A 55,967-nucleotide genomic window follows, 5' to 3' on the forward strand; every position below is an offset into this window, starting at 1 on the left:
CCGAAGTGGGGCTCGGCGCGCTGGTGCTGGCGGCGGTAAGCGTATTTGCAACCTGGGAACCTTTTTGACTGAACCTGGCGGAAAGAATGAAAAAAAGTGTATTGGTATTGTTACTGTTAGCCTGTTCGGGCGCTGCGCTGGCGGCACCGCAGGTGATCACCGTTAGCCGTTTTGAAATCGGTAAAGACAAGTGGGCGTTTAATCGTGAAGAAGTGATGCTGACCTGCCGGCCGGGCAAGGCATTGTACGCGATTAACCCGAGCACGCTGGTGCAATATCCGCTGAACGATGTTGCACAACAGCAGGTTGCCAGCGGCAAAAGCAGTGGTCAGCCGATTAGCATTATCCAGATTGACGATCCCAACCGGCCTGGTGAAAAGATGAGTCTTGCTCCGTTTATCGCCCGGGCCGAGACGCTTTGTTAATATAAGTTATTAACGCACTGATTTAAAATAAAAAACCGCAAGCCTGTATTAACAAGTCTTGCGGTTTTAACATTTTGAAGCGTGACGATAACCTGATTTTTTTGACCACTTTTGTCGCGGACTGGAAAACCTGGCGTCGTCATCTATTCTTAAAGTGCCAGGCGACTTAGCCTGCATTAATGCCAACTTTTAGCGCACGGCTCTCTCCCAAGAGCCATTTCCCTGGACCGAATACAGGAATCGTGTTCGGTCTTTTTTTTGGGCACTCCAGTAATACCAGCCCGGCAGCGCGAATTCAAGCGGTTATCTCGCGACTGTTGCACTGGCGTTTGAAAGGCAATTAAAACGAAACGCGCAGAAATGACCGGGCGTTCTGTCTCTTCCGCAAATACGGTGCGCAGGCATTATTCCCTTACCAACCTCCCGGTCCACCACCACCTGGTCCTTGCATTGGGGCTCCGCCGTGTCCGCCGCCAGGGCCTGGTCCCCAGAAGGGGCCAATACAACCAGAAAGAGAAAGCGCTGCGCTAAGCGCGATAACCAGAAAAATGACTTTTTTCATATAAACTCCTCGACAGGGAGCGTCAATTTATCATTAATTCATGGGGTTAACTTAAGGTAAATCTTAAAAAATTGTGATTAAATTGTGAAGAGACGCCTGAAGTATGGCGTGGGAGTTTCTGGAAGATGGCAAGCGAGAAATATAGCCAGCGGTTGGTGATATTAAAAGGCAGAGTGTAATACTCCGCCTTTTAATATTTATCAGAGAAACAGTTGGTTAAGTTTCGCCGTCACCTCATCCAGTAATTCAAAACGACGGCGATATTCAGCACGTTTTTTACTGGCGATCGCTTCTAGTGGTTTACGGGTAAATTGCGTGGGTAAACGCCAGCGCCAGGCATTCTCTTTTTCGCCTTCAATAGAAGCCCAAAATTCATCGTAGCTGGCGTGGAAATGACGACCTTTGCTTAAACGATAACGCAGTGCACGAAAAACGTGACCGTTATCGCTGACGCCATACAGTGCCGTTACGCCAGTTTGTGCTGCCAGCTGGCTCAATACTTCCAGTAGCATCTTTTTCGGGAACACGCCGTGGCAGGCGCGGGTAGCGACTTTAATGACGTCATGATTAACGTTTTTACGCGGCCCTTGTAATCCGCCAATGACCAGTGCGCGCTGACCGTTTTCGCTCATTACGCTGAATGTCGCACTGGCCAGCAAGATATTATCAGCATCACGTAGCCACAATGTACTTTCGCCCTCACGTTCTGCTTTACTGGCACAGGAAGCGTACAGACAAAAACGGCTATCATCTTTGCCTGTAAATTCAATGATCTGGCACGATTCCGCCGCACTCAACGCATCTGCCAGCACAGGAGGAACCTGCTCGTCGAGCCAGGTGTAATGCGCAATGATGGCATCAGCACGCTGTGCCGCATTCAAACCGCGGGTCAGATACTGGCGGTGCGTCTTGCTTGGCAGTGTGACCTGCGCGCTAAGCAGACGGTCAAATTCCGGGCGATGCGATAGGTTGTTCAGCATGCGGGTCGTCGGTGACCAGAAAAGCAACGAACGCAGTAAAAACTTAATACGATAATTGGGCTTTTTCCAGATGGGGCCAGGAATAAGACGACCGGTGACTAAATCGGAAATAATATGCCGATTGTAATTTGCATTAAGTTCTGTGCGCAGGCTGATATTTGACACGATGAGGACCTCTTATTGTTTCACTGCTCATTTTAGAGATCCGCAAAATACAAATTAACGCTGTCAGGTACTTTATTTACGCTTCGTTTAGGGATGATTTAGATTATTAACATGGCCCGAATATTATTCCCTTCGTCAAGGCTTTTTCTATACTAAAAATAAGGGGGAGAAATATGTACGAACGTATTGACGGCACACGCTGGCGGCATATCTGGATTGTGGGTGACCTACACGGTTGTCACCCGCAATTAATGGGGGCATTACGCGACCGCCAATTTGACCCTTATCAGGATCTGCTCATTTGCGTCGGTGATTTGATCGATCGCGGGCCGCAAAGTCTTCAGTGCCTCAGGTTACTGAATAAAAAATGGTTTAAAACCGTGCGCGGAAATCATGAGCAGATGGCGATTGATGCAGTGCGTTACGGCGATACGGCGATGTGGCAACTCAACGGGGGGCGATGGTTCGCAGAGCTCTCTCATGCAGAGCAGCAGCAGGCGCTGGAGGCATTGCACACCTGTGCAGCACTACCCTATATCCTTGAATTGCGCTGCGACAACGGCATTAATGTCATTGCTCACGCCGATTATCCGTCTGAGGAGTACCAGTGGGATAAAGCAGTAGACCGCGAGTCCGTGTTGTGGCGACGCGACAGGTTGAATCAGCTCTTGTCCGGCAAAGGCGGAAAAATATCCGGGGCGGACCATTTCTGGTTCGGACATACGCCGCTGAAGCAGCGCTATGATGCGTATAATCTGCACTACATCGATACGGGGGCGGTGTTTGGCGGTGCGCTAACGCTGGTTCAGGTGCAGTGATCAAAAATCGCTGAATTCGTTGGCCGGACGCCAGAAACCGTCAATAAACTCTTCAACGGGGTAGCAGCCTCCGTGGCGCAAACGCTGATCGTCCATGGCGCGCAGGCACTGTTGCTCGGTATTGAACACATCAATGACGATATCGTCACACCCACCGTCCAGGTAGCAAACGAATAAGACCAGAGCGAACATTCCATCCTCGGTACAGTACAACGTAACGATAAGTGTAGGGGATGAATGAGGGCAGGGGAAATCAGGCGGGTAAATAACCCGTCTTACGGACGGGTTCCCTTTGGATCAGGCAAGACGCATAACCCAGGTATCAGACTTCTGATCGTAATGCTCCCGGTACAGGACCGAATGTTCGCCGTTGAGAATTGCTGGTATGCTGGTATCCGCATCCCAGGCATCAAGTTGCATACATAAATCCGGGTCAGAATCGCAGGGGATATGTAACGTTCGTTCCCCCTGATTATCCCCTTGCAGCTCGGCATCATCGATTTCGAATGCGCCTATGCGCACGCTGGTCTTCGTCATAATGCTCTCCATTGATCGCTGATATTGTGGTACGACCAGTAAGGTCGCCCAAAATTCAGCCTGGTACAACACAGAGCAAGTTGCCAGTCAGAACGTGCTATTTTTTTGCGCGCGGTCACGCATTCCCGGCAAACAAGCGCCCATCACGCACCAGTTCGCGGGGGTAGCTGTTTTTCAGTCGCGAACCGACTTTTTTGGCCAACCCCAGTGGTTGCCCCTGGAACGTGACAATCACATCATCGCGTGGTGGCGTGGCTTGCGGGTAGATGTCCCGTCCGCGATACCACTCTTCGGCTTCCGCTTGCGTCAGTGGGAAGGCGAGGGGATTGTTATGTCCTGCCAGCGCAATAATGGCTTCATGCTGCCAGCGATAGCCTTTGTTGTGTGTTTCCGCGAGGCGGATACCGATGCGGGAGAAACGGACTTTCCCGATCAACGGTTCGATATTGGTCGGGAAAAGCCAGATCTCTTTATCCCGCTGCCACAGATGCAGTTCATCATCCCAGCTCAGCCCCACAGACTTCGCAGCGGTTTCCACCAATGCGGCTTCACGTGGTTTCAGCGGAGTGAAGGGGAAATTCCCCACTTTGTAGGTGGGGGCGGGCAGGGCATCGACATCGGCAGTTTTACGCAATCGGGCGACGAAGAAACCTTCGCAGTCGTAAATTTGTGGAAAAACGTGCAGGAAACCGTCGGCGGTGAGTGCGCGCCCGGCATCGGGGAAGAGGTCGCCCAGTGGCAGAAACTCAACGGCGTTTGGGTATTGATCTCTCAGCCAATGACAGATGGCTTCGTTTTCATCACGGTTGAGCGTGCAGGTGGAATAAACCAGTACCCCGCCGGAGCGCAATGCGTGAAACGCGCTCATAATCAGTTCGCGCTGGGTGGCGGCGATCTCCAGATTGCTGGCGACGGACCAGTTTTTCAGCGCGTCGGCATCTTTACGCACCACGCCTTCTCCGGAGCAGGGGGCATCAAGCAAAATCGCATCAAACATCCCCGGTAGCGCCGGGCCAAATACGCGCCCATCGAAATGGGTCAACGCAACGTTACGGATGCCGCTACGACTGATATTGGCATGCAGCACTTTCACCCGGCTGGCGGAGAACTCGTTGGCGAGAATAGCGCCTTTGTTTTCCATCTTTGCGGCGATTTGCGTGGTTTTCGACCCCGGCGCGGCTGCGACATCCATCACCCGTTGCGGCATCTCACCGTCGGCAAACAGCGCCGCGACCGGCAACATGGAACTGGCTTCCTGAATGTAAAATAAGCCGCTTAAGTGTTCCGCAGTACTGCCCAGTGGCAGCGTCTCCTCATCATCCCGCTCGATCCAGAAGCCTTCTGCACACCACGGGACCGGCGTCAGTTGCCAGCCATAGGGTGACACCAGCGCCAGAAAATCCGCGACGGTGATTTTTAGCGTATTCACGCGGATGCTGCGGCGCAGCGGACGCTGACAGGCAGCAATGAAGTCGTCGAAAGAGAGATGTTCCGGCATTGCGAGGCGCATTTGCGCCAGGAATTCTTCAGGAAAGTAGACAGTGTTTTGAGCCACGGAGCGCACCACAAGGAGTAAAACAGGCGCGCAGTGTAGCATAAAGGCTCCGGCGCAGGCACGCCGGAGCCAGCAGGTTTAACGCGGAAGGGCCGTCCCCCATTGACGCCACTCTTTGGGTTCGCTTTCCAGTAACAGGAAGTGTTTTCCTGGCTGAGCTTTCGGCGCCAACGGTGTATCTGGAGGCGTTGCGAAGGCAATGCCACCGCGAATGAACTGATTAAAGGTGCCGGTTTTCACCACCCCGCCGGTCAAACCAAAGTCCAGCGTGTAGCCCGACGCCAGCCAGAATACCGAGTTGTTGCGCACCAGGTGTTGATAACGCTTGCTGATACGCATGGCCACCATCACACGATCCGACAATGTACCGAGCGTTAATCCTGTCACGGTGCCGACTTCAATACCGCGGAACAGTACTGGCGTGCCGATGTTCATCGAGCCCACTTCCGGTGCTTCAACCACAATATTTAGCCCATCAAGGTAACGGGAGTCAGTGATAGTGGCTTCGGATATTTCAAAATCACGTCGCAGCTCGCCGCGACCCGGTTCGACATTGATATATGGTTGCAATAGCGTATCAAGGTGCTCAACGCCTGCGGCAGAAATCTGCGGCGTGATCACCGAGAAACGCGTACCCGCACGGGCGAAGGTTTGCACATATTCCGGATAGAGCACAGCGCTTGCCTGCACTTCGTTCTTATCCGTGATCAGCTGTAAGTTCTGGATCTGCCCGATATCAATGCCCAGGTAGCGGATCGGCATTCCCGCCGCCAGTTTACCGGCGTCGAATGTATGCAGGGTGATTTGACCGCCAACTGCCCGCGCTGCGGTTTCGGAGGCATAAAGCACGCGTTTATCGCCTTTGCGAACGCGACCGCTGGCACCGCTGAGGTTATCGAAACTGATCGCACCTTTAATTGCCCGGGAAAGCGGCGACGCCTGAACTGTCAGACCGCTGCCATTGAGTTGCACTTTCGCGCCACCCTCTGCCCAGAACACACTGTTGGTGGTCAGCAGGTCGCGGTATTCCGGTTTAATATGCAAATCAATGTCGAATGCATTCGCGCGCGGGCGAACGGTGATCACCTGACCCACTTCGAACTTACGGTAGAGCACCACGGAACCGGTTTGAACGTCTGGCAGGGTTTCTGCCGTCAGCGTCAGGGTGGTGGTCGGCAGGTCGCTCAGACTGTTTTCCAGCGCTTTATCAAGGTTGGCGAACAGCGGGTAACTTTTTTTCATCTCCCCTTTATCGCCGGGCAGAATACGGATCCCGCCGCTGACCCACTCGCTGGCGCTGGCGGCAAGGAACTCAACGCCGTCCAGACCCACTTTCACGTCAATGCGGCTGTTGACCACAAATTTGCTGTCACCGTGCACCAGCGATCGGTATTGCGGATCGATAGCCACCGCAAAAGAGACGCCTTCATTCGTGAGGGTGCGCTCCAGCACCTGGCCTATCTGTACGCCATGCAATACCAGCGGTTGTCCCGCGTCGATACCATAGCTTTCCGGTGCGGTCAGCGTCAGCGTCAGTACCCCCGGAGCCTGCAGCAGGTTTTTATCCGCCGGCAACACCGGGAACTGGTTGCGCGGCTGACCTTCGCCTGGCACCAGCTCAAGCGTATTACCGGTTAACAGCGAACTGATATTGGGGTTATCAAGGGAGATTTTTGGGCTACGCATCTCAATGCGGGTGGTATCGCGCAGCAGGTTGACGACGCCCGGATCAACGGTCAACTCGCCAGTGACGTTACCGCCAGGGTTGAGATCGATTTTTGTCAGTTCGCCCACCTCCAGCCCCTGGAACATCAGTGGCGTCGAACCGGCCTTCAGCCCCTGTCCGTTGGGTAAGTCCAGTTTCACCAGCACGCCGCGCTGGCTATGCGCTAAATCTTCATATAACCCATACTCATCATCTTGCGCGGCCGCTTGCGAGTCATCCGGGGAATCAAAGGCAATAGCGCCATTCACCAGCGCCGCCAGGCTCTCAAGTTCCACCTTCGCACCGCTAAGGCTCACGTCCGCTTTCACGCCGGACACATTCCAGAAACGGCTGCCTTTCTTGACCAGATTAGTGAAACGGCGCTCAATCAGCACATCAATGGTCACGCCTTGTTTGTTGGCATTGATGGCGTAATCGTAGACGCGCCCGACGGGAATTTTGCGAAAATAGACCAGCGACCCACTGTTCAGCGCGCCTAAATCCGGGGCATGCAAATGGATCATCAATTCGCCATTATTCAGGCGATATTTCGGCTGAGTATCCAGCGCGGTGAAGTGCTCTTGCGGGTCGCCTTTTCCTGGCATCATGCCGATATAGTTGCCGCCAACCAGCGCATCCAGCCCGGAAACCCCAGCCAGCGACGCTTTCGGCGTGACCAACCAGAACTGGGTTTCGCTGCGCAGGGCATCTTTCATATTGGCTTTGATGCTGGCGCGAACTTCAATTTTTTTCAGGTCGTCGCTCAGGCGAATATCCTGCACGGTACCGACTTCCACGCCCTGATATCGTACGGGGGTGCGCCCGGCAACGATGCCATCGGCGGACATAAAATCGATAGTGATGGTATTACCCCGGTCTTCATAACTGCTCCAGATAAGCCAGCCTGCGATCAACAAGGCAATCACCGGTAACAGCCAGAACGGCGAAATGCGCCGTTTAGATTTTATACGCGCTTCAGTCGGCGAAGCGGGGGTTTCCTGACTCATGTGCATCCCAAAGTAAGCGACTGTCCAGCCATTCCACAGCAAGAATAGTCAAAATTACCGCCGCGCCGAAATAAAACGCGGCCGGTCCCATTGTAAAAGCGAGTAGCTGGTCGCGATTAATCAGTGACATCATCAGTGAAATGACAAACAGATCGAGCATCGACCAACGCCCAATCCAGGTCACAAAGCGCAAAAGCAGCAGACGAGTGCGTAACCCCTGTTCAAATTTGAAATGGATGCTGAGAAGCAGTGTAAACAGCACAACCACTTTGGTAAATGGCACCAGGATACTGGCGATAAATACCACACCCGCCACGGCGATATTGCTGTGTGCAAGTGAAACAATACCGGAGAGAATGGTGTCTTCCTGGCGCGTGCCGTTGACGTAGATAATTGAAATCGGCATCAGGTTGGCCGGAAAAAGCAGAATTAATGATGCAATCAGCGATGCCCAGCACTTTTGCAGGCTTTGCTTACGCCGCAAAGGCAGGGGAATATGGCAGCGCGGGCAGCGGCCGCGCGGATCGGGAATACCCGTAAAGTGGCACCCCAGGCAAATGCGCAATTGTGGATCGGGGCGTTTCGCCGGACGTTGCGGATAAAAACGCTCCCATAATTGCTCCACATTTAAGTGGACAAGCGTCATTACGCTCAGGATCACCAACGCGGCAAAGGCAAACAAGCCGATACCCGGCTGCAAGAAGGCGTAATCCTGAACTTTAATCGATGCAACGCCGATGCCCACCAGATAGATGTCCAGCATCACCCACTCTTTCAGTTTCTCCAGCATCAGCAATACCGGGCGAAGATTCATGCCGATAATATTGCCAAGCCATAAATAGGCAATCGCGGTAACCAGCACCAGCGGTGCGCCTACCGTGCAAAACAGTACCATGGCGCCGGTGAGCGGCGAGCCCTGGGCGGTCATCTGCCAGATTCCTTGCAACAGATTGGCGTCGATACGCACGCCTAACAGATACAGGTGCAGCAACGGTTCACCCCAGGCAAAAGGCATCAGCAAAATCATGGTGACCGCCATGGCCCCAAGCCGGGTGAGCGACCAGTCGCGACCATCGCGTATTTTGGCGTCGCAGCAGGGGCAAAATGCACTTTGGTGCGATTTCATAACCGGTAACGCAAAAAGCGTATCGCATTGCGGGCAGCGCTGATAATGTGCGCGGGGTAACGCTTCACCCACCCGGTGAACGGCGATTTTTTGCCTGGTCGCGAGTTGTCGAATCTTCAGTGCCATTGCGTACATCAGGAAAGGTTTGAATAAATCTATCTTAACTCATGTCGGGAACATCTTGAGCATCAACGCATTTAATGCTTATTTTAATAGGCTAAGCAGTTTTTCAAAGTAAGACACCAAAGTGGTTGGATAATGAACAAAACAGAATTTTACGCGGACCTTAACCGCGATTTTCAGGCGTTAATGGCAGGCGAAACCAGTTTTTTAGCGACGCTGGCGAACACCAGCGCATTACTGTTTGAACGTCTTGATGGGGTGAACTGGGCCGGTTTTTACCTGCTCGAAGGCGACACGCTGGTGTTAGGCCCGTTCCAGGGGAAAATTGCCTGCGTGCGTATTCCCGTTGGTCGTGGCGTGTGCGGCACGGCAGTGGCGCAGAATCGCGTGCAGCGCGTGGAAGATGTGCATCAGTTTGATGGGCACATTGCCTGTGATGCCGCCAGTAATTCTGAAATCGTATTACCGCTGTCGGTGAATAATCAGATAATTGGTGTGCTGGATATCGACAGCGTTGTCTTCTCGCGTTTCACCGCTGAGGATGAACAAGGGCTGCGCGAGTTAGTGTCGCATCTGGAAAATGTCCTCGCGGGGACTGATTTTAAAAAAATCTTTGCGCCCGTCGCAGGATAATCAACGGATAACGTAGCATTTACGGATAGCGTCATTATAATGACGCCTGTTCATGCCTGCGCTTGTTGGCAACGTCCGTTGTAATCAGGAAATTTCATGGAAAATCAACCTAAGTTGAATAGCAGTAAAGAAGTTATCGCTTTTTTGGCCGAACGTTTCCCTCACTGTTTCAGTGCTGAAGGCGAAGCACGCCCCCTGAAAATCGGCATTTTTCAGGACTTAGTTGAGCGTGTTGAGGGTGAGATGAGTCTCAGTAAAACCCAACTTCGTTCCGCTTTACGTCTTTATACTTCAAGCTGGCGTTACCTGTACGGCATCAAAGCGGGCGCTGCTCGTGTGGATCTCGACGGCAACCCGTGCGGCGTGCTGGATGAGCAGCATGTAGAGCATGCGCGTAAACAGCTTGAAGAAGCCAAAGCTCGCGTTCAGGCACAGCGTGCTGAACAGCAAGCGAAAAAACGAGAAGCCGCTGCTGCTGCCGGTCAGGAAGAGGCGCCGCGTCGTGAACGTAAACCTCGCCCGGCCCCGCGTCGTAAAGAAGGCGGCGAGCGCAAACCTCGTGCTGACAAACCTGTCGCGAAAACCCAACGCGCACCACAGCAGGAAGAGCGTCATACGCCAGTTTCAGATTTATCTGCGCTGAGCGTAGGACAGAACCTGAAAGTGAAGGCGGGGAACAATGCGATGGACGCCACCGTACTGGAAATCACCAAAGATGGCGTTCGCGTACAGCTTAGTTCGGGTATGTCGATGATTGTACGCGCAGAACATCTCTTGTTCTGAAACGGAGGCCTGGCCTGGCATGAACACTTTGTTTAAGCGCACAGCGTTGGTTGGCCTGTTACTTGTAACAGGCCATGCCCTGGCTGTGGAAGATATCACCCGTGCCGATCAAATTCCGGTGTTAAAGGAAGAGACGCAGCACGCGACAGTGAGCGAACGCGTAACCTCGCGTTTCACCCGCTCTCACTATCGCCAGTTCGACCTGGATCAGGCGTTCTCGGCGAAGATTTTCGACCGTTATCTGAATCTGCTGGATTACAGCCACAACGTGTTGCTGGCTGGTGATGTCGATCAGTTTTCGCAGAAGAAAGGCCAAATTGGCGACGAACTACGCAGTGGTAAGCTCGACGTCTTTTATGACCTGTATAACCTGGCGCAAAAGCGCCGCTTTGAACGTTATCAATACGCTCTGAAAGTGCTGGAGCGCCCGATGAACTTCACGGGCAATGACACGTTCAATCTGGATCGCAGTAAAGCGCCCTGGCCGAAAGATGAAGCCGAGCTGAATGCGCTGTGGGACAGCAAAGTGAAGTATGACGAGCTGAGTCTTAAGCTCACAGGGAAAGACGAAAAAGAAGTGCGTGAAACCCTGGCCCGTCGTTATAAGTTTGCTATTCGCCGCCTGGCGCAGACCAACAGCGAAGACGTATTCTCACTGGCCATGACGGCGTTTGCCCGTGAAATCGATCCGCATACCAATTACCTTTCTCCACGTAATACTGAGCAATTCAATACTGAAATGAGCCTCTCGCTTGAAGGTATTGGCGCGGTATTGCAGATGGACGACGACTACACCGTGATCAATTCAATGGTGGCAGGCGGTCCGGCGGCGAAAAGTAAAGCCATCAGCGTGGGCGATCGCATCGTCGGCGTTGGGCAGACCGGTCAGAATATGGTCGACGTTATCGGCTGGCGTCTTGACGATGTCGTGGCGCTGATCAAAGGGCCGAAAGGCAGCAAAGTGCGTCTCGAAGTCCTGCCTGCGGGCAAGGGCACGAAAACACGCATTGTGACGCTGACACGTGAACGTATTCGCCTTGAAGACCGGGCCGTGAAAATGTCCGTGAAGACCGTTGGCAAAGAAAAAGTCGGCGTGCTGGATATTCCGGGTTTTTATGTCGGTCTGACTGACGATGTTAAAGTCCAGTTGCAAAAACTGGAAAAACAAAACGTTAGCAGTGTGGTTATCGATTTACGTACTAACGGCGGCGGTGCGCTGACGGAAGCTGTTTCGCTTTCCGGTCTGTTTATTCCATCCGGTCCGGTTGTGCAGGTTCGTGATAATAACGGCAAGGTTCGTGAAGACAGCGATACCGACGGTGTCGTCTATTACAAAGGCCCGCTGGTGGTGCTGGTTGACCGCTTTAGCGCCTCGGCATCGGAAATCTTCGCTGCGGCGATGCAGGACTATGGACGTGCGCTGATTGTTGGTGAACCGACTTTCGGTAAAGGTACTGTTCAACAGTATCGCTCACTTAACCGTATCTACGATCAGATGCTGCGTCCTGAGTGGCCAGCGCTGGGTTCGGTGCAGTACACCATCCAGAAATTCTATCGTGTGAACGGCGGCAGTACGCAGCGCAAAGGCGTAACGCCGGACATTATTATGCCGACCGGGACGCAGGTGACGGAAACCGGTGAAAAATTTGAAGATAACGCACTGCCGTGGGACAGCATTAATGCTGCCACCTTTGTGAAATCTGGCGATTTGAAACCGTTTGGCGCGGAACTCCTCAAAGATCATGACGAGCGTATCGCGAAAGATCCTGAGTTCCAGTACATCATGAAGGACATTGCCCGTTTTAATGCCCTGAAAGATAAACGCAATCTCGTCTCGCTGAACCTGGCACAGCGTGAAAAAGAGAATGCGGAAGATGATGCTATTCGTCTTTCCCGTCTCAACGATCGCTTTAAACGTGAAGGCAAGCCGTTGTTGAAAAAGCTGGATGATTTGCCGAAAGATTACCAGGAGCCGGATCCGTACCTTGACGAGACGGTTCATATTGCGCTTGACCTCGCGCATCTGGATAAAGACAAACCGGCGGAACAACCCGCTCCCGCGAAGTAAAATCAAGCAGGCACAAGAAATTGTGCCTGTTTTTTTAACAATCCTCCATTGGCGTAAGCATTGTGCTACAAAATGTAAAGTTGTGTCTTTCTGGTGACTTACGCTGTCCCGATGCTTGAAAATACCGTGTATACCCATACGATGTGGGTAATCGCATAGTGCGTTTTGTTAAATCGAGGTTAAAAGAAAATTATGATGCGAATCGCGCTCTTCCTGTTGACTAACCTGGCCGTTATGTTGGTGTTCGGCCTGGTGCTTAGCCTGACGGGCATTCAGTCGAGCAGCGTTCAGGGCTTGTTAATCATGGCGCTGCTGTTTGGTTTTGGCGGCTCATTCATTTCATTACTGATGTCGAAATGGATGGCGTTGAAATCCGTGGGTGGGGAAGTGATTGAGCAACCGCGCAACGATATGGAGCGCTGGTTGATGGATACTGTTGCACAGCAGTCCCGCCAGGCAGGTATCGCTATGCCGCAGGTGGCAATTTACCACGCGCCGGATATCAATGCGTTTGCAACCGGCGCGCGCCGCGATGCGTCTCTGGTTGCCGTGAGCACCGGACTGTTGCAAAACATGAGCCGCGATGAAGCTGAAGCGGTTATCGCGCACGAAATCAGCCATGTGGCGAACGGCGATATGGTGACCATGACGCTGATTCAGGGCATTGTGAACACCTTCGTTATCTTTATCTCCCGCATCATTGCGCAGATTGCTGCAGGTTTCCTGAGCGGAAACCGTGATGATGGTGAAGAGAGTAATGGTAACCCGTTGATCTACTTCGCCGTAGCCACCGTGCTGGAGCTGGTATTCGGTATTCTGGCGAGCATTATTACCATGTGGTTCTCCCGCCATCGCGAATTCCATGCGGACGCCGGTTCAGCAAAACTGGTGGGGCGTGAGAAGATGATTGCTGCCTTGCAGCGTCTGAAAACCAGCTACGAGCCGCAGGAAGCCAGCAGCATGATGGCGTTTTGCATCAACGGTAAGTCTAAATCGCTGAGCGAACTGTTTATGACGCACCCGCCGCTGGACAAACGTATTGAGGCTTTACGCACCGGCGAATATCTGAAGTAAGCCGCCTGCAGAAAGTAAAAAAGCGCGTCAACCGACGCGCTTTTTTTATGCCGTGCGCGGTTGCGTAACGCGTAATCCGCTGATCACCGCTGCCAGCAGAGCCAGTATTCCCGCCAGCAGCAGTGAAGAGTGTGTTCCGCTGGTATCAAACAGGTTAAACATCAGCGCCACCAGCGCGGCGCCGGAACTCTGTCCCAGTAAACGGGCGGTACCCAGCATTCCACTGGCTCCGCCACTGCGCTGCCGGGGGGCGGCGGTAATGATGGTATGGTTATTAGGCGACTGGAACAAACCAAAGCCAGCGCCGCACAGCGCCATGCGCCAGACAATATCGATATCGGCAGGTGCGGCCGGGAGCATTGCCAGTGCGAACAACCCCGCGGCCATCATTGCCAGGCCCAGTGCGCCGAGCATTCCTGCATGTACCCGCTCAATCAGATAACCGGCCAGCGGTGCCATCACCATGGTGGCCAGCGGCCAGGGCGTTAACAGAATGCCGCTTTCCACTTCACTGCGCCCGAGCGTGGTTTGCAGGAAAAAGGGCAGAGAAACCAGCGCCAGCATCTGGGCACAGAACGAACAAACCGAGGTGCAGATAGAGAGCGAAAACAACGGAATGCGCAGCAGATCAACCGGCAGAAGCGGTACAGGCAGCCGTAGCTGTCTGCGAACAAACAACCAACCCGTTATCAACAGTGCAATGATCTCCAGCGAGACCACGGTGATAGATTGCCCCTGCGCAAAACCGCTGAGTGCGGTAATCAGAAGCCCAAATGTGAGGGCATTCATCACGGCACTGGGTAAATCGAATTTCGGCATGGTACTGCGTGCACCGTTTGGCGGCAGAAATTTGATGGCCAGTAACAGGGCAATAATGCCCAACGGTACGTTAACCAAAAATAACCATTGCCAGGATGCCACAGAGAGTATTGCTGAGGCCAGCGTTGGCCCGGCGGCAGAAGAGACCGCGACGACAAACGAGTTAATGCCCATCCCGCGCCCCAGGTTGCGCTGGGGATAGATTAAGCGTATCAGCGCCGTGTTGACGCTCATGAGCGCAGCGCCGCCAAAACCTTGCGCCACGCGCGCCAGCGTGAGCGTAAGAAGCGAGTCTGACAGCGCGCAAAGCAGGGAGGTTAAGGTGAACAATATCAGCCCACATTGGTACACACGGCGATAACCGAACATGTCACCAAGGAAAGAGAGCGTCAGCAACGAGACGACAATAGCAATCTGATAAGCGTTAACGATCCAGATGGAGCTGGCAGGGGAGGCATGCAGATCGCGGGCGATAGTTGGCAGGGCGACGTTGGCGATGGCACCGTCCAGCACCGCCATGGCGATACCGATGACGATAGTCAGAATCGCGCCATAGCGCAGCGGCACGGGCAGGCCGTCTGTGGAACTTTTATCCATATAAATTTCAGGGCTATAATCACAGAGTTATTTGTATAATGATTCTATCATTGGTATTCCGGCTTTATGTCGCAGATTTGTAACGAAGTTGGCAAACGCGCATTGCGGCGGTTGGTCGACGAATTTATAATAAAAACCGATTCTGATTTTTATAAAACACAGGCGATGAGGTGATTAATGGCAATCGCAGATTTGGATAAGCAGCCAGATTCTGTCTCTTCAGTATTGAAGGTATTTGGCATTCTGCAGGCGCTCGGCGAAGAGCGTGAGATCGGTATCACCGAGCTTTCGCAGCGTGTCATGATGTCAAAAAGCACCGTTTATCGCTTTTTGCAAACAATGAAATCTCTGGGCTATGTCGCGCAGGAAGGGGAATCTGAAAAATATTCTCTGACCCTGAAACTGTTCGAACTGGGTGCCCGTGCGTTGCAAAACGTTGATTTGATCCGCAGTGCGGATATCCAGATGCGTGAACTCTCACGTTTGACGAAAGAGACCATCCACCTGGGTGCGCTGGATGAAGACAGCATTGTTTACATCCACAAGATTGACTCAATGTATAACCTGCGTATGTATTCACGTATTGGTCGTCGTAACCCGCTGTACAGCACCGCGATTGGTAAAGTACTGCTGGCGTGGCGTGACAAGGAAGAAGTACTGCAAATTCTGGACGGTGTTGAATACAAACGCAGCACCGATCGCACAATCACCAGTACGGAAGATCTGTTGCCGATGCTGGATATCGTACGTCAGCAGGGCTATGGCGAAGATAATGAAGAGCAGGAAGAGGGCTTACGCTGCATCGGTGTGCCGGTATTTGACCGTTTCGGCGTGGTGATTGCGGGCTTGAGTATCTCTTTCCCGACGTTGCGTTTCTCTGAAGAGCGTCTGCACGAATACGTGGAAATGCTGCATCAGGCAGCGCGGAAAATCTCCGAACAGATGGGGTATAACGACTACCCGTTCTGATAAAAAAGCCGCCTGAGGGCGGCTTTTTCGTTTTCGCATTAACCGTTATCGATCACGGTATCGCTTTTGCGAATCAATGGGCAGTTTGCCAGACCGAAGAAACCGTTATCGGAATGAACATATTGTGCGGTACTGGTGCCGCGCGCGGTTAAATATTTACACTGCAGACCTAACCCTGCTGCATTCTCATGACTTCCGATCAGCACCCCGTAGCCGCTCAGCAAAAGCCCAATCCACACGAGTGCGATAAGGATCACGCCCCGGATAAGTGTACGCATATTAGCTCCTTGCATTGTGGAAAACGTTACGCTTAGGCTACTAAGTTTACCTTGTGAAACAAGTCGAGCATTCCTAAAAAAAACGAAAGGGGATACAGTTAGTCGCGGTTTAGGGAAGCCATGATAACCTGGTTACACCTTGCAACGTTGCGGAGAGTGGAGTGAGAAAATTTAGATGGCTGATCCTGGCTGCCGTTTTGGTGGTCTGCCTGCTGCTCTGGACTCAAATGATTAACGTGATGTGCGATCAGGATGTACAATTCTTCAGCGGCATCTGCGTCATCAACAAATTCATCCCCTGGTAATGGCATTTTTTCAGTGAGAGATTTCCTTCCTTGACGCCAGTGGTAAAATGCCGCGTCTACATTGAGGTGGTGAAATGAACGAAGTAATGAATTCGGGTGCGCTTAATTTTGCGTCCCTCGTGGTTTCTTTGGTGGTTTTGGTTGTTGGTCTGGTGTTGTGGTTTTTTATCAATCGCGCCAGTTCGCGTTCAAACGAGCAGATTGAACTGCTTGAAGCGCTGTTAGATCAGCAAAAACGGCAAAATGCGCTGCTGCGCCGCCTGTGTGAATCTAACGAGCCGGAGAAAGAAGAGACGCCTGAACCGGTAAAAGCGCAGGCAAAAGAGGATGATGAGGATTTCATTCGCCTGGTGGCAGAACGCTAACCGCGCAGGAGGGCGAGATGGCCTGGAAAAATCCCTGGTATAATCCTGCTCTCCCACATCACACGCCAGAAGGCTTCACCAACACGACGCCTGTCGTCAATCAGCCCGGAGATCTAAAACGCTGGCGCAATGAGCGCAAAGCCGCCGGGCTTCCCAAACCTCCCGCGAATGGTTACGACTGCTTTACTGAACAGTGGTGGCAAAAGGCGGTGTTGGATCATGAACAAACTGATGGTCTGTGGTGGCTGGGGCATGCCAGCATTCTTTTGCGGTTGCAGGGACACTATCTGCTGACTGACCCGGTCTTCTCTCACCGCGCATCGCCCGTACGTTTTGCAGGCCCTCAACGGCGTACTCCCCCAACGCTTGACGTTGCCGATCTTGTACAACTCGACGCTATCCTGATTTCTCATAACCATTACGACCATCTGGATAAATGGACGCTGCGCCAGTTGCTGCGCCGTTTTCCCGAGGTGCACTTTTTTGTGCCGCTGGGTTTAGGTCATTGGGTTCGTCGGCTTGGCGCACGCCATGTTTTTGAGCTGGACTGGTGGCAATCTGTTGTTTTTAAGGGACTGTCGCTGACGGCTGTGCCTGCCCGGCACTGGAGTATGCGAACGTTCTGGGATCGTAATCGTTCACTCTGGTGTGGATGGGTTGTTGCTTCCGACTGCCTTCGATTCTGGTTTGCAGGCGATACGGCCTATACGCCGGAGCTGTTACAGATTCCTGAAAAATTAGGTGCCCTGACTGTTGCAGCACTGCCAGTGGGCGCGTTTGCGCCACGCTGGTTCATGTCAAAACATCATATGGATCCGCAAGATGCCGTTGCGCTGTGGCAACAACTTGGGATGCCGCTGACGTTTCCCGTGCATTGGGGCGTGTTTGAACTTGCGGATGAATCACTGGATGAGCCGGTAAATGAATTGCAAAGCGCATTAAACGAAACGGCAACAGATAATGATAACTTTAGGATCCTGAAAATCGGTCAGTATTTATCCCTTACACATTATGCAGCTTTACTTAAAAAAATGTGAGCTGTTATAAAATTGCACTGTTTTATTTTTATCGAAACGTTTTTATTGCCTTTTTGTGAGGCATTGTCATCATAATTTCATTATTTTGGTGCAAGCATTAACTTATTTGCACAACAAATATTCGATAGTAAACCCGGGGGATAGTTTCTTCCCTGGGCATAATTGTTTTAAGAATCGTCCTGGACAAGTAAGAAAGCATAACTATGCTAAAAAAGTACTGACGATATACAGTATATGCATAGCTTTTTCTTAGCGGACGTGGACGCATGGAACTTATTGAGCTATGGTAAAAAAACACCCAATACGGGGCGTGGTTCTGACGCATTGAATCGTCTGCTATAACGTTCAAAGTAATGCATAAAAGTGCGCTTGATACTTTGATAACCTTAGAATTTGTGCGACGGATCCAGACATGTTTAAAAATGGCTTGCCTTAAATTACGTATTGTGTGATAACACGTTTTGGGTCAAACGAGGTACAGTTCTGTTTATGTGTGGCATTTTCAGTAAAGAAGTCCTGAGTAAACACGTTTCGTTGAATACAGCTTCTCTGCCGAACCTTATATTAGTGCCTCAAGCAGTAATGTCTCAGTTTTCTCAGTCAATGCCTGCGGGCGAAGTATATACATTAAGGAATTTAGCAAATGGCAAAGATTAAAGGTCAAGTTAAGTGGTTCAACGAGTCCAAAGGTTTTGGTTTCATTACTCCTGCTGATGGCAGCAAAGACGTGTTCGTACACTTCTCTGCAATCCAGGGTAACGGTTTCAAAACTCTGGCCGAAGGCCAGAACGTTGAGTTTGAAATTCAGGACGGTCAGAAAGGCCCGGCTGCAGTTAACGTAACTGCTATCTGATTTCGACACCTCTGAGCTTGAAGCGCCTCGTGCGCATCAATGTCAGCGATAAAGCCTCGCCATTGTGCGGGGCTTTTTAATTTCCCCGGTACGGCAAATGGCGGTACACTTTCGCCTTTTGAGAAATCCCCTCCGGAGTCTTTATGCCTTTCAGTTGCCCGCTGTGTCACGCGTCGTTAAATCGTCGTGAGAATGCCTTTGTTTGTCCGCAACGACACCAGTTTGATATTGCAAAAGAAGGCTATGTGAACTTGCTGCCAGTGCAGCACAAACGTTCACGCGATCCCGGAGACAGCGCAGAGATGATGCAGGCGCGGCGTGCATTTCTTGATGCCGGGCACTACCAACCGTTACGTGATGCTATTAGCGCCCTTTTGCACGCGAGACTGCCAGAGCAGGCGGATGCAGTGCTGGATATTGGCTGTGGGGAGGGATATTACACGCGGGCTTTTGCCGCAATTGCAGAGCAGCACGGGGCACGCACATTTGGCCTGGATGTCTCGAAAGCTGCGATTCGTGCTGCCGCGAAACGGTATTCGCAGGTGATGTTCTGTGTGGCATCCAGCCATCGTTTACCGTTCGAAGATAACAGTATCGATGCGCTGGTGCGTATTTACGCACCCTGTAAAGCCGATGAGCTGGTGCGTGTTGTTAAACCCGGCGGGGTGGTGATCACTGCCGCACCCGGTCCGCGCCATCTGATGGAGCTTAAAGGCCTTATCTATGATGATGTGCAGTTGCACGCAGAAAATACAGGCGAGATCGCGGGTTTTACCGTTATCGGTCAGCAATCACTGGCTTATGAGATGACGTTAACTGGTCAACAGGCCGTAGCGTTATTGCAGATGACGCCGTTTGCGTGGCGCGCGAAAGCGGACGTGTGGGAAACATTAGCGGCAACGGAACATTTCCGCTGCCAGACGGATTTCAGCATTCACTGCTTACAGCGGGACAACTAACCTGCGAAGTGGCTCCACAGGATCTGCGCGCCAATACCAATCAGTACGATCCCGCCGAGGATCTCGGCGCGTTTGCCAAGCCACGGGCCAATAAAACGACCAATCATCATCCCCAGCGTGGACATGATGAGTGTGGCGCAGCCAATTGCCAGCGCAGTGGCGATAATATTAACCTGCAGGAAAGCCAGCCCGACACCGACGGCCATGGCATCCAGGCTGGTCGCGATAGCTGTAGTGACCAGCAACCAGAAACCGTGGCGTTGTGGGGTCTCAGTCGTTTCGGCATCATCACCGCTGAAGCCTTCCAGTATCATACGTCCGCCGAGAAAGACCAGCAGTACAAAGGCTATCCAGTGATTCCATTCCAGCACAAACTGGGTTGCCAGCATGCCCAGCCCCCAGCCGATTAACGGTGTCAGGGTTTCGATCACGCCAAAGATAAGGCCAGTGCGCAGGGCTTCTGAGAACCTGGGTTTGTGAAGTGTGGCGCCCTTGCCGATAGAAGCGGCAAATGCATCCATGGACATGCCAAAAGCGAGAAGGATAGTTGCAGATAAGTTCATAGGAGCGTCCAGACCGGGGTTCCATATAACACACCACTGCCCCCAGTAAATAGCAGTTGGTGTGCCAATGGTCTCGCCTGACTGATAATGTTCAGTCCGTACGTGCCACGTTTTGCAACGAGTATGTTGACACGTACATTTCCGGGTGGTGGAAATCGGCTACTCCCCAACGACGGACGCACCTTAACATATTTTGAGAATATAAAACAATAACAGGAAAATATAATTCTGTTTACCAATTGATAACGATTGTCATTTAGATTTAGGCGTGAAAATAACGTTAAATAATATAAGTATATTTGCTCGGAAATATAGCAAAGGCTATGATTGTGCGTGTTTTTTGTACGTCTGAATATAGTCTTTGCTATATCTTAAGCTATTGAGTTTTAACGAGAACTTTATATATTCTTTCCAGGTCGTCGATATTTCGCACACGAATAAGCAAGCGACGCTGTTCTAATTGCATTACCAGTACACCGTCTTCCGATAAATTCATCTCTTTAATACGGTTATATTCAATCCAGACATTGGCGAAGAAAAACCCCTGAGCTTTAAAGATGATCTTTGGCGTGCGGATCCAAAAGAGATAAACGCCGAGTAATGCCAGTGCAAATAATAACCACATACTTAATGTTGCACCGCCATTTATCGAGTTGTTATAGATAAGAATGACGAGCAGGCCGACAAAGATAGCGCCGTCGGTACGGCTTCTACGCAGTAGCGGAATGGTAAGCAGAGAAGGGCCTTTGCGTCCCGGCATAATGAATTCATCATACAGGGCGAAAGCCAGTAGAGCGGCAACAAACAGTATCAGCACGATATCCGTAATCGTCATTCTTCCTCCGGAACATAAAAAACGGGGGCATAAGCCCCCGGTTACAGCATTGCGAATTACAGACCCAGCAAGCCAATGGCGTAGCCGACAATCCCGATGACAAAGAACCCAACAATGATCCACAGCGGGTTCACTTTCTTACGCAGCAACCACATACAGGCGAAGGTCAGCAGTAGTGGCACCAGGCCCGGCATCAACTGATCAAGAATGGTCTGCACAGTGGTGACATTCGTTTTACCCGTCTGGTCGGTGATTTGTGACACCACCAGCGGAATGTTCACGTGCGTCCATTTGTTGACCAGCGCCCCCATCACAAACAGCCCGAGGATAGATGCACCTTCAGTCAGTTTCTGCAGAAAACCGCCGCCCATATCTTTAACGATATCGATACCTTTACGGTAACCGTACGCCACGCCGTAGTAGCGCGTCGCCAGACGGACAATATTAAACAGGAAAAAGAACAGTAATGGGCCAAGCAGGCTGCCGCTCATTGCGATCCCGGCGCCAAGCGCGGCGAAAACAGGACGGACAGTCCCCCAGAAAATCGGGTCGCCAACACCGGCTAACGGTCCCATCAGACCTACTTTGATACCGTTAATGGCACCGTCGTCGATCTCTGCGCCGTTTGCACGCTGCTCTTCCATCGCCAGCGTCACGCCCAGCACCGGAGCGGCAACGTAAGGATGGGTGTTAAAGAACTCCAGATGGCGTTTGATAGCCTGGCGGCGCGCTTCGTTATTTTCCGGATACAGGCGTTTAATCGCCGGCACCATGGAGAAGCAGAACCCCAGCGCCTGCATACGTTCGAAGTTCCATGAACCCTGGAACAGGTTAGAACGGATGAACACGCCGCGAATATCACCAGGAGTGAGTTTTTTCTCAGTCGTTGCTTTAGTCATATCAACCATGTCGCTCACCTGTTAATCCAGTTCGTTGTCGAGATCGTTAGATGCAGCCGCCTGAGCAGGACCGCCTGCAGAGCGGTTATATTTCGGGCTAACCTGAATGTAGAGAATCGCCATCACCGCGCCAATAACCCCCAGTGACACAAGGTTAAAGTTGGTGAAGGCCGCTGTTACGAAGCCGAGATAGAAGAACGGCATCAGGTAGCCTGCGCGCATCATGTTAATGACCATCGCATAACCTACTACCACAATCATGCCGCCGGCGATGTTCAGGCCGCTGGTCACCACTTCCGGAATGGCGTTCAGCATGCTCTGTACTTCGCTGGTTCCGACAGAGATAGCCACGATCACCGCCGGAATGGCGATACGCATGGCTTGCAGGAACAGAGAAGAAACGTGGATCCAGGAAAGCGCCGTCAGGTTGCCGGTTTCCGCTGCTTTATCCGCCGCATGCTGGAAGCCAACGGTGATGGTACGAACGATAATGGTCAGCACCTGACCTGCTGCCGCCAGCGGAATCGCCAGTGCGATACCCGCGCCGATGCTCTGATGCCCGCCAATAACCAGAATGGTCGAGATAATGGACGCCAGCGCCGCATCCGGCGCAACCGCCGCACCGATATTCATCCAGCCCAGTGCGATCATTTCCAGCGTACCGCCGATGATGATACCGGTTTTCATATCACCCAGGACGATACCCACCAGCGTACATGCCACCAACGGACGGTGGAACTGGAATTCGTCGAGTATCGACTCCATACCGGCAATACATGCGACAACGAACACCAGCACAATCTGAAGAGTGGTAATCTCCATTGTACTTCTCCTATAGCTAAATCAGACGTAAGTGTGAAAACTGAGTCAATCAGGCCGCCGCGGTTATTTCGCCACTTTGCTGATTAAATCCATCATTTTCAGTTTCGGGTCGTTTGAAACTTTACGGACTTCCAGCTCAATACCGCGCTCATTCAGTTTCTTAAACGCAGCGATATCTTTTTCATCCACCGAAACGGCGTTGTTCACCTGGGTTTTTCCCTGACGATACGCCATGCCACCGATGTTGACGGAGGTAATTTTGACTCCATCTTCAACGACGCGCAGCACATCGGTCGGGTTGGTGAACAACAGCATCACGCGCTCACCCGCATATTTTGGGTTGTTGTAGACGCGGCCCATTTTCGCCACATCCACCACATGCGCCGTCACGCCCGGAGGCGCTACCTGTGTCAGGAGTGTTTTACGCACGTTGTCCGCCGCCACTTCGTCGCTCACGACGATAATGCGTGTCACGTTTGTCTCTTTGGTCCAGCGTGTCGCCACCTGACCATGGATAAGACGGTCATCGATACGCGCGAGGCCAATCATCATGTAGTCATTTGGCCCCATCGGCCTTGCGGGAGCGGCGGCTTTCGCTGCCGGGGCAGGGGCTGGAGCGGGTTTTTCCACCGGTTGCGCCTTCAGCGCTTTCACGCCTTCGCGTCCGGTTTCAACCGCCAGCGCCACCAGCTCGTCGAAGGTGGGGTTATCATCCCTGGCCATCAGTGTCTCTACCAGCATGGGAATATTGACGCCGGCAATCACTTCGTAATGCTCTTTATCGACGACAATGCGGCTGGCAGCATTAAACGGACTGCCGCCCCATGTATCAACGAGAAATAGCACGCCCTTGCTGGTTTCCAGTTTCTCCAGTTGCGCGTTGTATTTTTCGATTAACGTTTCCGCGTTTTCCCCGGGAACGAAATCAATCCAACCGACGTTCTCCTGCTCGCCCAGCAGCATCTCGGCGGTTTTGAGCAGCTGCTCTGCAGCCCAACCATGTGTGCCTAGTACAATAGCAATGGTCACTTGCTACCTCCTTCTTCTTGTCGTAAACACATCGCGACTCGATGTATTGTGAATCGGCCTGACGGACCGAATCGATTCAGATAAGGGTTTAAGAGAACACCTATGACTTTCGAGAATTATTTTAGAGAGCGAAAAAATAATTTATGTGATGAAGATCCGTAATTTAGGTTTACTGTTTTGGAAATTTCGAACCGCGAAATATCCCCATAAACTGCAAAGTCTGGTAAATCTTTGCAAAATGTAAAGTCTGTCTGTTATGTTTACCCTCCGTTTAATTTGTCAGGAGTAAAGGGCAGCAGCCCGCCGTATGGACCGTCACCGACGTCAGTTCACCTTTTGGCCTTCCCGTGCCATGCATTCCGGCGTTTTCCGCCATTTCCCAAATACGTTCGATGTCATCACGCCTGTGCGTTTCCGCACGCCGTTTAGCCATTCCTTAAGCTGGAGCTTGTTATGGAATTCCTGATGGATCCCTCTATCTGGGCGGGATTGTTGACACTGGTTGTTCTGGAAATCGTACTGGGTATTGATAACCTGGTATTTATTGCCATCCTTGCCGATAAACTGCCACCAAAGCAGCGCGATAAAGCGCGTTTGATTGGTTTATCGCTGGCGCTGGTGATGCGATTAGGACTGCTGTCGCTGATCTCGTGGATGGTGACGCTGACAAAACCGCTGTTTTCCGTTTGGGACTTCACCTTCTCCGGTCGTGATTTGATCATGCTGTTTGGGGGTGTCTTTCTGTTGTTCAAAGCAACAACCGAACTGCACGAGCGGCTGGAAAACCGCGAGCACGATAGCGGGCACGGAAAAGGCTACGCCAGCTTCTGGGTGGTGGTGGTGCAAATCGTTATTCTGGATGCTGTGTTTTCCCTCGATGCGGTGATCACCGCTGTGGGCATGGTGAACCACTTACCGGTGATGATGGCGGCGGTGGTTATCGCTATGGCTGTGATGTTGCTGGCATCCAAACCGTTGACGCGTTTCGTCAATCAACATCCAACCGTGGTGGTGCTCTGTCTGAGTTTCCTGCTGATGATTGGTTTAAGTCTGGTGGCGGAAGGCTTCGGTTTCCATATTCCGAAAGGTTACCTCTACGCCGCGATCGGTTTCTCCATCATCATTGAGTTCTTCAACCAGATTGCGCGCCGTAACTTTATCCGCAACCAGTCGCATCTGCCGCTGCGCGCCCGCACTGCGGATGCCATTTTGCGTCTGATGGGCGGCCGTCGTCGCCAGACAAATCCGCAGATTGAAGCGGACAGCCAGGCGCAAGTGCCGGTGCCTGAAGGCGCTTTCGCGGAAGAAGAACGCTATATGATCAACGGCGTGCTGACGCTGGCTTCCCGCTCGCTGCGTAGCATCATGACACCGCGCGGCGATATCAGTTGGGTGGACGCGAACCTGAGCGTCGATCAGATTCGCCAGCAATTGCTGTCATCGCCGCACAGCCTGTTCCCGGTTTGTCGCGGTGAACTGGATGAAGTGATCGGTATCGTGCGCGCCAAAGAGATGCTGGTGGCGCTGGAAGAGGGGACGGATGTCGCCGCTATCGCGTCGGCCACGCCTGCAATTGTGGTGCCGGAAACGCTGGATCCGATCAAACTGCTGGCGGTTCTGCGCCGTGCACGCGGCAGCTTTGTTATTGTGACTAACGAGTTTGGCGTTGTGCAGGGTCTGGTCACTCCGCTGGACGTCCTGGAAGCCATCGCCGGTGAGTTCCCGGACGCTGATGAAACGCCGGAGATTATCACCGATGGTGATGGCTGGTTGGTCAAAGGGACCACCGATTTGCATGCGCTGCAACATACGCTGGGTCTGGACAGTCTGGTCAATGACGATGAAGACATAGCCACCGTTGCAGGTCTTGTCATCTCGGCAAAAGGTCAGATCCCTCAGCCCGGCGAGGTGCTGGAAATAGCGCCGTTGCATATCACCGTTGTCGAAGCCAACGACTACCGTGTTGATCTGGTTCGTGTTGTTAAAGAGCTAGTGGATCACGACGAAGAAGAGTAACCGTTACCCCTGTGTCAGCGGTAATTCGTGGCTGTTATGCCTGGCCGGCGGTGAGTTGTTTTCCGCCAGCCAGGCTGGAAAGTCGTTAATTGGCATCGGCCTGGCAAACAAAAACCCCTGCAATAACTGCACGCCCTGCTGGCGCAAATAGAGCGCCTGCTGCGGCTGCTCCACCCCTTCCGCCACCAGTTCAATATGCAACCGCTGCCCGAGGGCGATAATCATATCGGTGACCGTTGAGTTCACCGCATCGGTACCAATTGCTGTGGTGTAGGATTTATCAATTTTCAGGATGTCCGGGTGGAGTTTCTCCAGCCAGGCCAGGGAGCTGTTGCCGGTGCCAAAATCGTCAATCGCGATTTTTGTGCCTTTGCGGTGCAGTTCGCGCATCATGCGGGAATCCGCATCCAACAATGCATCGCGTTCGGTCAGCTCAATCACTAACTGCTGCGTGGGATGCAAGTTGTACCAGAGGTTGTGCAAGTCTTTTAATAACTCGCCATGGCGCAAATGACTGGGTGCGACGTTAATACCAATATGAAATTGCGGATCGTCAGGGAACAGTTCCCGTTGGCGTGCTGTTTCAGTAATAACATAGCGGGTGAGCGGGGCGATAAGGTGGTGATCTTCGGCAATCGGGATAAACACTTCCGGTGAAATCCACCCCTGACGCGGGTTATACCAGCGCAGCAATATTTCCACCCCGGTGCACTGCAGGTTGCTGGCGCTTATCACTGGCTGGCAAAACAGTTCAAATTCATGGGCGACCAGTCCGAGGTTGATCTCCCAGGAAAAACTCATGCGACTGGCGGTCGCAAACCAGGCAATAAAACCGGTCAAAAAACTCATCATCAAGGCCAGCGGTAATTGGGAAGGCAAATGCTGTAGCGCCAGTTGATCTGCGCCAGGGCCGCTCACGCTGATGGCAAAGGGAAACTGTGTGGAAGATTGCTGATAGTGTTTTTCATCCTGCTGCTGCGGCAACTGGTCCATCACACCTTTACCTTGCACCAGATGCCGACCATTAACGCTCAGGTTGACGCGCGTGATTAACGGCTCTTGGGGTTCGAGCATTAAATTACTCAACAACTCAATATTCACCACCTCCAGCACACCATTTTGTCCATCTTCGCGGGTGGGATACCAGAGAATAAGAATAGGTTGATCTTTCAGCAGTGATTGATCGGTGGAGAGCGCCATCAGCGGTTGGCTGGCTGGTAAGGAGGGCTGTAACTGATGAACCGGCACATTCCGATGACCAAAGATACTGGAGCAGTACAGTATGCCGTTTTCAATTAGCGCAATGGCGCGAACGGTTTGCAGAGAGGCAGCTTGTTTGCGCAACGTTTGATGGGCATCGTCGCAGGACATGCCAACGAGCGGCGTTACGACATCACGCCCGGCGATTAACGGTTGTATGAGCCGATCGAGCGTCTGTACGGCATGACTCGTATACGCGACAATGCGTTGCTGATTTATGTTCCGCTCCGAAATAAAGCGAAACGCCAAGGTGCAAATCAGGGCGACGGTGGCCACGACCACGCAAAAAATGGCCCGTTTATGTCGGTAGCTTTGAATGATCCGTTGAGCCGTTTGCATGCCATTGTCGCCTGTGGAATCCCTGGCTTGAGTTCCATGCCAGCACACTAAAAGTGTAGTGGGGAATCCAATAAACAACGAGAATATCGGCGATATATGATCGATCTGTGGCAGAAGAGCAAAAAAAAACGCCGTTCGGCTGAACGGCGTTGATGGGCGTGATGGTTAATCGCACTGAACCTTGATGGCTAACCCGCCGCGGGATGTTTCGCGGTATTTGGCGTTCATGTCTTTGCCCGTTTCATACATGGTCTCGATAACCTTATCGAGAGAGACACGCGGCGCGCTGGTGCGGCGCATCGCCATGCGCGAGGCGTTAATCGCTTTTACGGAAGCAATCGCGTTACGCTCGATGCAGGGTACCTGAACCTGACCTGCAACCGGGTCGCAGGTTAAGCCAAGGTTATGTTCCATGCCGATTTCCGCTGCAACGCACACCTGTTCCGGGCTGGCGCCCAGCAGCTCGGCAAGCCCTGCCGCTGCCATGGAGCAGGCAACACCCACTTCACCCTGGCAACCCACTTCCGCACCGGAAATTGATGCATTCATCTTATACAGTGCGCCAATTGCCCCGGCAGCGAGGAAATAGCGGATATAAATGTCCGGGCTGACAGACTCGATAAAGTGATCGTAATACGCCAGCACAGCAGGCACGATACCGCATGCGCCGTTGGTTGGTGCGGTAACAACGCGGCCACCTGCGGCGTTCTCTTCGTTGACCGCCAGCGCGAACATGTTCACCCAGTCGACCACATTCATCGGATCGTTGGAGAGCTTGTCACTCGACACCAGCATGCGACGCAGCGCGGAAGCACGGCGTGGAACACGCAGCGGTCCTGGCAGTACCCCTTCGGTATTCACTCCGCGATCGATACAGGCGCGCATGGTCGCCCACACATGCGCAAAGTACTCTTCAATCTCTTTTTTGCTGTGCAGCGCCAGCTCGTTTTGCATCACCATGCCGGAAAGCGATAGGCCGGTCTCTTTGCAATATTCCAGCATTTGCGTCGCGGAATTGAACGGGTAGGGAACGCTGACTGTATCGAGGGTTTCTTTGCCGAAATGCTCTTCGTCGACGATAAAGCCACCGCCGATGGAGTAATAGGTTTTGCTGTACGTGACTCGATCGCCGTTTAAGGCGGTAATGCGCATGCCGTTTTCGTGCAACGACAGGTTGTCGCTATGAAAGCGCATGCCATCATTCTGCGGGAAATCCACTTCATGGCGACCCTGCGCCAGCAGCAGGCGACCCCGGTTTTCTACATCGCGAATGAAGGCGGGAATGGTGTCGATATCCACAGTAGCGGGTTCGTTCCCCGCCAGCCCCATAATAATGGCGATATCGGTATGGTGGCCTTTCCCGGTAAGGGACAGTGAGCCGTAAACGTCCACCACTACGCGGGTGACATCGTCCAGCAATCCTTTTTCGACCAGGTCATCGACGAACTGCTTACCGGCCTTCATCGGGCCAACAGTGTGGGAAGATGAGGGACCAATCCCCACCTTAAACATGTCGAATATACTAATCACATTAACACTCCTGACAGGGTTACCGGGGGTTCCAGTAACGATGTAATAACTGCGCATAGTGTAAGAGGGAAGGTCACTGTCAGCTTAACTATTCACATGAATTAAACTAATGCGTAACCCTGATTAAACTAATAACGCGAAGTTGATCTCAGTCTGTCAAAAAGAGGCGTTGTGCAAAGTATAGTCTATGGCTTGCGCCCGATCTGCAGCGCCAGCGCACGAATAATGCCCGCCGTCATGCCCCAAACAAAATAATGCTGATACCAGGATAACCACACGCGATGCGCGTTGCCGTGACGATGCACATCCAGCGGATGATAACGGCCCAGGCGCAGCGCCTCCGCCAGCGGCATCTCAAACACAGCGGAGACTTCATCTTCACTGGCGTGGTAGTGCAAATCCGGCGGAATAACGCCAACCACTGGCGTGACCTGAAAACCGGTGACGCTATCCACCGGCGGCAGCACGCCGATCACTTCCACCGCGTCGGGAGGAATGGCGACCTCTTCCTGCGCTTCACGCAGCGCCGCAGCAATTAATGAGGCGTCGCTACTGTCGACCGCGCCGCCGGGAAAGGCGACTTGACCTGCATGTTTGCGCAGCAGTGGGGAGCGTTGCGTTAACAGCAAACCCGGCTGTTCGCGCCGCACGATAGGCACCAGCACTGCCGCCTGGCGCGAGTGAATGGTTTGCGGGCTAAGCTGTGGCCGTAAAAGTTGAAAGCGCGATAAAAAATCATCCAGGGTTAACGCCGGTTGTTCCACGAATCATTTCTCCAGTTGCCGCAGAATACGATTAACTTTATCAAAGGTTTCCTGATATTCCGCCTCTTCCTGACTATCGGCGACAATGCCGCCGCCCGCGGAACAGTAAATCTGCCCGTCGCAGGCGGTCAGCGTGCGGATCGTGATGTTGGTGTCCATATTGCCGCAAACGCTGATATAGCCAATGCTGCCGCACCAGGCATTGCGACGCTGCGGCTCCAGTTGATCAATAATTTCCATCGCGCGGACTTTGGGCGCACCCGTAATCGAGCCGCCGGGGAAGGCTGCGCGTAACAGATCGCAGGCTTGCCGACCGGGCGGGAGTGTTGCCGTAACGGTACTGACCAGGTGATGGACGGCAGGAAATGGCTCAACCACGAACAGTTCCGGCACCCGCACCGAACCCGGTAGCGCCACGCGGCCAATATCATTACGCATCAAATCGACAATCATCAGGTTTTCAGCGCGATCTTTTGCCGACGACGCCAGTTTCTTCGCCTGTTCCGCATCAGCCTGTGGGTCGGCAAGCCGTGGAAGAGTACCTTTGATCGGCCGTGTTTCGATATTGTCACCCTCAAGGCGGATAAAGCGCTCCGGTGAGAGGCTGAGTATCGCGCCCTGCTGCAAGCGCAGGAATGCGCTGAACGGGGCGCGGTTTTCACGGTTTAAGCGGCAAAAAGCCAGCCACTCATCTCCTTGATAATGCGCCTGAAAACGCTGCGCGAGATTGACCTGGTAACAGTCGCCGCTGTGCAACCAGGCCTGTACCTGGCGAAATTTTTCCCCGTACTCCTCCCGGCTCATGTTCGCCTGCCAGGCCGAGGTTAAGCGGAAATCCTCCCGCTGCGGCGCGGTTTGCGCGTTCAGCCAGGCCAGACGTGCATTGACATCGCCATGACTCAGCAGCGTCACCCGCTGGCGTTGATGATCCACCACCAGTGCCCAATCATAAATTCCCACGGACATCTCTGGCAGGGCGAGATCCTGTTCGGCATGCCGGGGAAGTTTTTCAAAACGTCGGCCTAAATCATAACCAAACAGGCCTAACGCGCCGCCCTGAAACGGCAGCTCCGGGTCAGAAGCGCTGCGAAAGCCACACTCGTCGAGGGCGTGTTGTAACAGCTGCAACGGATCATCACTCGATTCTTGTGTATCGTTAAGGGTGGTGATCTCGCCGCGCGTGATGAGCGTCGTCAACGGTTCGGCCACCAGAATATCAAAGCGATTGTGCGGATGATCGGCATGGCCTGAATGCAGCAGCATGGCCCACGGCTGATGGCTGAGCGGGGCAAAGTAGTGTTCGGCAGCGTCGGAGCGCCACGGCAGAGAGATTACGGCGGGGGATAACGTCTTCATTGAACCTGACTCATGTGCGTCTTTGCTGGTGAATAGCGCGACCGCGTGGAATAATTAGCGTCAACAATTTAGCAGGAGTTCACGATGTTTGCAGGTTTACCTTCCCTTAGCCACGAGCAACAGCAAAAAGCGGTGGAACGCATCCAGGAATTAATGGCCGGCGGCATGAGTAGCGGACAGGCGATTGCACAGGTTGCAGAAGAGCTGCGCGCCACCCATACCGGCGAGCGGATCGTGGCGCGCTTCGAAGACGAAGACGAGTAATTACACCGCGGCGATAATTTTAATTTCCACTTTGTAGCGCGGGTTCATCAGTTTCGCTTGCACAGTGCAGCGTACTGGCGCATGGCCTGCCACAACCCACTCATCCCAGGCTTTATTCATCGCGGCGAAATCACTGCTGTCGGCAAGAAAAAGGGTCGCGTCGAGGATACGCGTTTTATCGCTGCCTTGTTTTGCCAGCACCGCGTCGATTTGCGCCAGTGTGTTGGCGGTCTGTTCAAATGCATCGGCGTCCAGGTTCTCCGGCACGCCGGTGTAGTACAGCGTCTGATTGTGGATCACCGCATCTGACCAGCGGGCTGCTGCGTCAATTCGCACAATTGTCATAACCTTTTCCTTCTTATTCTCCATAGCGGGCAGGCAAGAGTGCCACATAAACCTGGCTGGCGTAAATCCGCACACCCTGACATAATCACTGTCGATTTAACCAGGGGGTAGTGTGACGGACGATTTTGCAACAGACGGCCAACTGGCCAAAGCGATTCCGGGATTTAAACCGCGCGAGCCACAGCGCCAGATGGCGCACGCGGTGACAGAGGCGATTCGCCATACCCAACCGCTGGTGGTCGAAGCCGGAACCGGCACCGGAAAAACCTACGCCTACCTGGCCCCGGCGCTACGCTCGGGGAAAAAAGTGATCATCTCCACCGGCTCAAAAGCATTGCAGGATCAGCTCTACAGCCGTGATTTACCCACCGTTGCTAAAGCGCTGGCGTTTACCGGGCGCACCGCGCTGCTGAAAGGCCGTTCCAACTATTTGTGCATTGAGCGTCTTGAGCAGCAAGCGCTGGCGGGCGGCGATCTGCCGGTACAGACACTCAGCGACGTGATTCTGCTGCGTTCATGGTCGAACCAAACGACCGATGGTGACATCAGCACCTGTGTCAGCGTGGCGGAAGATTCGCAAGCCTGGCCGCTGGTCACCAGCACCAATGACAACTGTCTTGGCAGCGATTGCCCGATGTATAAAGACTGTTTTGTGGTGAAAGCGCGTAAAAAAGCGATGGATGCCGATGTGGTGGTGGTTAACCACCATCTGTTTCTCGCCGATATGGTGGTGAAAGAGAGCGGCTTCGGTGAACTTATTCCGGAAGCTGAGGTGATGATATTTGACGAAGCGCATCAGCTTCCGGATATCGCCAGCCAGTATTTTGGTCAGTCGCTCTCCAGCCGCCAGCTACAGGATCTGGCGAAAGATTTCACCATCGCTTACCGGACTGAACTGAAAGATACCGCTCAGTTGCAGAAGTGCGCCGACCGGCTGGCGCAGAGCGCGCAGGACTTCCGCCTGCAACTGGGGGAACCGGGTTATCGCGGTAATCTGCGCGAATTGCTGGCGGATGCGAACATTCAACGCGCATTGTTACTGCTCGATGATGCGCTTGAGCTGTGTTACGACGTGGCAAAGCTCTCCCTCGGGCGTTCGGCGTTGCTGGATGCCGCTTTTGAACGCGCTACGCTCTATCGCGCGCGCCTGAAACGGCTGAAAGAGATCAACCAGCCGGGTTACAGCTACTGGTACGAATGCACATCCCGCCATTTTACGCTGGCGCTCACGCCGCTGACGGTGTCGGATAAATTCACCGAAGTGATGGCGCAGAAAAAAGGCAGCTGGATTTTTACCTCTGCGACGCTGTCGGTGAATGACGATTTGCATCATTTTACGGCGCGGTTGGGTATTGAAGGTGCGGAGTCGTTACTGTTGGCAAGCCCTTTTGATTATCAGCGTCAGGCGTTATTGTGCGTCCCGCGCAATTTGCCGCAGACCAATCAACCGGGTGCTGCGCGCCAGCTTGCCGCCATGTTGCGGCCAATGATTGAAGCAAACAATGGCCGCTGCTTTATGCTCTGTACCTCGCACGCCATGATGCGCGATCTTGCGGAACAGTTCCGCGCCACCATGACCTTGCCCGTCCTGTTGCAGGGTGAAACCAGTAAAGGCCGGTTATTGCAAGAGTTCGTCAGTGCCGGCAATGCACTCTTAGTGGCGACCAGCAGTTTCTGGGAAGGGGTGGACGTGCGCGGCGATACCCTGTCTTTGGTGATCATCGACAAACTGCCGTTCACCTCGCCGGAAGATCCGCTTCTGAAAGCGCGCATGGAAGATTGTCGCCTGCGCGGCGGCGATCCCTTTGACGAGGTGCAGTTACCGGATGCCGTAATTACGCTGAAACAAGGCGTCGGGCGACTGATCCGCGATGTGGACGATCGCGGCGTGCTGGTGATTTGTGATAACCGGCTGGTGATGCGCCCTTATGGTGCGGTGTTCTTGTCGAGTCTTCCGCCTGCGCCCCGCACCCGGGATATTCGTCGCGCAGTCGAATTCCTCGCATCGCCACCGGCGCAGTAATTTGCTGCGGACTGTGGTAAGATGCGCGCCATTTTGTTGATAGTGGACTGTTATACCCATGCGAATTCTGGCTATTGATACCGCCACGGAAGCGTGTTCTGTCGCGCTGTGGAACGATGGTACGACCTTCGCGCACTTCGAACTTTGCCCTCGCGAACACACTCAACGCATCCTGCCGCTGGTTCAGGATGTCCTGCACGATGCAAAAATATCCCTCACGCAACTCGACGCGCTGGCGTTTGGCCGCGGGCCAGGCAGCTTTACCGGTGTACGCATTGGCATCGGTATTGCGCAAGGGCTGGCATTGGGCGCAGAACTGCCGATGATTGGCGTTTCAACGCTGGCGACCATGGCGGAAGGCGCATGGCGAAAGACCGGCGCAACCCGCGTGCTGGCAGCCATCGACGCACGCATGGGGGAAGTCTACTGGGCTGAGTATCAGCGTGATGAGCAGGGCGTCTGGCAGGGGGAAGAGAGCGAAGCTGTGCTCAATCCGCAAGCCGTGATGGCGCGTCTGCAACAGCTTGATGGGCAGTGGGCCACGGTGGGCACTGGCTGGGCTGCCTGGCCGGAGATGGCCAGCACGTGTGCGCTGTCGCTCATCGAGGGTGAAACCACGCTGCCAGCCGCCGAAGATATGCTGCCGATTGCCCGTCGCTTGTTTACTGAGCAACGCACGGTTGCCGTTGAGCATGCTGAACCTGTTTATTTGCGTAACGAAGTGGCATGGAAGAAACTTCCGGGCCGGGAATGAATCTCAGTAGTACAAACTGAGTTGAGGAGTCGCATCATGGCGGGTCAAAAAAGAGGTATGCGCTGGTTGCTGGCCGGTCTGGCATCGGCAGTGTTAAGCGGTTGTGTTTCTGTGCCTGACGCGATTAAAGGAACCAGTCCAACGCCGCAAGAAGATTTGGTGCGGGTAATGAATGCACCCACGCTGTATGTCGGTCAGGAAGGGCGTTTTGGCGGTAAGGTTGTTGATATTAAGAACCAGCAAGGGAAAACCCGGCTGGAAATCGCCGCTGTACCGCTGGATAGCGGTGCTCGCCCGGTGCTGGGTGAGCCTTCTGTTGGTCGTATTTATGCAGACGTGAACGGCTTTCTTGATCCTGTCGACTTCCGCAATCAGTTAGTTACCGTCGTCGGTCCTATCACCGGTACCGAAGAAGGGAAAGTGGGCGACGCACCCTATAAATATATGGTGATGCAGGCCAACGGCTACAAACGCTGGCGTTTGACCCAGCAGGTAGTGATGGCGCCGCAGCCTGTCGATCCCTGGTTTTGGGGACCGGGGCCAGGGCCACGCCACTGGCACTCCGGGTTAGGGGGCTGGGGTTGGTATCCGCCTGAGCCTGCCCGTGTTGAGACTGTCGTGACAGAGTAATTCCTTGTTATAACAAGAGAAAGAGACAGCGGCCTGGCCGCTGTTTCTGTCTATAGCGGTTTATAAGAAAAATAATTAGTGACGCGCTTCGCAACCTTCGGCTCGCTTAATTAATAAACTGGTACGCTGAGTTAATATTATGTTAACGGCTTGTTTATTAACTGGGGTTGTGATGACCAAAAATACTCATTTCAGAGGTGATGCATTGAAGAAGGTTTGGCTTAACCGTTATCCCGCAGATGTTCCTGCGGAGATCAATCCCGACCGTTATCAATCCCTGGTTGAATTATTCGAACACTCCACCGCACGTTATGCCGATCAACCCGCGTTTATCAATATGGGCGAGGTGATGACATACCGGAAGCTGGAAGAGCGCAGCCGGGCATTCGCCGCCTATCTTCAGCAAGGTCTGGGGCTGAAAAAAGGCGATCGCGTCGCGTTGATGATGCCAAACCTGCTGCAATATCCGGTCGCGTTATTTGGTATTTTGCGTGCCGGAATGATTGTGGTGAACGTCAACCCACTGTATACCCCGCGCGAGCTGGAGCACCAACTGAATGACAGCGGCGCGTCCGCGATTGTGATTGTCTCGAACTTCGCCCACACCCTGGAGAAGGTGGTTGATAAAACCCAGGTGCGCCATGTGATCCTGACTCGCATGGGCGATCAACTGTCGTCGGCAAAAGGCACGCTGGTGAACTTTGTCGTCAAATACGTTAAGCGTCTGGTGCCGAAATACCATCTTCCGGATGCCATTTCATTCCGCCGCGCGTTGCAAAGCGGTTATCGCATGCAGTACGTCAAACCTGAGGTGATTGCGGACGATCTCGCCTTCCTGCAATACACCGGCGGAACCACCGGGGTAGCGAAAGGGGCGATGCTGACCCATCGCAACATGCTGGCGAACCTGGAGCAGGTTAATGCGACTTACGGGCCGTTGTTGCACCGCGGCAAAGAGCTGGTGGTGACGGCGCTTCCGCTGTATCACATTTTTGCGCTGACCATGAACTGCCTGCTGTTTATTGAACTGGGCGGGCAAAACCTGCTGATCACCAACCCACGTGATATCCCGGGGCTGGTTAAAGAGCTGGCGAAATACCCGTTCACCTCGATGACCGGGGTAAATACGCTGTTTAACGCGCTGCTGAATAATGACGAGTTTCGCAAACTGGATTTCTCCTCGCTGCACTTGTCCGCAGGCGGGGGGATGCCGGTGCAGCAAGCGGTGGCGGATCGCTGGGTCAAGCTGACCGGGCAGTATTTGCTGGAAGGTTATGGCCTGACTGAATGCTCGCCGCTGGTGAGTGTAAACCCGCACGACATCGATTATCACAGTGGCAGCATTGGTCTGCCGGTGCCGTCCACCGAGGCCAAACTGGTGGATGATGAGGGGAATGAAGTCGCGCCGGGCGAACCCGGGGAGCTGTGTGTGAAAGGGCCGCAGGTGATGCTGGGCTACTGGCAGCGACCGGATGCGACGGATGAAATTCTGCGTGACGGCTGGCTCTACACCGGTGACATTGCCGTGATGGATGACGAAGGTTTCCTGCGTATTGTCGATCGCAAAAAAGACATGATTCTGGTCTCGGGTTTTAATGTCTACCCGAACGAGATTGAAGACGTTGTGATGCAGCATGCCGGGGTACGGGAAGTGGCTGCGGTGGGCGTCCCGTCTGAAAACAGCGGTGAAGCGGTGAAGATCTTCGTCGTCAAAAAAGAGGACAGCCTGACGGAAGATGCGCTGATTGCGTTTTGCCGCCGCCAGCTGACGGGCTATAAGGTGCCGAAGCTGGTGGAATTCCGCAGTGAATTGCCAAAATCGAACGTCGGTAAGATTTTACGACGAGAATTACGTGACGAAGCGCGTGGCAAAGTGGACAATAAAGCCTGAGCTATGCATTAATCGCCCGAACGCCGGTTAAGCCGGCGTTTTTTATGGGTGCAAACTAAAGAGATAATGATTTGAATTACCAGATGATCACGACGAACGACGCACTGGCGGCGTTGTGTGAAGCCGCCAGTGCGTTTCCGGCCATTGCCCTGGATACCGAATTTGTCCGCACCCGTACTTACTACCCGCAACTGGGGCTGATTCAGCTCTATGACGGTGAGCATGTGGCGCTGATTGATCCGCTGTCTATTACCGACTGGACGCCGTTTCGCAACCTGTTGATCAATACGCAGGTGACCAAATACCTGCATGCGGGGAGCGAAGATCTGGAGGTTTTCCTGAACGCGTTCGGCGTACAGCCGCAACCGATGATCGATACCCAAATTCTCGCTGCATTCTGCGGTCGTCCGCTTTCATGGGGCTTTGCCGCCATGGTGGAGGAGTTCACCGGACTGGTTATCGATAAGAGCGAGTCACGTACCGACTGGCTGGCGCGCCCGCTGACGGAACGTCAGTGCGACTATGCCGCCGCAGACGTGTGGTATCTGCTGCCGATCGCCGGCAAGTTGCTGGCGGAAACGGAACAGGCCGGTCGACTGGATGCCGCGCTGGACGAATGTCGCTTGATGATGCAGCGTCGCCAGGAAGTGCTGGCACCGGAAGAGGCATGGCGCGATATCACCAACGCCTGGCAGTTGCGTACGCGTCAGCTTGCCTGCCTGCGCTTGCTTGCGGACTGGCGGTTGCGTAAGGCGCGCGAGCGTGATCTGGCGGTGAATTTTGTCGTTCGGGAAGAGAACCTGTGGGCGGTCGCGCGCTACATGCCTGCCAGCATGGGCGAACTGGACAGCATCGGTCTCTCCGGCAGTGAAATTCGTTTCCATGGCAAAACGCTGCTGGCGCTGGTTGCGCAGGCTCAGGCGCTACCGGAAGAGGCGTTGCCGGAACCGCTATTGAATCTGATGGATATGCCGGGTTATCGCAAGGCATTCAAGGCCATTAAAGCGCTGGTGCAAACCATTGGTGAAAGCGAGAAAGTGAGCGTTGAGCTGCTGGCTTCACGCCGGCAGATTAATCAGTTGTTGAATTGGCACTGGAAATTGAAACCGCAGACAACCGCACCGGAATTAATTAGCGGTTGGCGGGGAGAAATGATGGCCGATCAGCTGAAAAAATTACTGGATGAATATCCACGATAATAACTGTAAATAATTACAGGGTATTCCGTGTAATAAACAAAAAAGGCAGAAATTATCTGCCTTTTTTTAATGCCTGCGCGAAACGTTATTTATTTCGTTTCTTCTGCTTCCGGCAGGGTAACGTTAAGTTCCAGAATGGAAATATCGTCCCCTTTTTGTTCCAGTTGAACCGTCACCATCTCTGGATCGATTTGTACATACTTACAAATCACTTCCAGAATATCCCGCTTAAGCTGCGGTAAATAATGGGGTTCAGCGTCGCTGCGGCGACGTTCTGCAACAATAATTTGCAGGCGTTCTTTAGCAATGCTGGCAGTGTTCTTTTTTCTGGAGAGAAAAAAGTCAAGTAATGCCATAACTTATCCTCCGAACAAGCGTTTGAGGAAACCTTTCTTCTCTTCTTCAATGAAGCGGAAAGGACGATCTTCTCCTAACAGACGTTCCACGGCATCGGCATAGGCTTTACCCGCGTCTGCGTTGACATCCAGGATAACCGGCTCACCCTGGTTTGACGCGCGTAACACGGACTGATCTTCCGGGATCACGCCAACCAGTTTGATTCGCAGAATTTCCAGCACATCTTCCATGCTCAGCATGTCGCCGCGGTTAACCCGCCCCGGGTTGTAACGGGTCAACAGCAGGTGCTCTTTAATCGGTTCTTCACCATTTTCGGCGCGGCGTGATTTCGACGCAAGAATACCGAGAATGCGGTCAGAGTCACGCACTGACGACACTTCCGGGTTGGTGGTGATAATGGCTTCATCGGCGAAATAGAGCGCCATCAGCGCGCCGGTTTCGATACCCGCAGGGGAGTCGCAGACAATGAAATCGAAATCCATTTTCTTCAGATCTTCGAGCACCTGCGCCACGCCTTCACGGGTCAGCGCGTCTTTATCGCGGGTCTGCGATGCCGGAAGAATATAGAGATTTTCGGTGCGTTTATCTTTGATCAACGCCTGGTTCAGCGTTGCATCACCCTGGATAACGTTGACGAAATCGTACACGACGCGGCGTTCGCAGCCCATGATGAGATCCAGGTTGCGCAGCCCAATATCGAAATCGATAACGACGGTTTTCTTGCCCTTCTGGGCTAAACCAGTAGCGATGGCCGCGCTGGAGGTGGTCTTGCCAACGCCCCCTTTACCCGAAGTAACAACAATAATGCGTGCCATAGGAGTTCCTTGTTAAAAGGGCTTAATTTAAGGGTTGAATTGTCAAAGCGTTGTCCGCTAACCGCAAACGTGCCGCTTTGCCATAATAATCGGCCGGGATTTGATCGCTCAGCCAGTATTCTCCCGCGATGGAAACCAGTTCCGGCGTGAGGTGTGTGCAAAAAATTTGTGCCTCGCGATCGCCGCTAGCTCCCGCCAGCGCTCGCCCACGCATCATGCCATAGACATGGATATTGCCGTCGGCAATCAGTTCAGCGCCTGCGCTGACGTGGCTGGTGACAATCAGATCACAGTGTGGTGCATAAATCCGCTGACCGGAACGAACCGGGGTGTCAATCAAGCGTGTTTTTGTGACCGGGGTAACAATGGGAGTGGGTTCAGGAGCGATGGCCTTACGCGGCGCTTTCTCTTTACCTTCTGTCAGTAGGGGGAGCCCGGCGCGCTCGATTTCCGCTTTCAATTCGCTGTCTTTACAGCCGCTAATACCCACGACGCGCAGACCGGTTTCGGTAATACTCTGCTGTAGCCGGGGCCAGTTAACCGGGCCTTCCAGCGTGGAGACATTGATGACAACGGGAGCATGTTGCAAGAAAGCAGGAGCCTGAGCGATTTTGTCTTCTAACGCCTGACGAATAACCTCGGGTTTTGCATCATGCAAGTGAACCACTGATAAGGTAAAACTACTGCCTTTTAGCTCGATGGGCGTGTTTGACATCCTGACCTTACTCATTTTGCTATTATCACCCGATCGTTGAGTGATATTCCGAAGACTATCAGGCATGTTATAGTCACTGTTATATTCAGGCAAGTAACCACCCGCTAATTCCGAGTAATAAGTATGTTTTGTGTGATCTATCGAAGTGCCCGTCGTGAACAGACTTATCTGTATGTCGAAAAAAAAGACGATTTTTCCCGCGTACCGGAAGCGTTAATGCAGAGCTTCGGTCCACCGCAGTTGACGATGCTTTTTCCGCTTGATGGTCGTAAAAAATTGGCTGGCGCGGATTTGGATAAAGTAAAAGAAGCATTGGTCACGCAAGGCTATTATTTGCAGTTACCGCCACCACAAGAAAACTTATTGAAACAACACCTCGCGGGTTTAGGCAAACAATAAACCCGAAACGTGAAAGGACGGCTCTTTGAGCCGTTTCTTATTTGTACCTTCGACACAGGCGGCAACGCGTTGGTATTTGACAAACTGCCGGGTGGCGCGGATAGTCATTTTTCGCTCATGTTCAATGTGTTACCGGAGGTGGAATAAATGTATCAGCATCACAACTGGCAGGGCGCTCTGCTGGATTACCCGGTGAGTAAAGTGGTTTGCGTTGGCAGCAACTATGCGAAACATATTAAGGAAATGGGGAGCGCTACCCCGGAAGAGCCGGTTCTGTTTATTAAACCCGAAACGGCGTTGTGCGACATCCGCCAGCCGCTCGCCTTGCCACAGGATTTTGGTTCTGTGCACCATGAAGTGGAACTGGCGGTGCTGATTGGCGCAACGCTGCGCCAGGCCACGGAAGAACATGTCCGTAAGGCCATAGCCGGATACGGCGTGGCGCTGGATCTCACGCTACGCGATCTGCAAAGTAAAATGAAGAAAGCCGGGCAGCCGTGGGAAAAAGCCAAAGGTTTTGATAATTCATGCCCGATTTCTGGCTTTATCCCGGCGGCGGAGTTTGCCAGCGACCCGCAAAACACGACGCTTGGTCTGAAAGTGAATGGCGAAGTCCGCCAGCAAGGCACGACTGCCGATATGATCCACAAAATCGTGCCGCTGATTGCCTATATGAGCCGCTTTTTCACGCTGAAAGCAGGCGATGTGGTCCTGACCGGCACGCCAGATGGCGTCGGCCCGCTGCAAAGCGGTGATGAGCTGGACGTGAGCTTTAACGGCCTTTCCCTGACGACCCGCGTACTTTGACACAGTTTGCCGCCTGGAACGGGCGGCAAAACTTGCATCCGCATGCCAGACTGGTTATAAGGTGCTCCCTGGATTTTAATGGCGGATTTTATCATGAACGACACTCCTTTCTGGCAAAGCAAAACTCTCGACCAAATGACGGACGCGGAGTGGGAGTCGTTATGTGATGGCTGCGGGCAGTGCTGCCTGCATAAACTGATGGATGAAGACACCGACGAAATCTACTTTACCAATGTTGCCTGTCGTCAGTTGAATATCAAAACCTGCCAGTGTCGTAACTATGAGCGTCGGTTCGAGTATGAACCTGATTGCATCAAACTGACCCGCGAAAATCTCCCGACCTTTGAATGGCTGCCGCCGAGCTGCGCTTACCGTTTACTGGCCGAGGGTAAAGCGTTACCACTGTGGCACCCGCTGCGCACTGGCTCCAAAGCGGCAATGCACGCCGAACGCATTTCCGTGCGCCATATTGCCGTGAAAGAGTCTGAAGTCCGCGACTGGCAGGAGCACATTTTAAACAAACCGGAATGGGCGGATTAACGTTCAGACACCCCAAAAAACGTCGATAATTACCGACGCGATAAGCAGCCAGCAGGGCAGGGAAAAGTAAAAAACGCCTCGCTACACGCCGTTTACGAGAGCGGGCAATTTTTCACGCTTGTATGTTGGTTCCAGTGTGGTGTTGTTAAATCGCAGCAATGTCCGGGCGGTAAACTTCAGGCAACTGCGCTATGGGCTGGAACCGGGAAGGTAATGCAAAAAAACGCTCCCGAGGGAGCGTTCTGTTAGCGACCAAAGAGATCGCGTTTTTTCGGTTTGAACGGTTGGGCAATCAGCACCAACAGCGCAACGACCAGATAAGCCACAAAAATGCCCAGCAGCCACTGCGGCATCTCCAGCGTCAGAAACGACCATTGACGCTCAGCACAGTCGCCGGATGCGACAAACACTTGCGGGAGCCATTTATCCAGCGGCAGCCACGTTGGAAAACGGGCGGCAAAATCGCAGGTCATAAACGGGGAAGGGTGCAGCTGAATCATCGTATGTTCCCAGGCAAGCTGGATGCCGCGCCATGCGCTATAGAGCCAGATCGCCAGAGCGACGTAACGTAGCGGCGTTTTTGGCGCAATCGCGCCGACAATTCCGGCACCCATCACGCCAAACAACGCGCTGCGTTCATAAATACAGAGTACGCAGGGTTTCAGCAGCATGACATGCTGGAACCACAGCGCGACCATTTCAAGTGCAAACGCCGTCAGCGCCATTAATAACCACGCGCCGCGCCCGCGCGAGCACTTGTTCAAGTATCGCAACATAATCATTTCCCTGGGAGATGCTTTGAAAAAGCAGTGTAAACGAAATCTCTCTACAGGCCACTAGCGGCTGGTAAAATATTACGTAATTGAATGTTTATCATGCGAAAAGTCAAACCAGACCACCAAGCGATGTCATATCCGGCAAAAAAGAACGGGCATTTTGCGCTGCATCAGTTTCGGATGAAAGCCATATGACTTATGAGGTTAAGCGCTGCTAAATAGTCAAAATGGCGTACCGATCCCCTTTTTTCTTCTTTTCGCATGCTACCTGCCCCCGACGGGGTCTGGTATGATGAGTCCTCTTTGCTAATGCTGTGTAATGGAAATCTCACTATGGTCATTAAGGCGCAGAGCCCGGCGGGTTTCGCGGAAGAGTACATCATTGAAAGTATCTGGAATAATCGCTTCCCCCCGGGATCCATTCTTCCTGCTGAACGCGAACTCTCTGAACTGATTGGCGTCACCCGTACCACATTGCGTGAAGTTTTACAGCGTCTGGCCCGCGATGGCTGGCTCACTATTCAGCATGGCAAACCCACCAAAGTGAATAACTTCTGGGAAACGTCGGGTCTGAACATTCTGGAAACGCTGGCGCGTCTCGATCACGAAAGCGTTCCGCAGTTGATCGACAACTTGTTGTCGGTGCGCACCAACATTTCCACTATCTTCATTCGTACTGCATTCCGTCAGCACCCTGATGACGCGTTGAAAGTGCTGGCCAGCGCGCGCGAGGTGGAAGACCACGCTGACGCGTTTGCCGAACTCGATTACAACGTTTTCCGCGGGCTTGCTTTTGCCTCCGGCAATCCGATTTACGGGTTGATCCTGAACGGTATGAAAGGGTTGTATACGCGCATTGGTCGCCATTACTTCTCCAGCCCGGAAGCACGTAGCCTGGCGCTGGGTTTCTATCACAAGCTGGCGGAAGTGTGTGAGCATGCGCAGCACGATCAGGTTTACGAACTGGTGCGTCGCTACGGTCATGAGAGCGGTGAAATCTGGCACCGTATGCAAAAAACGATGCCAGGCGATTTGGCCTTACAAGGGCGATAAGCAAAGTTACCCCTCTGCGGCGCAGAGGGGATTTCCATTACAGTGTGTTAGAGCGTTGCGGGCAGCGCTCTAACAGTTCCACGCTACCATCTTCATTTTGCTGCTCCAGCAGCACATCAAATCCCCACAGCCGGTGCACATGCTTCAGAACTTCGCGGCGACCTTTATCCAGCGGCGCGCGATTGTGCGGAATGTAACGCAGCGTCAGCGAGCGATCGCCGCGTAAATCCACGTTCCAGACCTGAATATTCGGCTCCAGGTTGCTCAGGTTGTACTGTGACGACAGTTTGTTGCGGATCTCCCGGTAGCCCTCTTCGTTATGAATAGCGGCAATCTCCAGGTAGTTATTGCGATCGTCATCCAGCACGGTAAAGAAGCGGAAGTCACGCATGATTTTCGGTGACATAAACTGGCTGATAAAGCTTTCATCCTTAAAGTCGCGCATCGCGAAATGCAGCGTTTCCAGCCAGTCAGAACCGGCAATATCCGGGAACCAGTACTTATCTTCATCGGTCGGCGACTGGCAAATTCGCTTGATGTCCTGGAACATGGCAAAGCCCAGCGCATAGGGGTTGATGCCGCTATACCACGGGCTGTTATAGGGCGGCTGGAACACCACATTGGTATGGCTGTGCAGGAACTCCAGCATAAAGCGGTCGGTGACTTTGCCTTCGTCATACAAGTGGTTGAGGATGGTGTAGTGCCAGAACGTCGCCCATCCTTCGTTCATCACCTGAGTCTGTTTCTGCGGGTAAAAATACTGGCTGACTTTGCGCACGATGCGCAGGATTTCGCGCTGCCACGACTCCAGCAACGGCGCGTTTTTCTCCATAAAGTAGAGCAGATTCTCCTGCGGCTCCGCCGGGTAGCGACGCGCCTGGGCCACCGCCACCTCTTCGTCGCGTTTCGGCAGCGTACGCCACAGCATATTCACCTGGCTTTGCAGATACTCCTCGCGGCTTTTCTGGCGCGCTTTCTCCTCCTGCAGCGAGATTTTCTGCGGGCGTTTGTAGCGATCCACACCGTAGTTCATCAGCGCATGGCAGGAGTCGAGCAGTTTTTCCACTTCATCCACGCCATAACGCTCTTCGCAATCGGTAATGTATTTGCGGGCGAAGATCAGGTAATCGACAATCGAGCTGGCGTCAGTCCAGCTTCGGAACAGATAGTTGTTTTTGAAAAACGAGTTATGCCCGTAGCAGGCATGCGCCATCACCAGTGCCTGCATGGTAATGGTGTTCTCTTCCATCAGGTAGGCGATGCAGGGATTCGAGTTGATGACAATTTCATAAGCCAGCCCTTGCTGACCATGTTTGTAAAGGCGTTCCGTCTCGATGAATTTCTTACCGAACGACCAGTGAGGGTAGTTAATTGGCATACCTACGCTTGAGTAGGCATCCATCATTTGTTCTGAGGTGATCACTTCGATTTGATGCGGATAGGTATCCAGCCGGTAGAGTTTCGCCACCCGGTCGATCTCTGCCAGGTAAACATCCAGCAGATCGAAAGTCCAATCGGGTCCATCGCTCAGACGAATAGAGTCCTTATTCATTGAGTCAATCGTAGCCATTAGCGCGCCCTCGTTGTTAACAACACTCTCTGTATGGAGCGTCTCATTTCAAGCATAGAACACGCAATAAAATCTGTGGCTAAGCCATAGGTTTTTCTTCGCGATTTTTTCTTCTCGAGGCGGCGCTGAAAGGCTGTTTTGTAGTTTTTTGTTCTGCGCTTAAAAGGCGTTCAGCAGGAGATGCTAAATACGTTTAGCCCTTGTAATAGGGCGAAGCTGTGAGAGATGTCACCATAAAAAAGGCATATGTTGAATAATATTTTCATCTGGGTTATCAATTTGTAATTAGATGATTGTGCTTTACTCATGGGAGAGGGATATGCAAGTTGTTGTCTTAGGTAGCGGGGTGGTGGGCGTCACCAGCGCATGGTATCTGCGTCAGGCGGGTCATGACGTGACGGTGATCGATCGGCAGCCTGGCCCCGCGCAGGAGACCAGCGCCGCCAATGCCGGGCAGATTTCACCTGGCTATGCTGCGCCCTGGGCTGCGCCAGGCGTACCGCTGAAAGCGATTAAATGGATGTTTCAGCGCCATGCGCCGCTGGCTATCCGCCTGGATGGCACATCATCACAGTTAAAATGGATGTGGCAAATGCTGCGTAACTGCGACACCCGCCACTACATGGAAAACAAAGGACGCATGGTGCGTCTGGCGGAATACAGCCGCGACTGTCTGAAAATGCTGCGGGAAACCACCAATGTTCAGTACGAAGGGCGGCAGGGCGGTACATTGCAACTGTTTCGCACCGCTGAACAGTATGAAAATGCGACCCGCGATATCGCCGTTTTGCAGGATGCCGGGGTGCCCTATCAATTGCTGGAGGCGGCACGTCTGGCGGAGGTTGAACCGGCGCTGGCGGAAGTCGCGGGTAAACTGACGGGCGGGCTGCGCTTGCCGAATGATGAAACCGGCGACTGCCAGCTCTTTACTCAACATCTGGCGCAGATGGCCGCCCAGGCGGGAGTGGTGTTCCGCTTTAACACACCGGTGGATCGCCTGCTGTACGAAGGCGAGAAAATCTACGGCGTGAAATGTGGCGACGAGGTGATCAAAGCCGATGCCTACGTAATGGCGTTTGGATCCTGGTCCACGGGTTTACTGAAAGGGATTGTTGATATTCCGGTCTATCCGCTTAAAGGTTATTCCCTGACTATCCCGATTGCACAAGAAGATGGCGCGCCGGTATCGACCATCCTTGATGAGACTTACAAGATTGCCATTACCCGTTTTGACCAGCGCATCCGCGTGGGCGGAATGGCGGAAATTGTGGGTTACAACACCGAGTTGTTGAAGCCGCGCCGTGAAACGCTGGAGATGGTGGTGCGCGACCTGTTCCCGCGCGGCGGCCACGTTGAACAGGCTACCTTCTGGACGGGGTTGCGGCCAATGACGCCGGACGGCACGCCGGTTGTCGGGCGTACTCCGTTTAAAAATCTGTGGCTCAATACCGGACACGGTACGCTGGGCTGGACAATGGCCTGCGGTTCCGGTCAGTTGATAAGCGATCTGATTTCCGGCACGACGCCCGCGATTCCGTCTGATGATCTTGGCGTGGCGCGCTATCTGTCGGGTTTTACGCCTGCGCGTGCGCAACACTTACACGGCGTTCATAACTGATATAAGGAATAGTGATGTCTCGTCCGGTTCTGGCCACCCTGGATTTACAGGCGCTGGCCAATAACTTGCAGGTTGTTCGCCGCGCAGCGCCATCAGCAAAAATCTGGTCGGTCGTTAAGGCAAACGCGTACGGGCACGGTATCGATCGTGTCTGGCGTGCGCTTAATACCACAGACGGCTTCGCCATGCTGAATCTGGAAGAAGCTATCCTGCTGCGTGAGCGCGGCTGGAAAGGACCGATTCTGATGCTGGAGGGTTTTTTCCATGCGGATGAGCTGCCGCTGTTTGATAAATACCGCCTGACCACCAGCCTGCACAGCAACTGGCAAATTAACGCACTGCAAAATGCGCGTCTGCAAGCACCGCTGGATATCTACCTGAAAATTAACAGCGGAATGAACCGGCTGGGTTTTCAGCCCGAGCGCGTGCATGGCGTCTGGCAGCAGTTGCGTGGCCTGGCAAACGTGGGTGACATCACGCTGATGTCCCATTTTGCTGAGGCGGAACACCCGCAAGGCATTATCGCGCCGATGGCGCGTATTGCGCAGGCCGCTGAAGGCATCGCCGCACCGCGATCGCTGGCAAACTCGGCCGCCACGCTCTGGCACCCGGAGGCACATTTTGACTGGGTGCGACCCGGTATTGTGCTCTATGGCGCGTCGCCCTCGGGCGATTGGCAGGATGTGGCCACCAGTGGTATTCGTCCGGTAATGACGCTGAGCAGTGAAATTATCGCCGTACAAACGCTAAAGGCTGGCGATACTGTGGGGTATGGCGCACGCTACCGCGCCGGTTCAGAGCAGCGCATTGGCGTGGTCGCCTGTGGCTATGCTGATGGTTATCCGCGACTGGCGCCGACGGGGACCCCCGTACTGGTGGATGGCATCCGTACAACTACCGTGGGGGCGATCTCGATGGATATGTTGACGGTGGATTTAACCCCTTGCCCACAGGCCGGCATTGGTACGCCGGTCGAACTATGGGGCAAGGCGATTAAAATCGATGAAGTGGCTACGGCGTCCGGCACAGTCGGGTATGAATTGATGTGCGCATTAGCACCGCGCGTCCCGGTAGTGACAGTGTAAAACACCCTGAGGCGGTTATTCCGCCTCTTCTTCTGCTACCCGGACACCGACTTTCACCACGGCGTTGTCCGCCTTTTCTGCCACGGTCCAGATCATCCCGGCAAATTCCACCTGGTCGCCAACCACGGGCGCAGCACCCAGCAACTGCTGCACGATATCGCCCAACGTCTGCTGTTTATCACGGTATTCCAGTCCGTCTTCCAGGCCGTAAATCAGCGCCACGTCGGCAAATTTGGCATTCGCTTCAAGAATAAAATCGCCGAAAAAGCGTTGATCCAGCGCCACCGGGGGCGACTGGCTGAACAGTTTGCCCAGCGCGGGCAGGTCACGCTCACGGCCAATGACGCACAGAACATCGCCTTCACGCAGCCGGGTGCTGCCCGTCGGGTGCAGCAGGCTGTTACCACGGAACAGCGCGGCAATGCGTGTCTCTTCCGGCATGTGCAAATCGCGAAGTGCTGCGCCGACACACCATTTATCGGCGCTCAACTGATAAACAAACTGCTCCCACGGATTATCCGGATGAATATCCAGACCCACGCGTGAGACCGGCCAGCCTACCGGCGGAACCACCACTTTGGCTTTTTTCGCCGCCCAGGAGAGTGAGGTCCCCTGAAACAGCAGTGAAATCAGCACCACGAAAAACGCCACGTTGAAGAACAGACGGGCATTGTCCAGCCCCGCCATCATCGGGAAAGTGGCAAGAATAATCGGCACCGCGCCACGTAGCCCCACCCAACTGATAAACACGCGCTCGCGCAGGTTAAAGCCGCGAAACGGCAACAGACTGGCGAACACCGACAGGGGACGCGCAACAAAAATCATCCATGCTGAGAGGATCAGCGCGGAGAGGGCGATCGGCCACAAATCGGAAGGTGTCACTAATAACCCCAGCACGAGGAACATCGCAATTTGCGCCAGCCAGGCCAGCCCGTCAAAGTTTTGCAAGATGCCGAAACGGTTGCGGATGGGGCGATTCCCAAGCACAAAACCACACAGATACACGGCCAGGATCCCGCTGCCGTGTAAGGCGGTGGTCAGGGAAAACACCAGGATACCACCGCTGAGCGCCAGCAACGGATACAGCCCTTGCGGCAGGGCAATGCGATTGATCATCTGTTGCAGCAGATAGCCGCCCGCGCCGCCAAGCAGAATGCCGAGACCGAACTCCTGCACAATATGCACCAGGAACATCAGATCGAGATCAGCCTTATGCTTCTGAATCATCTCAATCAGCGTAATGGTCAGAAATACCGCCATCGGATCGTTGCTGCCGGATTCAATTTCAAGCGTCGAACCCACACGTTCGTTCAGCCCTTTGCCGCCAAGCAGTGAAAACACCGCTGCTGCATCGGTGGAGCCGACAATGGCGCCGATTAACAACCCTTCCATGATGTTGAGTTTAAACAACCAGGCCGCCATCATGCCGGTCAGGCTGGAGGTCACGAGTACCCCAACGGTTGCCAGGGAAAGGGCCGGGCCGAGGGCAACGCGAAAGGAACTGGCGCGAGTACGCATACCGCCATCAAGCAGAATGATCGCCAGCGCGAGGTTACTGACCATATAGGCGAACGGATAATTATCGAACGGTATGCCGCCAATGCCGTCTACGCCGGCCAACATACCAATCGCCAGAAAAATGACCAGAATCGGGATTCCGAGGCGTGATGAGAAGGAACTTAATAAAATACTGCAGGTTACAAGAACTGAACCCAGAATAAACAGACTGATTATCGCCTCAGCGTCCAATGTTATGCCTCTCCTTATCCCGTCATGACAAATCCGAAACCCGGGCTGCGTCCGGCAGCCTGGATCCATTCAACGCATTTATAATAACGGCAGAAACAACGTTTTAATAAGGGCATTAAGCGCTTTTTTTATACCGACATCACGGGATGACCCGACAGGGTCAGTTGAGATTTTTCAGCATGTTGCAAAACAGCGTGGGCGCCTAACGGTAAGGTGACGGTTTGCGGCTCATGACCAAACGGCAGTCCGCTGATCAGCGGAATGTCCAGCCGTGAACGCAGGTATTCAACCATCGTAGTAAGATTGTAGCCTGCATCGTACTCGTTGGGTTGTGCATGCGAGAAACTGCCGAGCACCAGTGCGTTTTGTCGCGCCAGAATACCCGCTTGTAACAGTTGTAATAACATGCGCTCCACGCGGTAGGGGTGCTCATTGATATCTTCCACCACCAGAATGCCGCCTTCGATTTGAGGTAACCAGGGTGTACCAATAAGCGAAGTCAGCATGGCCAGGTTGCCACCCCAAAGCTGGCCTTCAGTACGGCAATGCGGGCCTTCGCCTTGCCACTCCACGGTATAGGTTTTATTGCGTAATGCCCGCCAAAAATGTTCAACGGTGAATGCATCCTGCGGCTCTGCGCCAAAGTTACCCGCCAGCATCGGCCCGCTAAAGGTGATCACATTGCCCGTGGCCAGCAGGCCTGACTGAAAAACCGTGAAGTCGCTGTGACCGCAAATCAGCAGTGGCTGCTGCTGCTGTCGCTCCGCTATCGCCTGCCAGTTAACCTCGCTAAGCAAGCGGCTGGCGCCATAACCGCCACGTACCGGCATAACTATCAGGTTCTCGCCGGGCAATTGCGCCAGCGCATTGAGATCGGCGAGTCGTTGTTCGTCGCTACCGGCAAACCGCTCGCAACGGCGGGTAATCACCTGCTGATTGCGGACATGATGCCCCTGTTGTTCAAGCTGTTTAACGGCAGAGGCAGCAGCCTGCTGATTGATGCAATAACCGGAAGGGGCGATCAGGTGGAAGGTGGACATGGCATTTCCTTGCTGACATCTATAGCGAAACAGTTATCATGCCGCTTACCTGTGTCGTTGTCATCCGCAGTGATGAATACCCCGAATAAGGATTGCTGGTGTGAAATTGAGATGGTTTGCTTTTGTAGTGGTCTTACTGGCCGGATGTAGCTCAAAACAGGATTACCGTAAGCCGGACTGGAACCCGGAAGTCCCGGTGAAACGCGCGATGCAGTGGATGCCTATAACCGAAAAAGCCGGTGCAGCGTGGGGCGTGAGCCCACGGCTTATCACCGCAATGATCGCGGTCGAGTCGGGCGGCAACCCGGATCTGGTGAGCAAATCTAACGCCGTTGGCCTGATGCAGTTAAAAGCGTCGACTGCGGGGCGCGAAGTTTACCGCCATATGGGATGGAGTGGTCAACCGTCCACCAGCGAACTGAAAAACCCGGAACGCAATATCTCAATGGGCGCTGCCTATCTCAGTATTCTCGAACATGGGGCGCTTGCTGGCATCCGCGATGAGAAAGTGATGCAGTACGCGCTGGTCGTTTCATACGTGAACGGCGCCGGCGCGCTACTGCGGACATTCTCCTCCGACAGAAGCGAAGCGATTGAAGAAATTAATGATTTGAGCGCAGACGCCTTCTTAAAACATGTGGTGGATAACCACCCCGCGCCACAGGCGCCGCGCTATATCTGGAAAGTACAAAAAGCGATGGACGCGATGTAATTAGCGCACCCGGCTGGCGCGTTCGCGCGCCTCGCGCTCCAGGGCAAAAATGATGCGCTGGAGTTCGCGCTCCACGCCCGGGCTGACATTTAAAAAGCGAAAACTGAGACGTGGCGTACTGATAGTTTCGTTTTTGCCGTCCACCACTTTACGCTCGCCGATGGCGATCAATTGCGCATCAAAATAGAACTGTCCCCAGGATGCCATATCCAGCTCAATTTTTGTAAAGCGCATCCCCGGTTCCAGCTTTTCAGGTACCGGGCCTTCCAGTAATGCACCCATCCCGCCCAGCGAAAGATCGTAGAGGCGGAAGCGAATCTCTGATTTATCGGGCATCAGCGCTTTACAGAAGTAAGCGGGATGCAAAGGGGCGATGATGCGGAAATATTCACGGCGCTGGATAAACCACAACGTCTCCGGCAGTGGGGTAAGAAAGGCCGGTAAGGCCTGATAATCTCCCGCCGAGAGTGCACCCAACGTAAATTCAACTTTTGCACCCTGCGTTTCGGCGGTTACGGTGACTTTCCCGGCGCGCTGTACCGCATTATTCTCGTAATCCTGACTACCAAAATCCATGATCAGCTCTTCTGGATTCGCGTCCAGTATTTTACTGATGAACTGGCCTCCGCCCCAGGTGATGCAGACAGGCACCTGGTTTTTCTGCAAATCGCGCAATACTCCCAGCACGGCCAGCGGATTTTGTTTCAGGAACTGCTCACTGTAATTACTCACGCCGAATGGCTCCTTGATGACTGACACACCGTCGTTGTTATATCGGCATTTCATCGGAGAACTTAATACAAACCGACACAATTTTTTTTAAGTCAGATTTGGATTAAGTCCGTGAGAAGAAAATGCTTTTACCATCGCCAACTATACTGTAGTCAACGCATCACCATTGTGGCTAGTGCGCTTAAACGAGACGAGTAAAAGGAGTTGAATAATATGGGTATTCTCGCGTGGATTGTCTTTGGCCTGATTGCAGGCGTTATCGCCAAGTTGATTATGCCCGGGCGGGATGGCGGTGGGTTTATTTTGACCTGTATTCTGGGGATCGTTGGCGCTGTAGTAGGTGGCTGGCTCGCCACCCGGCTTGGTTATGGCGGAGATATCACGGGGTTCAATTTACACAGTTTTATTGTTGCGGTAGTTGGCGCCATCGTGGTGCTGGCGGTATTCAGACTGCTGCGCAGGTAGTCTGGCTCCGGTTTCACAGACCCGTGTCGTGAAACCGCCATGTATGGTCTGAACGTTCAACCGCTATTGCCGTCATCTTCGCTGAAAGCCTGCCCTGGCCAGCGTTCCCTGATGATTTCAACGCTGCAGCGCCGGCCGCAGCGTTCCTTCTGCTTACACCGTTGGAACTGTGCCACCATCAATAACATACTCCGTCCCTGTGATCGTTGCTGCACGTGGTGAACCCAGGAACAGGATGAGATTTGCGACCTCAATGGGTTTTGATGGACGCCCTATCGGTATACCCCCGAGCGAGTTCATGATGATCTTTTTCCCACCTTCATAGTCGGTTCCTGCCTGCAGGGCGAGCCGCTCGGCCAGTGCCACTGATGCCTCTGTTTCGATCCAACCAGGCGCCACACGCAGTACGCGAATACCTTTTGGCGAGACTTCTTTCGACAGACTTTTACTGTACGTCGACAGTGCCGCTTTCGCTGCCGCATATCCTGTCGTCGATTCCGGTAAGGGCAGGTCGCGCTGAATTGATGTGACGTGAATAATGACACCGGCTCCCTGCTCAAGCATGCCAGGCAGCAATGCACGATCCAGTCGGACCGCTGGCAGGAGATTGAGGTTTAGCTCCTGCTGCCACTCTTTTTCGCCGAGCGCTGCGAATCCGCCACCTGGTGCTGTTGAACCGCCAAGCACATGAACAATGATGTCAACGCCCCCCAATCTGGCCTTTACCGCTTCCGCCACCTGGCGGCAACCTTCGGCAGTTGTCAGGTCTGCTGTGACGAAGTGATCCGCGAAGGTTTCATCAGGTTGCGTTCGTGCCGTGGTTAACACCTGCGCCCCCTGTTCGTGGAACAGGCCGACCACCGCTTTTCCGACACCTTTGGTGCCCGCGGTCACCAGTACACGTTTTCCTTGTAATTCCAGATTCATGGTCATCAGATGAGCTCCCCGTGCAGGGTTATGTACCCGTTGGTTTGTGATGCCGTCATCTTCGCCATATAGTGTGAAATCATCAAGAACGCACGAAAAAGTGAGTAACAGCCTAATGAGTAAGATTTACACCCCTGACACCGCGGCACTTGGCGTAGAACAGGTACTCCGGCTTCTGGAAGGTCGATGGAAATTGGTCATCCTGTTTCATCTGTTCGACGGGAAGGTGCAGCGCTACTCCGATTTTGGCAGACTGATCCCCGGCATTTCTCAAAAGATGCTGAGCCAGCAGCTCCGGCAGCTGGAAGCCGACGGAATCGTATCGCGGAAGCTGTATCCGCAAGTGCCGCCTAAGGTTGAATATCGATTAACGGAGTGGGGGCAAGCGCTGTGTCCTGCGCTCGATTCCATGCTGAAATGGGCAGAAAAACGGGAAGCGTTGCCATCACCTCCTGAAGCTTCTTAAGCATTGTCGGCTGTGAAAAGGGACGCCAGCCTTCCACTCACCTTTGGCGAAGGGAAAGCGGCGTTTACTGGCTAACGTAAATTAGCGCTATTGCGATAACGATTAAATAGAGACACTGGCGAGGTGGACTACAAACCCAGTTCGCTCAGACCGGGGTGGTCGTCAGGGCGAGGCCCCAGAGGCCAGTGGAAAAGACGTTCAGATTCGTTAATCGGCATATCATTGATACAGGCGTAACGGCGTTGCATTAAGCCGTCAGCGGCAAACTCCCAGTTTTCATTACCGTAAGAACGAAACCAGTTGCCGGAATCATCATGCCATTCATAGGCGTAACGAACAGCAATCCTGTTTCCCTCAAAAGCCCACAGCTCCTTTATCAACCTGTATTCCTGTTCTTTTTTCCATTTGCGTTGCAGAAATGCTTTGGCCTCGTCGCGGTTTTGCGCAAATTCCACACGATTGCGCCATTGGGTATCCAGTGAATAGGCAAGGGCGACACGTTCCGCATCGCGACTATTCCAGCCATCTTCGGCCAGACGAACTTTTTGAATTGCCGTTTCACGCGTAAACGGGGGTAATGGAGGGCGGTTAGTCATGGCGAGATCCTCGATAATGGTAAGTAGACAGATCTGTCTACCGGTGATAATCTGGACCTCCAACATAAACTTGTCAACAGTCACTCACGATGAACGTTAAAACAGGCATACCGGAAAAACGCAGTGCGAAAGAGAAAATCGTGCAAACCGCGCATGAACTCTTTTATCTGTACGGCATTCGGGCCACCGGCGTCGATAAAATCATTGAGTGCGCCCAGGTAACGAAAGTGACGTTTTATCGTCATTTCCCCAGCAAAAATGCCCTGATCCTGGCTTATCTGGAGTATCGGCACTCGCGTTGGATCGACTGGTTTAACACGACGATGGCCAGGCATATGCAGGCAGGGGCAGGCGACATCAGTGCGCTACTTTCCACACTGCAAGACTGGGCGGATGCGCCTGATTTTCGTGGGTGCGCATTTCTGAATGCCACCTCGGAAATGGGCGAAGCGTTACCCGATGTGATACAGGTGACCCGCACGCATAAGCTTGCGGTTGAACAGGCCTTAGGCGTTCACTGGAATCGTGCCGACCCGACGCTACTGTCAGCCAGTGTTATGGCGTTGGATGGCGCCATTATGCATATGCAAATGGGCAGGCCAGCGAATGAAGTGCTCGCTCAGCTTGGCATGGTTTTAACCGCGCTGCTTCACGAGGAGGAGGCGTGATCTCTTCCTGAACCAGGTACTCATTTCAGGAAGAGATCAGGGCGTATTTATTGCGCCACTTTTTGTGGAGCAGGCGCGGTCTGCGCCGGTTGTTGAGTGGGTTGCGTTTGCGGCACGTTGTCACACGGCTTTTCTTTAGGGCACACCAAATCAAGCATTTTCAGTGTGACGCCGTTGGTCCAGCCAAAACCGTCCTGCAACGGATATTCGCCTCCGCCACCGCCGGTTCCGGTGCTGCTGACGTCGTATTTTTCGACCAGTTTCTTCTCGCGATCGTAGGTGTGCTGCACATTGGTGAGAAAACGCCAACTCACATCCATCGCCAGTTTCTGATGATCATAGTTTTGCAGGCCAGCGGTTGCTATCCATTGCAACGGTGCCCAGCCATTCGGGGCATCCCATTGCTGCCCGCTGCTGACAGTAGTGGTGGAAATACCGCCAGGCTTTAACAAACGCCCCTGCGTTGCCGCGGCGACTTTATCGGCTCTGTCTTTGGCGGCAGCATTAACAAAAAGTGGATAGAGCGTGGCTGCGGTCAACTGATTCCGCACTTTTTTGCTCTTCAGATCGTAGTCCGCATACCAGCCTTCTTTATCGTTCCACAGATTGGCTTCA

Annotated in this window: 60 protein-coding genes, 1 pseudogene and 1 riboswitch (2 of these 62 running past the window's edge); of the genes and pseudogenes, 32 read left to right on the top strand and 29 right to left on the bottom strand. The window is 53.4% G+C overall.

Annotated features, from left to right (window positions below; genetic code table 11):
- Together copD and ACQ3G7_RS10805 are read left to right on the top strand one after the other, a co-directional pair.
- On the top strand, window positions 1–68 hold the 3' end of the coding sequence (gene copD / locus ACQ3G7_RS10800) for a copper homeostasis membrane protein CopD (RefSeq protein WP_430889806.1). The gene continues 802 nt to the left of window position 1, outside the view; the window shows 68 of its 870 coding nt (coding positions 803–870); its start codon lies beyond the left edge, outside the window; its stop codon occupies window positions 66–68.
- A gap of 18 nt (window positions 69–86) precedes the next feature.
- Complete coding sequence (locus ACQ3G7_RS10805; protein ID WP_430889807.1) at window positions 87–425, top strand: YebY family protein; 339 nt, start codon at window positions 87–89, stop codon at window positions 423–425.
- Window positions 426–1,187: 762 nt separating this feature from the next.
- Here the strand turns inward: ACQ3G7_RS10805 and ACQ3G7_RS10810 are convergent.
- On the bottom strand, window positions 1,188–2,132 hold the full coding sequence (locus tag ACQ3G7_RS10810) for a VirK/YbjX family protein (RefSeq protein ID WP_430889808.1): 945 nt from the start codon (window positions 2,130–2,132) through the stop codon (window positions 1,188–1,190).
- Between the two features lie 173 nt (window positions 2,133–2,305).
- Between ACQ3G7_RS10810 and pphA the strand changes: the two genes are divergently transcribed.
- Window positions 2,306–2,950, top strand: a complete 645-nt coding sequence (gene pphA, locus ACQ3G7_RS10815; protein WP_430889809.1) for a protein-serine/threonine phosphatase — start codon at window positions 2,306–2,308, stop codon at window positions 2,948–2,950.
- Here the strand turns inward: pphA and ACQ3G7_RS10820 are convergent, their stop codons facing one another.
- From ACQ3G7_RS10820 to yebS, 5 genes are all read right to left on the bottom strand, one after another.
- A complete protein-coding gene (locus tag ACQ3G7_RS10820; protein ID WP_263100488.1) occupies window positions 2,951–3,142 on the bottom strand; it encodes a YdfD/YebW family protein in 192 nt (63 codons plus the stop codon). It abuts the gene before it with no gap.
- A 105-nt stretch (window positions 3,143–3,247) separates the two neighbouring features.
- Window positions 3,248–3,487 (bottom strand): YebV family protein, encoded by a 240-nt coding sequence (locus tag ACQ3G7_RS10825; RefSeq protein WP_430889810.1) that lies wholly within the window; start codon window positions 3,485–3,487, stop codon window positions 3,248–3,250.
- A gap of 115 nt (window positions 3,488–3,602) precedes the next feature.
- The gene (gene rsmF / locus ACQ3G7_RS10830; protein ID WP_430889811.1) at window positions 3,603–5,042 is read right to left on the bottom strand and encodes a 16S rRNA (cytosine(1407)-C(5))-methyltransferase RsmF; all 1,440 of its coding nucleotides are present in this window, start codon (window positions 5,040–5,042) and stop codon (window positions 3,603–3,605) included.
- 78 nt (window positions 5,043–5,120) lie between these two features.
- Window positions 5,121–7,754: a PqiB family protein gene (locus tag ACQ3G7_RS10835; protein WP_430889812.1), complete on the bottom strand. Its 2,634-nt coding sequence runs from the start codon at window positions 7,752–7,754 to the stop codon at window positions 5,121–5,123.
- Entirely contained in the window at window positions 7,723–9,006 is a 1,284-nt protein-coding gene (gene yebS, locus ACQ3G7_RS10840; protein WP_430889813.1) for a membrane integrity lipid transport subunit YebS, read from the bottom strand. Before yebS ends, ACQ3G7_RS10835 begins: the two co-directional genes overlap by 32 nt.
- Window positions 9,007–9,138: 132 nt before the next feature.
- On the opposite strand from yebS, the gene ACQ3G7_RS10845 reads away from it, so the two are divergent.
- The 4 genes from ACQ3G7_RS10845 (at window position 9,139) to htpX (ending at window position 13,561) form a co-directional block, all read left to right on the top strand.
- Window positions 9,139–9,636 (top strand): GAF domain-containing protein, encoded by a 498-nt coding sequence (locus ACQ3G7_RS10845; protein ID WP_263100492.1) that lies wholly within the window; start codon window positions 9,139–9,141, stop codon window positions 9,634–9,636.
- 96 nt (window positions 9,637–9,732) lie between these two features.
- Window positions 9,733–10,419 carry an RNA chaperone ProQ gene (gene proQ / locus ACQ3G7_RS10850; RefSeq protein ID WP_061496629.1) on the top strand — a complete coding sequence of 229 codons (687 nt, stop codon included), beginning with the start codon at window positions 9,733–9,735 and terminating at the stop codon, window positions 10,417–10,419.
- 19 nt (window positions 10,420–10,438) lie between these two features.
- Window positions 10,439–12,487 carry a carboxy terminal-processing peptidase gene (gene prc, locus ACQ3G7_RS10855; protein ID WP_430889814.1) on the top strand — a complete coding sequence of 683 codons (2,049 nt, stop codon included), beginning with the start codon at window positions 10,439–10,441 and terminating at the stop codon, window positions 12,485–12,487.
- A gap of 192 nt (window positions 12,488–12,679) precedes the next feature.
- Window positions 12,680–13,561, top strand: coding sequence for a protease HtpX (gene htpX / locus ACQ3G7_RS10860; protein ID WP_263100494.1), 882 nt, complete (start codon window positions 12,680–12,682; stop codon window positions 13,559–13,561).
- 45 nt (window positions 13,562–13,606) lie between these two features.
- On the opposite strand, the gene ACQ3G7_RS10865 is transcribed toward htpX, so the two are convergent.
- Entirely contained in the window at window positions 13,607–14,977 is a 1,371-nt protein-coding gene (locus ACQ3G7_RS10865; RefSeq protein WP_430889815.1) for an MFS transporter, read from the bottom strand.
- A 177-nt stretch (window positions 14,978–15,154) separates the two neighbouring features.
- Here ACQ3G7_RS10865 and kdgR point away from each other — a divergent pair, with 177 nt between their 5' ends.
- Entirely contained in the window at window positions 15,155–15,946 is a 792-nt protein-coding gene (gene kdgR / locus ACQ3G7_RS10870; protein WP_263100496.1) for a DNA-binding transcriptional regulator KdgR, read from the top strand.
- A 38-nt stretch (window positions 15,947–15,984) separates the two neighbouring features.
- Here the strand turns inward: kdgR and ACQ3G7_RS10875 are convergent, their stop codons facing one another.
- On the bottom strand, window positions 15,985–16,224 hold the full coding sequence (locus ACQ3G7_RS10875; RefSeq protein WP_263100497.1) for a YobH family protein: 240 nt from the start codon (window positions 16,222–16,224) through the stop codon (window positions 15,985–15,987).
- 161 nt (window positions 16,225–16,385) lie between these two features.
- Between ACQ3G7_RS10875 and mgrB the strand changes: the two genes are divergently transcribed.
- From mgrB to rlmA, 6 genes and pseudogenes are all read left to right on the top strand, one after another.
- On the top strand, window positions 16,386–16,529 hold the full coding sequence (gene mgrB / locus ACQ3G7_RS10880) for a PhoP/PhoQ regulatory lipoprotein MgrB (RefSeq protein WP_061496610.1): 144 nt from the start codon (window positions 16,386–16,388) through the stop codon (window positions 16,527–16,529).
- Window positions 16,530–16,603: 74 nt separating this feature from the next.
- Window positions 16,604–16,894 carry a YebO family protein gene (locus tag ACQ3G7_RS10885; protein ID WP_263100498.1) on the top strand — a complete coding sequence of 97 codons (291 nt, stop codon included), beginning with the start codon at window positions 16,604–16,606 and terminating at the stop codon, window positions 16,892–16,894.
- 17 nt (window positions 16,895–16,911) lie between these two features.
- On the top strand, window positions 16,912–17,931 hold the full coding sequence (locus ACQ3G7_RS10890) for an MBL fold metallo-hydrolase (protein ID WP_430889816.1): 1,020 nt from the start codon (window positions 16,912–16,914) through the stop codon (window positions 17,929–17,931).
- Window positions 17,932–18,420: 489 nt separating this feature from the next.
- Window positions 18,421–18,562: pseudogene (locus ACQ3G7_RS10895) on the top strand (DUF2627 domain-containing protein).
- A gap of 12 nt (window positions 18,563–18,574) precedes the next feature.
- On the top strand, window positions 18,575–18,784 hold the full coding sequence (cspE, locus tag ACQ3G7_RS10900) for a transcription antiterminator/RNA stability regulator CspE (RefSeq protein WP_001062678.1): 210 nt from the start codon (window positions 18,575–18,577) through the stop codon (window positions 18,782–18,784).
- A gap of 143 nt (window positions 18,785–18,927) precedes the next feature.
- Complete coding sequence (gene rlmA, locus ACQ3G7_RS10905) at window positions 18,928–19,743, top strand: 23S rRNA (guanine(745)-N(1))-methyltransferase (RefSeq protein ID WP_430889817.1); 816 nt, start codon at window positions 18,928–18,930, stop codon at window positions 19,741–19,743.
- On the opposite strand, the gene mntP is transcribed toward rlmA, so the two are convergent.
- The 5 genes from mntP to manX form a co-directional block, all read right to left on the bottom strand.
- Window positions 19,740–20,306: a manganese efflux pump MntP gene (gene mntP / locus ACQ3G7_RS10910; protein ID WP_430889818.1), complete on the bottom strand. Its 567-nt coding sequence runs from the start codon at window positions 20,304–20,306 to the stop codon at window positions 19,740–19,742. The genes rlmA and mntP overlap by 4 nt on opposite strands.
- Window positions 20,307–20,486: riboswitch (yybP-ykoY riboswitch) on the bottom strand.
- A 196-nt stretch (window positions 20,487–20,682) separates the two neighbouring features.
- Window positions 20,683–21,141 carry a DUF986 family protein gene (locus ACQ3G7_RS10915; protein WP_430889819.1) on the bottom strand — a complete coding sequence of 153 codons (459 nt, stop codon included), beginning with the start codon at window positions 21,139–21,141 and terminating at the stop codon, window positions 20,683–20,685.
- Between the two features lie 56 nt (window positions 21,142–21,197).
- The gene (locus ACQ3G7_RS10920; RefSeq protein WP_263100503.1) at window positions 21,198–22,049 is read right to left on the bottom strand and encodes a PTS mannose transporter subunit IID; all 852 of its coding nucleotides are present in this window, start codon (window positions 22,047–22,049) and stop codon (window positions 21,198–21,200) included.
- A 12-nt stretch (window positions 22,050–22,061) separates the two neighbouring features.
- The gene (locus ACQ3G7_RS10925; RefSeq protein ID WP_430889820.1) at window positions 22,062–22,862 is read right to left on the bottom strand and encodes a PTS mannose/fructose/sorbose transporter subunit IIC; all 801 of its coding nucleotides are present in this window, start codon (window positions 22,860–22,862) and stop codon (window positions 22,062–22,064) included.
- 63 nt (window positions 22,863–22,925) lie between these two features.
- Window positions 22,926–23,891 carry a PTS mannose transporter subunit IIAB gene (gene manX / locus ACQ3G7_RS10930; RefSeq protein WP_263100505.1) on the bottom strand — a complete coding sequence of 322 codons (966 nt, stop codon included), beginning with the start codon at window positions 23,889–23,891 and terminating at the stop codon, window positions 22,926–22,928.
- 352 nt (window positions 23,892–24,243) lie between these two features.
- Here manX and ACQ3G7_RS10935 point away from each other — a divergent pair, with 352 nt between their 5' ends.
- Window positions 24,244–24,357 (top strand): hypothetical protein, encoded by a 114-nt coding sequence (locus tag ACQ3G7_RS10935; protein ID WP_411554264.1) that lies wholly within the window; start codon window positions 24,244–24,246, stop codon window positions 24,355–24,357.
- A complete protein-coding gene (yoaE, locus tag ACQ3G7_RS10940) occupies window positions 24,345–25,907 on the top strand; it encodes a CNNM family cation transport protein YoaE (RefSeq protein WP_430889821.1) in 1,563 nt (520 codons plus the stop codon). The genes ACQ3G7_RS10935 and yoaE overlap by 13 nt, the downstream gene beginning before the upstream one ends.
- A gap of 3 nt (window positions 25,908–25,910) precedes the next feature.
- Here yoaE and pdeD read toward each other — a convergent pair whose 3' ends face one another.
- The 4 genes from pdeD to pabB form a co-directional block, all read right to left on the bottom strand.
- Window positions 25,911–27,506 (bottom strand): cyclic di-3',5'-guanosine monophosphate phosphodiesterase PdeD, encoded by a 1,596-nt coding sequence (gene pdeD, locus ACQ3G7_RS10945; protein WP_430889822.1) that lies wholly within the window; start codon window positions 27,504–27,506, stop codon window positions 25,911–25,913.
- A gap of 165 nt (window positions 27,507–27,671) precedes the next feature.
- Window positions 27,672–29,036, bottom strand: coding sequence for an L-serine ammonia-lyase (gene sdaA, locus ACQ3G7_RS10950; protein WP_430889823.1), 1,365 nt, complete (start codon window positions 29,034–29,036; stop codon window positions 27,672–27,674).
- 185 nt (window positions 29,037–29,221) lie between these two features.
- Complete coding sequence (locus tag ACQ3G7_RS10955) at window positions 29,222–29,800, bottom strand: CoA pyrophosphatase (protein ID WP_430889824.1); 579 nt, start codon at window positions 29,798–29,800, stop codon at window positions 29,222–29,224.
- A gap of 3 nt (window positions 29,801–29,803) precedes the next feature.
- Window positions 29,804–31,156: an aminodeoxychorismate synthase component 1 gene (gene pabB / locus ACQ3G7_RS10960; RefSeq protein ID WP_430889825.1), complete on the bottom strand. Its 1,353-nt coding sequence runs from the start codon at window positions 31,154–31,156 to the stop codon at window positions 29,804–29,806.
- An 84-nt stretch (window positions 31,157–31,240) separates the two neighbouring features.
- On the opposite strand from pabB, the gene ACQ3G7_RS10965 reads away from it, so the two are divergent.
- The gene (locus tag ACQ3G7_RS10965; RefSeq protein ID WP_061496578.1) at window positions 31,241–31,420 is read left to right on the top strand and encodes a YoaH family protein; all 180 of its coding nucleotides are present in this window, start codon (window positions 31,241–31,243) and stop codon (window positions 31,418–31,420) included.
- Here ACQ3G7_RS10965 and ACQ3G7_RS10970 read toward each other — a convergent pair whose 3' ends face one another.
- Entirely contained in the window at window positions 31,421–31,765 is a 345-nt protein-coding gene (locus ACQ3G7_RS10970; RefSeq protein WP_430889826.1) for a RidA family protein, read from the bottom strand.
- 112 nt (window positions 31,766–31,877) lie between these two features.
- Here ACQ3G7_RS10970 and yoaA point away from each other — a divergent pair, with 112 nt between their 5' ends.
- The 5 genes from yoaA to rnd all read left to right on the top strand — a co-directional run bounded on the left by yoaA (window position 31,878) and on the right by rnd (window position 38,262).
- Window positions 31,878–33,788 carry a DNA repair helicase YoaA gene (yoaA, locus tag ACQ3G7_RS10975; protein ID WP_263100512.1) on the top strand — a complete coding sequence of 637 codons (1,911 nt, stop codon included), beginning with the start codon at window positions 31,878–31,880 and terminating at the stop codon, window positions 33,786–33,788.
- A gap of 58 nt (window positions 33,789–33,846) precedes the next feature.
- The gene (tsaB, locus tag ACQ3G7_RS10980) at window positions 33,847–34,542 is read left to right on the top strand and encodes a tRNA (adenosine(37)-N6)-threonylcarbamoyltransferase complex dimerization subunit type 1 TsaB (protein ID WP_430889827.1); all 696 of its coding nucleotides are present in this window, start codon (window positions 33,847–33,849) and stop codon (window positions 34,540–34,542) included.
- 36 nt (window positions 34,543–34,578) lie between these two features.
- Window positions 34,579–35,172 (top strand): Slp/YeaY family lipoprotein, encoded by a 594-nt coding sequence (locus ACQ3G7_RS10985; RefSeq protein WP_430889828.1) that lies wholly within the window; start codon window positions 34,579–34,581, stop codon window positions 35,170–35,172.
- Window positions 35,173–35,377: 205 nt separating this feature from the next.
- On the top strand, window positions 35,378–37,063 hold the full coding sequence (gene fadD, locus ACQ3G7_RS10990; RefSeq protein WP_263100515.1) for a long-chain-fatty-acid--CoA ligase FadD: 1,686 nt from the start codon (window positions 35,378–35,380) through the stop codon (window positions 37,061–37,063).
- A 71-nt stretch (window positions 37,064–37,134) separates the two neighbouring features.
- Window positions 37,135–38,262: a ribonuclease D gene (rnd, locus tag ACQ3G7_RS10995; protein WP_263100516.1), complete on the top strand. Its 1,128-nt coding sequence runs from the start codon at window positions 37,135–37,137 to the stop codon at window positions 38,260–38,262.
- A gap of 89 nt (window positions 38,263–38,351) precedes the next feature.
- On the opposite strand, the gene minE is transcribed toward rnd, so the two are convergent.
- Genes minE through minC form a run of 3 tightly spaced genes read right to left on the bottom strand, consistent with a single transcriptional unit; the run spans window position 38,352 to window position 40,149 of the window.
- Window positions 38,352–38,618: a cell division topological specificity factor MinE gene (gene minE / locus ACQ3G7_RS11000; RefSeq protein WP_004384978.1), complete on the bottom strand. Its 267-nt coding sequence runs from the start codon at window positions 38,616–38,618 to the stop codon at window positions 38,352–38,354.
- Between the two features lie 3 nt (window positions 38,619–38,621).
- On the bottom strand, window positions 38,622–39,434 hold the full coding sequence (gene minD / locus ACQ3G7_RS11005; protein ID WP_263100517.1) for a septum site-determining protein MinD: 813 nt from the start codon (window positions 39,432–39,434) through the stop codon (window positions 38,622–38,624).
- Window positions 39,435–39,456: 22 nt separating this feature from the next.
- Window positions 39,457–40,149, bottom strand: a complete 693-nt coding sequence (minC, locus tag ACQ3G7_RS11010; protein WP_263100518.1) for a septum site-determining protein MinC — start codon at window positions 40,147–40,149, stop codon at window positions 39,457–39,459.
- Window positions 40,150–40,272: 123 nt separating this feature from the next.
- Between minC and ACQ3G7_RS11015 the strand changes: the two genes are divergently transcribed.
- The 3 genes from ACQ3G7_RS11015 (at window position 40,273) to ycgN (ending at window position 41,895) form a co-directional block, all read left to right on the top strand.
- Window positions 40,273–40,548: a YcgL domain-containing protein gene (locus ACQ3G7_RS11015; RefSeq protein ID WP_263100519.1), complete on the top strand. Its 276-nt coding sequence runs from the start codon at window positions 40,273–40,275 to the stop codon at window positions 40,546–40,548.
- 147 nt (window positions 40,549–40,695) lie between these two features.
- On the top strand, window positions 40,696–41,355 hold the full coding sequence (locus ACQ3G7_RS11020; protein WP_263100520.1) for a fumarylacetoacetate hydrolase family protein: 660 nt from the start codon (window positions 40,696–40,698) through the stop codon (window positions 41,353–41,355).
- Window positions 41,356–41,448: 93 nt separating this feature from the next.
- Window positions 41,449–41,895, top strand: a complete 447-nt coding sequence (gene ycgN, locus ACQ3G7_RS11025; protein ID WP_061500079.1) for a cysteine cluster protein YcgN — start codon at window positions 41,449–41,451, stop codon at window positions 41,893–41,895.
- Window positions 41,896–42,140: 245 nt separating this feature from the next.
- Here the strand turns inward: ycgN and dsbB are convergent, their stop codons facing one another.
- Window positions 42,141–42,671: a disulfide bond formation protein DsbB gene (gene dsbB, locus ACQ3G7_RS11030; protein WP_430889829.1), complete on the bottom strand. Its 531-nt coding sequence runs from the start codon at window positions 42,669–42,671 to the stop codon at window positions 42,141–42,143.
- Window positions 42,672–43,004: 333 nt separating this feature from the next.
- Here dsbB and fadR point away from each other — a divergent pair, with 333 nt between their 5' ends.
- On the top strand, window positions 43,005–43,724 hold the full coding sequence (gene fadR / locus ACQ3G7_RS11035) for a fatty acid metabolism transcriptional regulator FadR (RefSeq protein ID WP_088237916.1): 720 nt from the start codon (window positions 43,005–43,007) through the stop codon (window positions 43,722–43,724).
- Window positions 43,725–43,761: 37 nt separating this feature from the next.
- Here fadR and ACQ3G7_RS11040 read toward each other — a convergent pair whose 3' ends face one another.
- Window positions 43,762–45,294, bottom strand: a complete 1,533-nt coding sequence (locus ACQ3G7_RS11040) for a SpoVR family protein (protein WP_430889830.1) — start codon at window positions 45,292–45,294, stop codon at window positions 43,762–43,764.
- Window positions 45,295–45,613: 319 nt separating this feature from the next.
- Here ACQ3G7_RS11040 and ACQ3G7_RS11045 point away from each other — a divergent pair, with 319 nt between their 5' ends.
- The gene (locus tag ACQ3G7_RS11045) at window positions 45,614–46,912 is read left to right on the top strand and encodes a D-amino acid dehydrogenase (RefSeq protein WP_430889831.1); all 1,299 of its coding nucleotides are present in this window, start codon (window positions 45,614–45,616) and stop codon (window positions 46,910–46,912) included.
- 14 nt (window positions 46,913–46,926) lie between these two features.
- Complete coding sequence (dadX, locus tag ACQ3G7_RS11050; protein ID WP_430889832.1) at window positions 46,927–47,997, top strand: catabolic alanine racemase DadX; 1,071 nt, start codon at window positions 46,927–46,929, stop codon at window positions 47,995–47,997.
- Window positions 47,998–48,012: 15 nt separating this feature from the next.
- On the opposite strand, the gene ACQ3G7_RS11055 is transcribed toward dadX, so the two are convergent.
- Both ACQ3G7_RS11055 and ldcA read right to left on the bottom strand, forming a co-directional pair.
- On the bottom strand, window positions 48,013–49,746 hold the full coding sequence (locus tag ACQ3G7_RS11055) for a potassium/proton antiporter (protein ID WP_430889833.1): 1,734 nt from the start codon (window positions 49,744–49,746) through the stop codon (window positions 48,013–48,015).
- 128 nt (window positions 49,747–49,874) lie between these two features.
- Entirely contained in the window at window positions 49,875–50,786 is a 912-nt protein-coding gene (gene ldcA, locus ACQ3G7_RS11060; protein WP_430889834.1) for a muramoyltetrapeptide carboxypeptidase, read from the bottom strand.
- A gap of 100 nt (window positions 50,787–50,886) precedes the next feature.
- Between ldcA and emtA the strand changes: the two genes are divergently transcribed.
- Complete coding sequence (emtA, locus tag ACQ3G7_RS11065) at window positions 50,887–51,498, top strand: membrane-bound lytic murein transglycosylase EmtA (RefSeq protein WP_430889835.1); 612 nt, start codon at window positions 50,887–50,889, stop codon at window positions 51,496–51,498.
- Here the strand turns inward: emtA and ycgR are convergent, their stop codons facing one another.
- The gene (gene ycgR, locus ACQ3G7_RS11070) at window positions 51,499–52,230 is read right to left on the bottom strand and encodes a flagellar brake protein YcgR (RefSeq protein ID WP_263100527.1); all 732 of its coding nucleotides are present in this window, start codon (window positions 52,228–52,230) and stop codon (window positions 51,499–51,501) included.
- Window positions 52,231–52,443: 213 nt separating this feature from the next.
- Between ycgR and ACQ3G7_RS11075 the strand changes: the two genes are divergently transcribed.
- Window positions 52,444–52,695, top strand: a complete 252-nt coding sequence (locus tag ACQ3G7_RS11075; protein WP_430889836.1) for a GlsB/YeaQ/YmgE family stress response membrane protein — start codon at window positions 52,444–52,446, stop codon at window positions 52,693–52,695.
- 153 nt (window positions 52,696–52,848) lie between these two features.
- On the opposite strand, the gene ACQ3G7_RS11080 is transcribed toward ACQ3G7_RS11075, so the two are convergent.
- Complete coding sequence (locus tag ACQ3G7_RS11080) at window positions 52,849–53,628, bottom strand: SDR family oxidoreductase (RefSeq protein WP_430889837.1); 780 nt, start codon at window positions 53,626–53,628, stop codon at window positions 52,849–52,851.
- A gap of 109 nt (window positions 53,629–53,737) precedes the next feature.
- Here ACQ3G7_RS11080 and ACQ3G7_RS11085 point away from each other — a divergent pair, with 109 nt between their 5' ends.
- Window positions 53,738–54,088, top strand: a complete 351-nt coding sequence (locus ACQ3G7_RS11085; protein WP_430889838.1) for a winged helix-turn-helix transcriptional regulator — start codon at window positions 53,738–53,740, stop codon at window positions 54,086–54,088.
- A 128-nt stretch (window positions 54,089–54,216) separates the two neighbouring features.
- Here ACQ3G7_RS11085 and ACQ3G7_RS11090 read toward each other — a convergent pair whose 3' ends face one another.
- The gene (locus ACQ3G7_RS11090; RefSeq protein ID WP_263100887.1) at window positions 54,217–54,684 is read right to left on the bottom strand and encodes a nuclear transport factor 2 family protein; all 468 of its coding nucleotides are present in this window, start codon (window positions 54,682–54,684) and stop codon (window positions 54,217–54,219) included.
- 89 nt (window positions 54,685–54,773) lie between these two features.
- Between ACQ3G7_RS11090 and ACQ3G7_RS11095 the strand changes: the two genes are divergently transcribed.
- Entirely contained in the window at window positions 54,774–55,352 is a 579-nt protein-coding gene (locus tag ACQ3G7_RS11095) for a TetR/AcrR family transcriptional regulator (protein WP_430889839.1), read from the top strand.
- 47 nt (window positions 55,353–55,399) lie between these two features.
- Here the strand turns inward: ACQ3G7_RS11095 and ACQ3G7_RS11100 are convergent, their stop codons facing one another.
- Window positions 55,400–55,967: the 3' portion of an alpha,alpha-trehalase gene (locus ACQ3G7_RS11100; RefSeq protein ID WP_430889840.1), read on the bottom strand. Its footprint extends 1,133 nt past the window's final position; 568 of the gene's 1,701 nt are visible here — the last part of the coding sequence; the start codon falls outside the window, past its right edge; it ends in the stop codon at window positions 55,400–55,402.

It is taken from the genome of Kosakonia sp. N21 (genome assembly GCF_050587465.1).
In the GTDB taxonomy this organism is placed as follows: domain Bacteria; phylum Pseudomonadota; class Gammaproteobacteria; order Enterobacterales; family Enterobacteriaceae.

Bases quoted from the DNA above. Each gene is read 5' to 3' on its own strand.
- minE (WP_004384978.1), bottom strand. From the start codon at position 38,618: ATGGCATTACTTGACTTTTTTCTCTCCAGAAAAAAGAACACTGCCAGC.
- ACQ3G7_RS10965 (WP_061496578.1), top strand. From the start codon at position 31,241: ATGTTTGCAGGTTTACCTTCCCTTAGCCACGAGCAACAGCAAAAAGCG.
- minD (WP_263100517.1), bottom strand. From the start codon at position 39,434: ATGGCACGCATTATTGTTGTTACTTCGGGTAAAGGGGGCGTTGGCAAG.
- ACQ3G7_RS10835 (WP_430889812.1), bottom strand. From the start codon at position 7,754: ATGAGTCAGGAAACCCCCGCTTCGCCGACTGAAGCGCGTATAAAATCT.
- dsbB (WP_430889829.1), bottom strand. From the start codon at position 42,671: ATGTTGCGATACTTGAACAAGTGCTCGCGCGGGCGCGGCGCGTGGTTA.
- yoaE (WP_430889821.1), top strand. From the start codon at position 24,345: ATGGAATTCCTGATGGATCCCTCTATCTGGGCGGGATTGTTGACACTG.
- htpX (WP_263100494.1), top strand. From the start codon at position 12,680: ATGATGCGAATCGCGCTCTTCCTGTTGACTAACCTGGCCGTTATGTTG.
- ldcA (WP_430889834.1), bottom strand. From the start codon at position 50,786: ATGTCCACCTTCCACCTGATCGCCCCTTCCGGTTATTGCATCAATCAG.
- ACQ3G7_RS10865 (WP_430889815.1), bottom strand. From the start codon at position 14,977: ATGGATAAAAGTTCCACAGACGGCCTGCCCGTGCCGCTGCGCTATGGC.
- ACQ3G7_RS10875 (WP_263100497.1), bottom strand. From the start codon at position 16,224: ATGCGTACACTTATCCGGGGCGTGATCCTTATCGCACTCGTGTGGATT.
- ACQ3G7_RS10925 (WP_430889820.1), bottom strand. From the start codon at position 22,862: ATGGAGATTACCACTCTTCAGATTGTGCTGGTGTTCGTTGTCGCATGT.
- cspE (WP_001062678.1), top strand. From the start codon at position 18,575: ATGGCAAAGATTAAAGGTCAAGTTAAGTGGTTCAACGAGTCCAAAGGT.
- ACQ3G7_RS10890 (WP_430889816.1), top strand. From the start codon at position 16,912: ATGGCCTGGAAAAATCCCTGGTATAATCCTGCTCTCCCACATCACACG.
- tsaB (WP_430889827.1), top strand. From the start codon at position 33,847: ATGCGAATTCTGGCTATTGATACCGCCACGGAAGCGTGTTCTGTCGCG.
- proQ (WP_061496629.1), top strand. From the start codon at position 9,733: ATGGAAAATCAACCTAAGTTGAATAGCAGTAAAGAAGTTATCGCTTTT.
- ACQ3G7_RS11090 (WP_263100887.1), bottom strand. From the start codon at position 54,684: ATGACTAACCGCCCTCCATTACCCCCGTTTACGCGTGAAACGGCAATT.
- rlmA (WP_430889817.1), top strand. From the start codon at position 18,928: ATGCCTTTCAGTTGCCCGCTGTGTCACGCGTCGTTAAATCGTCGTGAG.
- prc (WP_430889814.1), top strand. From the start codon at position 10,439: ATGAACACTTTGTTTAAGCGCACAGCGTTGGTTGGCCTGTTACTTGTA.
- kdgR (WP_263100496.1), top strand. From the start codon at position 15,155: ATGGCAATCGCAGATTTGGATAAGCAGCCAGATTCTGTCTCTTCAGTA.
- ACQ3G7_RS11075 (WP_430889836.1), top strand. From the start codon at position 52,444: ATGGGTATTCTCGCGTGGATTGTCTTTGGCCTGATTGCAGGCGTTATC.
- pphA (WP_430889809.1), top strand. From the start codon at position 2,306: ATGTACGAACGTATTGACGGCACACGCTGGCGGCATATCTGGATTGTG.
- ACQ3G7_RS11020 (WP_263100520.1), top strand. From the start codon at position 40,696: ATGTATCAGCATCACAACTGGCAGGGCGCTCTGCTGGATTACCCGGTG.
- mntP (WP_430889818.1), bottom strand. From the start codon at position 20,306: ATGAACTTATCTGCAACTATCCTTCTCGCTTTTGGCATGTCCATGGAT.
- ACQ3G7_RS10985 (WP_430889828.1), top strand. From the start codon at position 34,579: ATGGCGGGTCAAAAAAGAGGTATGCGCTGGTTGCTGGCCGGTCTGGCA.
- ACQ3G7_RS11080 (WP_430889837.1), bottom strand. From the start codon at position 53,628: ATGACCATGAATCTGGAATTACAAGGAAAACGTGTACTGGTGACCGCG.
- ACQ3G7_RS10885 (WP_263100498.1), top strand. From the start codon at position 16,604: ATGAACGAAGTAATGAATTCGGGTGCGCTTAATTTTGCGTCCCTCGTG.
- ACQ3G7_RS11085 (WP_430889838.1), top strand. From the start codon at position 53,738: ATGAGTAAGATTTACACCCCTGACACCGCGGCACTTGGCGTAGAACAG.
- dadX (WP_430889832.1), top strand. From the start codon at position 46,927: ATGTCTCGTCCGGTTCTGGCCACCCTGGATTTACAGGCGCTGGCCAAT.
- ACQ3G7_RS10920 (WP_263100503.1), bottom strand. From the start codon at position 22,049: ATGGTTGATATGACTAAAGCAACGACTGAGAAAAAACTCACTCCTGGT.
- ACQ3G7_RS11045 (WP_430889831.1), top strand. From the start codon at position 45,614: ATGCAAGTTGTTGTCTTAGGTAGCGGGGTGGTGGGCGTCACCAGCGCA.
- minC (WP_263100518.1), bottom strand. From the start codon at position 40,149: ATGTCAAACACGCCCATCGAGCTAAAAGGCAGTAGTTTTACCTTATCA.
- ACQ3G7_RS11015 (WP_263100519.1), top strand. From the start codon at position 40,273: ATGTTTTGTGTGATCTATCGAAGTGCCCGTCGTGAACAGACTTATCTG.
- ACQ3G7_RS10805 (WP_430889807.1), top strand. From the start codon at position 87: ATGAAAAAAAGTGTATTGGTATTGTTACTGTTAGCCTGTTCGGGCGCT.
- ACQ3G7_RS10825 (WP_430889810.1), bottom strand. From the start codon at position 3,487: ATGACGAAGACCAGCGTGCGCATAGGCGCATTCGAAATCGATGATGCC.
- ACQ3G7_RS10915 (WP_430889819.1), bottom strand. From the start codon at position 21,141: ATGACGATTACGGATATCGTGCTGATACTGTTTGTTGCCGCTCTACTG.
- ACQ3G7_RS11040 (WP_430889830.1), bottom strand. From the start codon at position 45,294: ATGGCTACGATTGACTCAATGAATAAGGACTCTATTCGTCTGAGCGAT.
- ACQ3G7_RS10820 (WP_263100488.1), bottom strand. From the start codon at position 3,142: ATGTTCGCTCTGGTCTTATTCGTTTGCTACCTGGACGGTGGGTGTGAC.
- ycgN (WP_061500079.1), top strand. From the start codon at position 41,449: ATGAACGACACTCCTTTCTGGCAAAGCAAAACTCTCGACCAAATGACG.
- yebS (WP_430889813.1), bottom strand. From the start codon at position 9,006: ATGGCACTGAAGATTCGACAACTCGCGACCAGGCAAAAAATCGCCGTT.
- pdeD (WP_430889822.1), bottom strand. From the start codon at position 27,506: ATGCAAACGGCTCAACGGATCATTCAAAGCTACCGACATAAACGGGCC.
- ACQ3G7_RS10845 (WP_263100492.1), top strand. From the start codon at position 9,139: ATGAACAAAACAGAATTTTACGCGGACCTTAACCGCGATTTTCAGGCG.
- ACQ3G7_RS10970 (WP_430889826.1), bottom strand. From the start codon at position 31,765: ATGACAATTGTGCGAATTGACGCAGCAGCCCGCTGGTCAGATGCGGTG.
- fadR (WP_088237916.1), top strand. From the start codon at position 43,005: ATGGTCATTAAGGCGCAGAGCCCGGCGGGTTTCGCGGAAGAGTACATC.
- ACQ3G7_RS11095 (WP_430889839.1), top strand. From the start codon at position 54,774: ATGAACGTTAAAACAGGCATACCGGAAAAACGCAGTGCGAAAGAGAAA.
- ACQ3G7_RS10935 (WP_411554264.1), top strand. From the start codon at position 24,244: ATGCATTCCGGCGTTTTCCGCCATTTCCCAAATACGTTCGATGTCATC.
- pabB (WP_430889825.1), bottom strand. From the start codon at position 31,156: ATGAAGACGTTATCCCCCGCCGTAATCTCTCTGCCGTGGCGCTCCGAC.